Here is a 51,507-nt window from a genome sequence, read left to right on the forward strand (position 1 = left end):
GTGCAGTACACGTCCGTACAACCGCTCGTGGTCCTTCCCGTCGTCACCGTGGTTCTGACGACGACGCTGGCGTCGTACGTCGGATCACGGAAAGTTCTGGACGTCACTCCGATTCAGGCGACCGGCGGTGCCGTCGACACCGGGATCGAGACCCCACGGTCGAGGCGGGTACGGACGGTGTTGTCGATCGTGCTCATCGCGGGCGGTGTCGTGCTGCTCGGCCTCGGTGTGCTGATCGGGATGGTCAACCCCGGCGGAGTACTGGTCGCGTTCTTCGGCGGTGTGGCATCGTTCACCGGCATCATGGTGGGTGCGTACCGCATCCTGCCCGGCGTGCTCCGACTCGTCGGAAGAATGGCGGGCCGAGGGCCGGCCGCACGATTGGCGTCCGCCAACGCAATTCGCTATCCGGATCGCAGCACCCGCACTGCAGTGGGCCTGCTCATCGGGGTGACCTTGGTGGTCACCTTCGCAGTCGCGATGTACAGCTATCGATCGATGCTCGTCGACGAGTACGACGAGGAGACCATCGGTCAAGTGCTGACGGTAACCGTCGGAATCATGACCGGCCTCATCGGTTTCTCCGCCGTCATCGCCGCGGTCGGCATGGTGAACAACCTGCTGCTGAGCATTCTGCAACGTACCCGAGAAATCGGTCTGTTGCGCGCACTCGGATTCACCCGCAAGCAGATTCGTTCCATGATCGTCTCGGAGAGCACCCAGATGGTGGTCGCGTCGATGGGCTTCGGGCTGATCCTCGGAATCGGATACGGTTGGGCCGCAGCACAATCGTTGCTGGGTTCACTGAGCGGCGGCGGCGTGTCTGCTCCGACACTCCCCTGGGCCGTCATCGCAGGCACGGTACTGTGCGGCGGGTTGCTGGCGCTCGGAGCATCGTTGGCACCGGCGCGGCGGGCGAACAAGATCTCGCCGGTACTTGCGTTGGCGGACACCTGACCTCGAGGCTTCGGGTTGGCTACCAGGGGCATGGTTGCGCACTACCGACGCCGATCGACGGAATTCCGTCGATCGGCGACCGTAGCGTGCAACCGTGCCCGCTCCGCCGGGCAGTCCTGTGGATAACGTCGTCGAGTTATCCACAATTGCGAGATTGCCACTGTTGCGCGGGCCCGTCAGCCGCAACGGTGTAGCAATGGGGGTTTACACAGTGCAGCAATTGCTCGCATAAGGAATCAGCACGAGCACGATTTCGAGGCGGTCGCGGTCGGGTGAGCTGGTGCGACTGCTGCCGAAGGTCTACGCGACGGAGAAGCCGGACTATTTCGGACTGTGCCTCGGGGCCACCCTGTGGAGACCGGACGCCGCACTGAGTCACGAAAGTGCGGCATGGTTATGGGGACTGATCCAATACGAACCGCGTCTGGTCGACGTCACTGTCGGCCCGACCGGCCAGTCGAGGTCGGTGCCCTGGATCCGAGTTCATCGCCGAGTTCTCGGCGACACCACCACGCGACGCGGCATGCGAGTGGTGTCCCTGGAGCAAACGTTCGTCGATGTCGCGACCTGCTTGTCGACGCCCGATCTCGAGAAGTTCTTCGACAACGCCATAGACAATCAGGTGCCGTGGCGTCGGGTCGCTGAACTGTGTGACACGGCAAAAGGCATGGACGGGATGGCTGCAGTGCGCAAGCAGCTTCGAACCTGTTGCCCGAGAACTCTGTCGGAGCCGGAACGGGTGGTGGCGCGGGCATTGAAAGCTCGCCACTTCACAATGGAGATCAATGCGCGCGTAGGTAGGTTCTACGGCGACCTGGTCGACTTTTCCGCACGAGTCATCGTCGAGATCGACGGACGAGAGTTCCACACGGATCCCGCGACGTTCAACAACGATCGTCGACGCCAGAACGAGTTGGTGCTCGACGGATGGTTGGTGCTGCGATACTCGGCGGCCACAGCACTTGCCGAACTCGATCGCGTCGTGGACGAAATCATCACGGTGGTGCGTCGTCGCCGGAAGTCGGTTGCAGCAACGGGACGTCGACTCCCGTGAATACGCGGCATCGACGGGCAGGGTTGCCCACTACCGACGCCGATCGACGGAATTCCGTCGATCGGCGGTCGTAGCGTGCAGTGGTGCCCGCAATGCCGGCTCTGTCGTTCAGACCCTTCCGGCCAGGATCAGAGCGAAGCGCGAATCTGCGTCGGACCACAGATGGAGGACGTCGAAGCCCGCCATCTTCAATTCACCGGCAATGCCGTCCGGCCGGAACTTCGCGGAGATCTCGGTACGTAGATCTTCTCCGGACTCGAAGTGCACGTGCAGGTCGAGATCCTTCAGATACACCTCTTGCGCGGCTGTGGCCCGCAATCGCATCTCGATCCACTCGTCCTCGGCGTTCCACAGTGCCACGTGCTCGAAGGCCTCGGGTTCGAAATTCGCGCCGAGTCGAGAGTTGAGAACCGACAACACGTTTCGATTGAACTCGGCTGTCACACCGGCTGCGTCGTCGTACGCGGGAACGAGCACGTCCGGATCGATCACCAAGCCCACCCCGAGCAGCAGAAACTCGCCGGGGTCGAGTGCGTCCGCTACGGCCGCCAGGAATTCCTCACGTTCCTGCGGGATGAGGTTCCCCAGAGTGCCGCCGAGGAAGGCGATGGTGCGGCCGGTTCCGGAGGGAAGATTGTGCAGGGTATCGGTGAAATCGCTGACGATGCCGTGCAGTTCCAGCGTCGGGAACTCCTTCGAGATCTGCTCGATAGCACCCTCCAAGGCGGTACTGGACACATCCTGAGGCACATACGTTGTCAGCGAACCGTGTTCGATTCCGGCAGACAACAGCAGCTTGGTCTTCTCCGACGAACCCGAGCCCAGCTCGATCAACATCGACGATTCGGTGGCCCGGGCGATGTCGAGTGCATGCTCCTCGATCAGCGCGCGCTCGGTGCGGGTCGGGTAGTACTCCGGCAGCACCGTGATCTGCTCGAACAGCTCACTGCCGACGGCATCGTAGAAGTACTTGGGCGAGAGCCACTTCGGGTCGGCCGTCAAGCCCTCCCGCACGTCCTTGCGCAATTCGTCCAGCAGCGTCGTGTCGGTCAGATGTACGTCCACCGTGCTCATGACTCTCCTTCATTCTTCCAGGGTCGAAACGGTGACACCGGTCGCTGTCGCGACGACGATGCTGCGGTCGTCGATAGAGATCCATTCGGGATCGTCGTCGACGGGTTCGGAGGCGATCGTGACCGAATCCTCGGTCTGCAGTACCGACAGCGAATGATGCACCGCCGTGGCATACATGGACGTGCCGTCCGAGAGCAGAAAATTCAGGCGCGCCTTGGGCGACCTGGCCAGAACCTCTCGAACCAGCATGCGCAATGCCGACTCGGGATCGTGTGTGCGCAACAGGTGTCGCAACACGATCCACAATCCGGCGGCGTCGGTAGGGGCCGGCAGCATCAACGCATCGGTCGGCGGAATCTCCGACCACAGCTCCGCCAACGATTCCGGCCAACCGAACACGACGCCGTTGTGGCTGAATGCCCATCGCTCGTCGGTGAACGGGGCACAGGCACTGCGTTCGACCGGCATTCCCACGGTGGCCGATCGGACCGCCGCGATCACCGACGTCGACTGCAGTTGCGGCAGAGCATCGTCGATCGCAGGGTCGGTCCAGATGGGCATCGGATTGCGATAGCTGCGTACGGTGTCGTCGCCGTCCCACCAGGCAACGCCGAACCCGTCGGCGTTGATGGTGCCGCCGCCCCGCATGTCGGTGGGCGCGAACGATTGTGTGCGCAGGGAGTTCTCGCCCCGGGTCAGCAGTGACCCGACCGAGGTAGTTGCTCCGAGGTACCCGAGATGACGGCACATTCAGTGCGACTCGACGTCGCGGGCCAACCGGAACCCACTGAAGATCTGCCGACGAATCGGGTGATCCCAATTTCGGAACGTCCCGCGGCAGGCCACCTCGTCGGTGCCGAAAGAGCCGCCACGCAACACCTTGTAATCGCCGCGCAGAAACACCTCCGAGTACTCGGCATACGGGAATGCCTCGAATCCCGGGTACGCCTCGAAACCCGAGGACGTCCACTCCCACACGTCACCGATGAGCTGATGGACCCCGGCCGAGGACACACCCTGCGGATACGCCCCCACATCGGCCGGTTCGAGATGTCGCTGATTCAGATTGGCATGTGCTGCAGTGGGTTCGGCGTCTCCCCAGGGATAGGCGCGGGAGGTGTTCGACGCCGCGTCGTACCGCGCGGCCTTCTCCCATTCCGCTTCCGTCGGTAGCCGCTTGCCTGCCCAGCGCGCGTAGGCGTCGGCCTCGAACCAGCACACGTGCACGACGGGTTGCAGCGGACGCACCGGCCTGCGCACCCCGAAGCTCCGACGCCACCAGGTGCCGTCGGAATCGGACTCCCAGAACTGCGGGGCGGTGAGCTGCGCGTCGACGCGGTGCGCCCACCCCTTCTCCGTCCACAACTCGGGGCGCTCGTAGCCACCGTCGGCGATGAAGTTCATGTACTGCGCGTTGGTGATCGGGGCCCGGTCGATGGCGAAGGTCGGCACGTGCACGGCGTGCGCAGGCCGCTCGTTGTCCAGAGCCCACGGGTCGAGTGACGTTCCCATCGAGAACGGCCCACCGGCAATGATGGCTTCCCCCGCCGCCGGCATCGTGGACGTCGGTGGTGCGGGAGCAGTGAGAACGGCTGGACCGGAACGTAACTGGTGGGTTGCGAGCATGGTTTCGTCGTGCTGCTGCTCGTGCTGGGCGATCATCCCGAACGCGAATCCGTGCTTCTCGACCGGTCGGCCCTCGAACGTGCTGTGCTCCAACACGTCCCAGGCCTTGTCCCGCACGGTATGCACGTAGGCGCGCGCTTCCTCGGGCGTCAGGAGCGGCAGGGACGTTCGCGACGAACGCGAGTGCTTGAACGCGTCGTACAACTCGTCGATGTCCGGCCGCACCGGGTCGCGGCCACCGACATCGCGCACGAGCCAGAGTTCTTCCTGACTGCCGATGTGTGCCAGATCCCAGACCAGTGGACTCATCAACGGCGAATGCTGAGCCATGAGTTCGGTTTCGTCCACGCACTCGGTGAGCGCGGCGCTGCGGGACCGGCTCCGAGTCAGCACGGTCTCGATCCTGGTCCTGAGTTCTTCGGCGCTCACACCGATTCCTTTCGGCTTTGCGATGTCGGCGACACCGCATCGAATTCGTGGGGCGAAATACCGGCGCGACATCTCCGAGATGCCGCACGCAACTGCTGGGAGAACTCTCCTCCCGCGGATGATGCGAGATCGAGCAGTTCGCTTGCGGCCCTACGCAGCTCGCCATCGGCCATACCTGCCCGGGCCGCATCGAGCCACCGACCGGCTGTGCCTGCGCCGAGTTCGGTGGCCTGGGAAACCAGATCGGGAGTGGACAACAGCGCCTCGAACGCGGCGGCCGGTATCACCCATTGACCGTCGGGTTGCGCGTCGAGGTAACGGATTTCGAGGTGGCCGCAGGCTCGGACATGCGGGAACAGCGTCGTCAGGTGGTAATCGAGATCGGCGTAGGTTGCCGGACGACCGACAACGCTCGGATCGTCGAGCCACTGCGCAAAAGTGATGCCGGACGGCGCTTCCCAGTTCTGGGTGGTTCCCCGAATACAGAGGAGCGGAACGTCGAGTGCCCACCGCGCGTAATCGGCAATCGGATCGCCCGTGTTCGGTACCGTGGTCCGGCTGGAATCGAGTTCGAGCCAGGTCCGCATTCGCTGCGATGCCCACGCACCTGTCGGTGCCCCGGCGAGTTCGGGAGAGCGCGCGAACGCGGCGACGAAGGCCGGGCCGATGGCGTGCAGCATTTGCCATCGCGAAGTGACCTCGGCCCGATCACGTCCGGCGTCGACACTGACCTGGGTGGCGGCGGTGTTGCACATCATCAGCTTGCCGAAAGGCCCGATGGTGGTGAAACGGTTTTCCATCGCGCAGTAGCGCGGTAAGACCAGTAGTCGTTCGGGATCTCGCACGGCGTCGGCGGGAACTGCGCTGATGGAGATGCCGTCGCTACCGAGCATGTCGTGCAACAGTCGGGCATCGGCGTCGAGCAACGGTTCGAGCTGGGAAACGGAAATAGAAGGCGAACTGGACAATTCGACTTGGCCGCCCGGTTCGACGGTGACGATACTTCCGCCCGGCAACGTCAGGGCGGGTGACTCGGGAGCGATACTGCGCGGGGAGTGATCACCGAGCGCAGCGGCCAGAGCTGACAGGGAGGGCCGCGAACCGTCGTCGAGGGCGGTGAGCCATTCGAGTTCGGCACCGATGAGCGACGGTGGCCCCAGCTTGAAACACACCTTCGACACGTATGCCTCGATGGCTGGGCGCGTGCTCAGCTCGAGGGACTTCTCGTTGGAGGACACATTTCCTTCTTTCCCACTCACCGCGATCCGACTACGCAATGTACCCAGCTGCCAGGATCGAAAACGCCGAGATCCCGCGTCGTATCGAGGCTACCGATTGTGGAACCCTGATGCCCGAGAGTTCGCTACCGGAAGGACTATCGATGCTCGATCACGACCGCATACGCCGCGACACCCCTGGTGCGTCGGGCCGGGTATTTCTCGACAGCGCCGGCTCCTCGCTGCCGCCCACCGTCGTCGTCGACACCGCGATCGCCCATCTGCGCCGCGAGGCGGAGATCGGCGGGTACCGGGCCGCGAGCGAACGCCTCGACGATCTCGCGGCGGTCAAGGCATCGATCGGAACCCTGATCGGGGCACCGGCGTCGACCATCGCTCTGAGCGATTCCGCGACTCGTGCCTGGACCGACTTCTTCTACTCGGTGCCGTTGTCGGCCGGGGATCGAATCCTGCTGTGCGAGGCCGAATACGCCAGCAACGCCATTTCCGCGCTGCACCGTGCCGAGGTCTCCGGGGCCACGGTCGAGGTGATTCCGAGCGACGCGTCGGGGTGCATCGACATCGACGCCCTCGAACAGATGCTCGACGACCGAGTCCGGGTGGTGTCGGTCGTGCACGCGCCCACCAACGGAGGCTTGATCAACCCGGCCCGCGCGGTGGCCGATCTCGCCCATCGACACGGTGCCCTCGTTCTGCTCGACGCGTGTCAGTCCATCGGCCAGCTGCGGGTTGACGTGGACGAACTCGGCGTCGATGCGCTGTCGGCCACCGGTCGCAAGTGGCTACGCGGGCCCCGAGGTACCGGGTTCCTGTACCTGCGTCCGGAATTGGCCGCGAGCTTGCATCCACCGGCTCTCGATCTGCACAGCGCGCAGTGGGAGGACTCGTCCACCTACCGGATGGCCGATGACGCAACACGTTTCGAGTTCTGGGAATGCGACGTCGCAGCCCGCCTCGCCCTCGGCGCGGCCGTCGACTATCTACTCGAACTGGGCATCGACGACGTCGCGGATGCCATCTCCGAGCGCGCCGAGTACCTACGTGCCGGAATGCGAGGCATTCCCGGGGTCACCGTCCACGATCTCGGTGACCGCAAGAGCGGCATCGTCTCGTTCACCGTGGACGGTGAGGAGCCGGTGGCCGTCCGCGACCGGCTTGCCGACCGAAACGTGACGGTCACGGTGAGCCATCGCGGTTCCACTCGACTGGACATGACGGGCCGGGGACTCGACGCCGTCGTCCGTGCATCTCCGCACTACTTCGTCACCTTCTCCGAACTGGACACGATGCTCGCTGCCCTCGCCGGTGTGTGAGCGGGCTCTACGGTCCGGATGTGCGCTGAGGTAGGCGGCGACCCCGATCCCCGAGACTGCGAGGCCCGCGAAACCGAACCAGGTGACCGCGTCGCCGAACATCACGAAAGCCCAGAGCATCGTCGTCGGCGGTGTCAGGTAGAGCAGCACGCTGGCACGAGTCGGTCCACTGCGGCGCACGACGAACAGGTACGCGCCGTATGCGCCGAAGGTCGACAGCACCACCGTCCACGCCACCGCAGCCCAGAAACCCGTCGTCATCGGCGGTACCGCGTCACCCGCAAGTGCACTCCACGTCATGAAACCGACTGCACTGATGCCACATTGGATGGCCATGGCCAGCGCGATGGGTTCTTTCGGATCCAGTAGCCGTTGCCCGATCGTCCCGGCCGACAGCGCCAGCATGCCCGCGGCGGGCAGCAGGTAGACGGGCCAGGCAAGATCGGCACCGGACAGGTCACCGACGACGACGAGCGTCACTCCGGCGATGCCGACGACGAGGCCGAGAATTCCTCTCGATCCGACGCGTTCGCCGAAGATCCTGCTCGAGGCCAGCGCGACCACCAACGGCTGCAACGCAGCGACCAGGGCGGCGACGCCCGGAGGGACGCCCATGCCGATGCCGGTGATGGTGGCACCGAGGTAGAGGAACTGACAGAAGAGGCCGAGGACTGCGTGGATACGCAGCGCGTGCCACGTCGGGGTGAGTCGTCGCCATCGGCACCACGCGACGAGGAGCACGACTGCCACCAGGTACCTCCAGGCCAGCAGCGTGTGGGCCGGAGCTTCGGCGGTGCCGAATTCTGCTCCGATGAAGCCCGAACTCCACAGAATCACCAGAGCTGTACCGGCGAGAACATCGATGCGTGAAGTCATGAGAGCGATGTAAACATACAGGTCTGTATATTCGCAGTGCACCCCACTCCGACCAGCGCTTCCGAAAGGTCGCCATGCACGACAAGCCACTGACCCCCGCAGCGGAACGAATTCTCGCCGTCGCGAGCGAGCTCTTCTACGACCGCGGAATCCGCGCCGTCGGCGTCGACCTGATCGCCGAGGAAGCCGGCACGACCAAGAAGACCCTGTACGACCGCTTCGGCTCCAAGGACGGCCTGGTGCAGCGCTATCTGAAGCGGCGATACGACCTCTGGTGTGCGCACGTGACGCAGTACGTCGACTCCCTCGACCAGGGTGAGCAGCGTGTACTCGGGGTCTACGACGCACTCGACCTGTGGATGCGCGACAACCATCGCGGCTGCGGATTCGTCAACGCATTCGCCGAGTTCGGCGGCACCGACAGCCCGGTGTTGGCCATCATCGAATCGGAGAAGGCGTGGACGCGATCGCTGTTCGCACGCCTGGCCGCCGATGCCGGATACCCCGATTCAGACGAACTCGGGACTCGATTGTCACTGTTGCACGAAGGTGCGGTGGTCATGGGAACCGCAGGCGGTCGGGACGACGCCATCGCCGTCGCCCGGTCGGTGGCCGCCGAGTTGCTCGCTGCGCTCGCACGTGAGCGGAAGTTCGTAGCAGGGGTCGAACTTCCGCGCACGTGACCTGGTCGTGTATTGTCTTCCAGGTTGTCTCGGCGAGGGTAGATCCGGCTCATCAGGATCCACCGTTATCGACGCGGCTCGGCCCCGTTGGCCGCGCTCGTTCGTGTCCGCCCCGACGAGTTTGACAGTCCGACGAAGTACGCCGCACGAACCACAGATCACAGTTATCAGGAGCATGTAGCACCATGGCATCGAAGGTAAACAACCTCACCGCACAGGTCCGCACCGAATTCGGCAAGGGTGCCGCACGCCGCGCTCGTCGCGACGGCCTCGTTCCCGCCGTTCTGTACGGACACGCAACCGACCCCCAGCACCTGGCACTCGACGCCCGCGCATTCGCTGCCGTGCTGCGTAACGACGGCACCAACGCTGTGCTCACCCTCGACATCGCCGGCAAGTCGCAGCTGGCACTGACCAAGTCGATCGTCGTGCACCCGATCCGTCGCAGCATCGAGCACGCCGACCTCCTCGTCCTGAACAAGGGCGAGCGCGTCACCGTCGAGGTCAACATCATCGTCGAGGGCGACGCCGCACCGGGCACCCTCGTCACCACCGACTCGACCGCCGTCGAGATCGAAGCCGACGCGCTCGAGATCCCGGAGAACTTCGTCGTCTCCGTCGAGGGTGCCGAGATCGGCACGCAGATCACCGCGGCGGACCTGGATCTGCCGTCCGACGTCACCCTCATCTCCGACGGCGAGACCCTCCTGGTCAACGTCGTCGAGGCACCGTCCGAGGAAGACCTCGAGGCCGACGGCGAAGGCACCGAGCCGATCTCCGAGACCGGCGAGGCCGAGACTCAGGAAGAAGCAGCTTCCGAGGACGAAGACAGCTCCGACGAGAGCTGATCCTCTCCCCTACATCTCGAGCGGCGCGCTGTTCTCCTTCGGGAGACGGCGCGCCGTTCGTTTCGAACCATCGATGGAAGAATGACGCCCGTGAGCACCGAAAACGGCCCCGCCCTGATAATCGGGCTCGGCAACCCCGGTCCGCAGTACGACAAGACTCGGCACAACGTGGGCTTCATGGTCGCCGACGCACTCGCCGGACGCGTCGGCTCGTCGTTCTCGTCGCACAAGAAGTCCAATTCCGACATCGTGCAGGCCCGGCTGGACGGCCGTTCGGTCGTCGTCGCGAAGCCGCGAACGTTCATGAACCTCTCGGGCCAGCCGGTGGCGGCACTGGCTCGGTTCTTCTCTGTCGACCCCGCGAACATCGTGGTGGTGCACGACGAACTGGACATCGACTTCGGCGCACTGCGACTCAAGCTCGGCGGCGGTGAGGGCGGGCACAATGGTCTGCGCTCGATTTCTCAGCACCTCGGCACCAAGGACTACCTGCGGGTCCGCGTGGGCGTCGGACGGCCACCGGGACGGATGGATCCGGCGTCGTTCGTGCTCAAGCCCTTCTCGACGCCCGAACGCAAGGACCTCGGCGTCGTGATCGAAGAAGCCGCCGACGCCGCCGAGCTACTGCTGAAGGTCGGTCTCGAGGCGGCCCAGAATAGGGTGCACCCGCGCTGATCAGTTCAGCAGCGACACCGAGTTGGCCCGTCGCAGTTTGCCGCTCGACGTCTTCGGGATGCTGCCCGGCCCCAGGACTGCCACCGTGCGCGGGCGCACTCCTACCTCCGAATGCACCGCGTGGATCACTTCACGCTCGATCCGCTTGACCTCGTCGGGGTTGTCGATATCGTTCGTTTCGACTGCAACAGCGAAGCTTTCGCGTTTGTCGCCGGCGTCGAGGCGGATCGCGACGGCGTTACCGGGCCGAACTCCCGCGACGGTGCCCGCGGCTCGTTCGATGTCGGTGGGATAGATGTTGCGGCCGCCCATGATGATGACGTCCTTGACCCGGCCGCAGACGACCACCAGTTCGTCCTCGGTGATGTAGCCGACGTCGCCGGTATCGAGCCAGCCGTCGGCGTCCTGTGTCGGCACGGGGCCGTCGACGGTGATGTATCCGGGAGTGACGGCCTTGCCGCGGACCTCGATGATGCCGACGCCGCGGGCGGTGAGCACCTGCCCTTCCTTGTCCACGACGCGGCCCTCGAGACCGGGAACGAACTTTCCGAGAGTGGCCAGGGATCGGGTGTTGCCGCGGGTGGACGGGACTGCGCGGCCGAGCGTTTCGAGCAGATCGGCGTCGACCACGTCGATCACCTGTCCTTGACCGGGGTCCGGAATCGACACGGCGAGAGTCGTTTCCGCCATTCCGTACACGGGCGCGAGGGCCGCGGGATCGAGTTTGTACGGCGCACCCGCTTCTGCCAACGCGATCATCGTGTCGGGGTCGACGGGTTCGGCACCGTTCCACGCATAACGCAGTGTGGACAGATCCAGATCCAGATCGTCCTCCGCCTGACGCAGCCGACGGGCCAGCAGTGAATACGCGAAATTGGGTGCAGCAGTGACTGTTCCGCGGTACTTGTCGATGAGCTTGGCCCACAACAGCGGCGAGCGCAGGAAGTCCAACGGAGTGATGCTCACGACCTCGGCACCCACCTGCATCGGTACCGACAGGAAGCCCACCATGCCCATGTCGTGGAAGAGCGGCAACCAACTGACCATGACGTCGGAATTCACGTCGAACTCGATGCGATCGATCATCGCGTACGCATTGACGTAGAAGTTCTCGTGCGTGATGCGCACGGCCTTGGGCGACCCGGTGGAGCCGGACGTGAGCTGCTGCAGCGCGATGTCGGTCTCGGCCGTCGGCACCGGATCGATGTCGCGACCGGACTTCATGTCGTCGATCTTCAGCACGGTGATGCCGCGCTCGACGAGCACCGGCGCGGCGATGTCGAACGGAGCTCCCAGAATCACCGCCTTCGCGTCGATCATCCGGACGACGGTTTCGGTGTCCTCGCCCCAGACGGCCAGATCGGTCCGCGGGGTGGGCTGATGCAACATCGTCACCGACGCTCCGCGCATCCACGTGGCCTGGCAGGCAGGTGCGATGTCGACGGGCTGGCCGGCGAGAATACCGATCGCGTCGCCGTGTTCGACCCCCGCGTCGGCCAACGCGCCCGCCATCCGCCGCGCCTGCTCGTGGATCTCACCCCACGACTGGCGCAACGCCGCCTCGGGCTCGCCGGTGACCAAACCACGTTTGCTGCTGCTTGCGGTCTCGAACATCTCGTCGGTGAACTTGCTCAACGCGTCATCTCCTCGTTCGACGGTCCTTCCGCGTCCCTCACCCTAAGCAATCCCGCGATGACCGGTGACCGTTACCGGCCGCGTATCCTTGACCTTTGCCGTTGCCGTGACTACGAGATAGAGGCCTTCGTGAGTACCCCGCCCAGTTCCCCCGACGTCGATGCAGCACTCGACGGGTCAGGACCGAACTCCGGCCCCGCTCGACACTCGGCCAGGGAACTCGATTTCGAGGTGGCGAGGCGTCGAACATTTGCGGTGATCTCGCACCCCGATGCCGGTAAGTCGACGCTCACCGAGGCCCTCGCCCTGCACGCGCGCGTCATCTCCGAGGCCGGTGCCATTCACGGCAAGGCCGGCCGTCGCTCCACCGTCTCGGACTGGATGGAGATGGAGAAGGCGCGCGGCATTTCGGTGAGTTCGACTGCGCTGCAGTTCAATTACCAGACCTCCCCCGACGCCGAGGTCACCAACGTGATCAACCTCGTCGACACCCCCGGCCACGCCGATTTCTCCGAGGACACCTACCGCGTCCTGACGGCGGTCGACGCGGCCGTCATGCTCATCGACGCCGCGAAGGGCCTCGAGCCGCAGACCCTCAAGCTGTTCCAGGTGTGCCGCCAGTTCGGCATCCCGGTCATCACCGTCATCAACAAGTGGGACCGCCCGGGTCAGTCCCCGCTCGAACTGCTCGACGAGATCGAGTCACGCATCGGCCTGACGCCGACGCCTCTGTACTGGCCCGTCGGCATCGCGGGTGACTTCCGTGGCCTGCTCGATGTGCAGGACGGCAGTTACATCCGCTTCACCCGAACTGCGGGTGGTGCCACGATCGCGCCCGAGGAATTCATGACGGCCGAGGCCGCCGCGCAGCGTGAGGGCGTCGACTGGGACACCGCCGTCGAGGAGAGCGATCTGCTGATCTCGAGCGGCCAGCAACACGACCAGGAGATGTTCCTCGCCGGCCAGACGTCACCGGTGATCTTCGGCTCGGCGATGCTGAACTTCGGCGTGCGCCAGATCCTCGACACCCTGGTGGCGCTGGCCCCCGCACCCGGGCCCCGGGCCGACGTCTCCGACGGGGTGCGCGCGGTGACCGATCCCTTCAGTGCCGTCGTGTTCAAGGTGCAGGCCGGCATGGACACCGCACACCGAGACCGCCTGGCCTTCATGCGCGTCGTTTCGGGCGTGTTCGAGCGCGGCATGGTCGTCACGCACGCACAGACCAAGAAGCCGTTCACCACCAAGTACGCGCTCACCGTCTTCGGGCGTGACCGGACAACGGTCGAGAACGCCTACCCCGGCGACATCGTCGGTCTGGTCAACGCCACCGCGCTCGCGCCCGGCCACACGTTGTACACCGAAGAGAAGGTCGAGTTCCCACCGATTCCGTCGTTCGCACCCGAGCACTTCTCGGCACTGCGCGTCGACAGCGCCGACAAGTACAAGAAGTTCCGCCGAGCCGTCGAACAACTCGACTCCGAAGGCGTGGTTCAGGTGCTGCGCAACGACATTCGCGGCGACGCCTCCCCGGTTCTCGCGGCCGTCGGCCCGATGCAGTTCGAGGTGGTCACCGCACGAATGAAGACCGAATTCGGCGTCGACGCTCGGATGGAACCGTTGGGTTACTCACTTGCTCGGCGCACCGACGCGGCGTCGGCCGTCGAATTGGGCCGCCAGCGGGGCGTCGAGATCTTCACCCGGACCGACGGTGCCCTGCTGGCTCTCGTCAGCGACAAGTGGCGACTGCAGTACATCCAGAAGGAGATGCCCGAGCTCACCCTCGAGCCCCTCGTCGCCGCAGGCGATCAGTAGCCTGTCGCGGTGCTGACAGATCTGCTCGACGCCGAATTCAGCGTGCTGGGCCACCCGGTGCTGTGGCGCGAGGTGATCGGGAACGGCTTCGGACTGCTCTCCGCGGTCGGCGGGATGCGTCGAGTCGTGTGGGCGTGGCCGGTGGGAATCATCGGAAACGCGCTGCTGTTCACCGTCTTCATGGGCGGGGTGTTCCACACTCCGCAGGCGTTGGATCTGTACGGACAAGCCGGACGGCAGCTGATGTTCATTGCCGTCAGCACCTACGGGCTGGCCCGGTGGATGCGCGGCTCGAAGAACTCGGGGGCCGCCGTCGTTCCACGCTGGGGCACTGCTCGTGAGCGACTGGTGATGATCACTGTCGCAGTCGTCGGAACGATCGTGTTCGCGCAGCTGTTCGGGTACCTCGGTTCCTACGGCAAGTGGGCCGATGCGTGGATCTTCACCGGCTCGATGCTGGCGACGTTCGGCATGGCCCGCGGGCTCACCGAATTCTGGCTCATCTGGATCGCGGTGGACATCGTGGGCGTCCCGCTGCTGGTGATCGCCGGTTTCTACCCGTCCGCTGTCCTCTACTTGGTATACGCCGGGTTTGTGACCTGGGGTTTCGTGGTGTGGTTCAGGATTCAGAACAAGCCTTTGGACCAAAAAATGGCGATCTAAACAATCGTGATGCTACTCTCAGGCGGTCCGAACAAACTTCGAGTACGTTTTGGCGTGCTCGACGCCGAGTTGGGCGTCATGTGAGTTCTCCGATCATGGCGTCTCGGCGCGGAACCACCCGAGAATCACGATGAAGTGGAAAACGACATGACTAAGGGAACGAACTACCCATTGGCCGGGATCAAGGTCGGTGGCGCTCCCGCGCATCGTTTGGCGACGCCGCCGAAGTCCGATTCCACTCCGTCCAACGGTGCCCGCACCGACAGTTCGGTAGCTGCACCCGCCGAGAAGGCGGCCGAAACCACCACCGATTTCCCGGCGGCAGTGGTCACGTCCACCGACACGGCATCCGCTCCACAGCCCGCAGCATCAGAGAAGCCCGCCACGGAATCGAACGAGGTTGAAGTGACCACCAGCGATCAGATCTCAGAACACGGCCTGCCCACCAACGGCCGTTCCACCGCTCACGCCTCCAGCGGCAGCACGTCGCCGTCTCTCGGCCGCGGCCAGGCACCCGACCGTCGTACCGCTATGGGCGTCGCCTCGGTTCGTATCGCGGGTCGGCTGACCCAGAACGAACTCGGCAGCCGCACCGGCGACATCCGCACTCCCGACACCTCCGTCGGCCCCGACGAGCTGCTTCAGCTCCTCGGCGAATACCTCGTCTCCGGTGGTCTGCAGAACCCGGAGATTCACGTGCGTTCCAACGGCCAGACCATCGTGCTGGACCTGCAGAACCCCGCCAAGGGTTACCGCTGACCCACTGACGGTCACAGCAGCTGCTGGAAGGCCTCTGGTCGCACCATCTCGAGCACCAGAGGCTTCCACTGCGGCGCGCGGTCCTTGTCGACCAGCACTGCGCGCACACCCTCGGCGAAGTCCGGTTCCGTGATGATCCATGTCGCCAGCCGCAACTCGCGATCGAGGCACTCCCGCAACGTACTGTCCGCAGCCCGCTCGATCAGGGCATCGGTGGCCATCAAGGACGTCGGCGACAGCGTTGCCAACTGAGTCTTGGTCGAGCGAGACCACGCGGTATCGCACTCCAAAGCATCGATGATGTCGACGAGCGACGTCTTCTCGAACACCGTGGCCACCGCCTTCGCGTCGAACGACAATTCCGTCGTCGGCGGCGGGGTCGTGTGTCGGCCGAGCGCTGCACCGAGATCGGTGCCGCCGAGAATGTCGTCCTTCAGCGCCTGGACGGATTCGCTGGGACAGAAATGTGTCGCCAATCCCAGTGTCACAGCGTCGGATCCGGTGATCCGGGTGCCTGTCAGTGCCAAATAGCGTCCGATGTGATCGGGCAACCGGGAAAGGAAGTAGCTCGAGCCCACATCGGGAACGAATCCGATCGCCGTCTCCGGCATCGCCAGAACAGCGTTCTCGGTCACGATCCGCACGCTGCCGTGCACCGAGATTCCCAGCCCTCCCCCGAACGCCGCGGCCTCGATGACCGCCACATACGGCTTGGGGTACGTCGCAATGATCTCGTCGAGGTCGTACTCGGCGGAGAAGTAGCGCGGCCCGGCTTCTCGGTCGCCGTCGATCACGGCCTGCCTGATGGCCTTGATGTCTCCGCCGGCGCAGAACGCGCGCGGCGAACTGCTGGTCACGAGAACCGAACCGACGGTGTCGTCGTCCCGCCACGAATCGAGTGCCGCGCAAATGCCGTGGATCATGGCCTCGTTCAACGAGTTCAGGGCCTCCGGCCGGTTCAGGACGATATGCCCGACACCACCGAGAACCTCGGCTTCGACTACGGCCACTGCGGACTCCCTTTCACCTGCTTCGATCGACGCGTAACAGTAGCGCTATTCGCGTGATTCGATAGAGCGCGGCCGCGCGTCGGACGGTATGTCGGCGGGACGGCACTCGCGCTCCTCGGCGGTGAACCACCCGCGATACAGGAACAACTGGCCGAGCACCGGGCTCTTGACTTCGATCTCGATGCGGTGCCGTTCCTCCGCCGCGTCCCACCATTCCCGGCCGATCGTGACCGCGGAGGCCACCTTCGGCAACTTCGGCGCAATGGGACCGAGCAGAAACCGGGGCACCTCGCTCTCGAGCACCAACCCACCGTCGGAGTCGACCGCACACGTGGTGTGCACCACCATGTCCGACGAGAACCCCAGGTAGTCGAGCGCATATGCGTCGGATTCGGCGGACGACACCATCACCGAATTCATCCCCTGCGGACGCGCGGCGAACGCGAAGCGACGCACGAAAGACATTGTCTCGCGGCCCAATTCGTCGACGTACGCATAGTTGGCGATGGTGAAGGGCACATCCTTCCCCACCCCAGCAGGAAACAGGCCACGCTTACGACCGGCCCACAGCAGCGGCGGCGGAACGAGACGAGAATGAGTCATCTCCTCCATCACACCGACCCCGAACTGAGCCCGATGATCCGAGGACTGCAAACCGAAACGCCATTGGACCTTGGGATGCAGACGAGCGAAATCCGAACCCATCACTTCTGCGACGACCGATGCCATGACCACAGTATGCGCTGCGCGCATGTGCATGAAACTTCGTAGCAGGTTACGAGTTACCACTCACATGGGCGAAGCCCTCTACTCCAACTCGGCGGCCAATTCCATCCAACGTTCCTCGGCGACGTCCTTGTCGGCGAGAACCTGCTTGAGTTCGGTGTCGAGGGCCACGAGCTTGTCCGGCGCAGTGGCAGCCTCGGCGAGTTCGGCGTGCAGTTCGGTCTCCCGCTTGGACAGGCGAATGACGAGCTTCTCGAGCTTGCTGAGTTCCTTACGGGCCGCACGCTCCGAAGCCGCATCGCGGGTTGCCTTCCGCGGCACCCCACCGGTGGTCAACGAGTCCGGCGTCGCGTCGGCGGCGAGGACGGCCCGCCTGCGCAGGTAATCCTCGATGCCGCCGGGCAGGTTGGTGAGCTTGCCGTCACCGAACAGTGCCCACGTCGAGTCGCAGATGCGCTCGATGAGGTACCGGTCGTGACTGATGACGACGAGCGTGCCCGCCCAGCCGTCCAGGATGTCCTCGAGCTGCTGCAGGGTGTCGATGTCCAGGTCGTTGGTCGGCTCGTCGAGCAACAGCACGTTCGGCTCGGCCATCAGGACTCGTGTCAACTGCAGGCGGCGTCGTTCGCCACCGGACAGGTCACCGACCGGCGTGCGCTGGCGAGCGGGAGTGAAGCCCAGCCTTTCTGCGAGCTGCCCAGCAGAAATCTCCTTGTCGCCCAACGTGATCCGCTCGGCCACCTCCTTGACCGCGTCGAGGACACGCAGCTTCTTGGGTAGGTCGTCCAATTCCTGCTTCAGCCAACCGATCTTGACGGTCTGGCCCTGGATGCGCTTGCCCGCAGCGGGCTGCAGTTCACCGGCGAGCGTACGCAACATCGTCGTCTTACCCGAGCCGTTGACGCCGACGAGACCCACGCGCTCGCCGGGAGCCAGACGCCACGTGAAGTCCTTGACCAGCTCACGGCCGTCGGGAGTTTCCAGGCGCGCGTCCTCGAGTTCGATGACGACCTTGCCCAGACGGCGCTGCGCAAAGGAGGACAGCGCGACGGAGTCACGAGGCGGCGGTACGTCGGCGATCAGCGCCTCGGCGGCCTCGATGCGGTATTTGGGCTTGGACGTTCGCGCGGGAGCACCGCGGCGCAGCCATGCGAGTTCCTTGCGAGCGAGGTTGCGACGCCGCTCCTCGGATGCGTCGGCCTGACGGGAGCGCTCTGCCCGCGCGAAGACCCAATCGTTGTAGCCACCCTCGTAGGTTTCGATACCACCCCCGACGACCTCCCACGTCTGATTGGCGACGGTGTCGAGGAACCACCGATCGTGCGTGACGACCAGTAGCGCGCTCCGACGGCTCACCAGGTGCGCGGCCAGCCACTGCACGCCCTCGACGTCGAGGTGGTTGGTGGGCTCGTCGAGCACCAACAGATCCAGATCTTGAACGAGGGCTGCTGCCAACGCGACTCGTCGACGCTCGCCACCGGAGAGGTTGTCGATCGGCGCGTCCAGTCCGGAGCTACCGGCCGGACCCAGATCGGCAATACCGATGCCGGTCAGGATGTTTCGTACCCGCGAATCGCCGGCCCACTCGTGCTCGGCCATCCCGAGCGGATCGAGTACCACCTGACCGACCGTCGACCCGGGCGGCAACACACCACGCTGAGTGACGACGGCCATCCGCAGTCCGTTCACTCGGCTGACGCGTCCCGAATCGGGGGGTTCGATGCCGGCGAGAACCTCGAGGGTGGTGGTCTTGCCACCGCCGTTGAGGCCGACCATGCCGATGCGTTCGCCCTCCTGCACACCGAGCGAGACGCCGTCGAGCAGAGGCTTGACGCCGAAGGACTTACTGACGTTTTCGAGATTGACGAGATTGACCATCAGGAAAAACCATTCGATTCACTAGTGACCACACGAGCACCGGGAACCGGTCCACTCGCAACACGGACGGTGCGGCACACGCCTGCACCGGACAATTCTGCGCTCACCGACACCGCCGCATCGGCGTCGGCGCACAGGAACGCACACGTGGGGCCCGAGCCGGACACGATGCCCGCCAACGCACCCGCAGTGACACCCGCTCTCAGTGTGCGACGCAACTGCGGCATCAGCGAGACCGCAGCGGCTTGCAGATCGTTGCCCAACAGCGGGGCGAGGGCCCGCGCATCACCCGACGCGAGGGCATGCATCAAATCCTCGGTGCCGCCGAGCCTGGGCGGATCGCCCTTGGCCCGCAACTGATCGAGCTCGCCGTACACGGCGGGGGTCTGCAGACCACCCTTCGCCAATGCCAGAACCCAATGAAAGTTGTTACGCGAGAGCACCGGAAGCAACTTCTCACCGCGGCCGGTACCGACGGCAGTCCCGCCGTGCAACGAGAACGGCACATCGCTACCGAGTTCGGCCGCCACCTCGTCGAGCTCGTCACGCGAGAGTTCGAGATGCCACATCGCGTTGAGCGCAACCAACGTCGCGGCAGCATCGGCACTACCGCCCGCCATGCCGCCGGCGACCGGAATGCCCTTGTCGATGGTGATCTCCACCGACGGCTCGCGCCCGACCCGACGGCCCAACAACTCGGCGGCCTTCCAGACCAGGTTCCGCGAATCCGTCGGAACGACCTTCGCGTCGTCGCCGCGCACCCGAACCGACAACGCCTTCGCCGGAACGACCGACAACTCGTCGGAGAGAGACAGCGCCTGGAACACCGTCGTCAACTCGTGAAAGCCGTCGGGACGCAGGTCACCGACCGAAAGATGCAGATTCACCTTCGACGGGGCCCGAACGACAACGGGCGTGGGAACGACAGACAGCACGTTTAACCACAGTAGTGGAGAAACAGGGGCCGGGTTCACCATCGGACCGCTCACCTGGGGGTACTCAATGTCACGTTGAGTGGACTTTTCGGGGGTCAATGTCACGTTGAGTGGACTTTTCGGGGGTCAATGTCACGTTGAGTGGACTTCGGTGGCGGGGTCGGGTCGGTAAAGAGGACCGAAGTTGTCCGCATTCGGTGGCATTGTGTGGACATGAAGGAAACCTCGGCCCGGCTGTTGCGGCTGTTGTCGCTTCTGCAGACCCGGCGCGATTGGGCGGGTGCAGAGCTGGCGGAACGGCTCGACGTGACGCCTCGCACGCTGCGGCGCGATGTCGACAAGTTGCGCGATATCGGTTATCCGGTCAATGCGACGCCGGGCGTCGGCGGCGGCTATCAGTTGGGACCGGGTGCCGAGATGCCCCCGTTGTTGCTCGACGACGACGAGGCGTTGGCGGTGGCGTTCGGCCTGCAGTCGGCGGCCGGTGGGTCGGTGGCGGGGATCGGCGAGGCGTCGTTGCGTGCGTTGACGAAGCTGCGGCAGGTGATGCCGTCGCGCATCCGGCATCGGCTCGACGCCCTCCGGATCGACGTGGTGGAGCACACCCCGCGGTCTGCGGTGGATGCGGCGGTGCTGTCGACGGTGGCTGCGGTGTGCCACGGTCACGAGCGACTGCGATTCGACTACCGCAAGCACGACGGTTCGGAGTCTCGGCGCGAGGTGGAGCCCTACAGCTTGGTTCGGGCGGGAGCGCGGTGGTATCTGCTGGGTTGGGATGTGCTGCGCCAGGATTGGCGATCGTATCGGGTGGATCGGCTCACTCCGAAGATTCCCACCGGCCCACGGTTCACGCCGCGGGAGTTACCTGCGGGCGGCGCGGCGGCCTACGTCTCGCAGGGAATCGACCGCGCGTTCACCCAGGTTCAGGCGCGCATTCGCTTGCATGCGCCGATCGAGACGATCGCCCCGATGATCGACGAGCACTGGGGCACACTCGAATCCATCGACGACACCTCGTGTGCGGTGGTGCTCTCGGGAGACTCACTGCCGTCGATCGCCCGCTGGCTGGCGGCGTTCGACACCGACTTCACCGTGCTCGACCCGCCGGAACTGAAAGAGGAATGCCGCGTGGTCGCCGAGCGTCACGCGGCCCTCGAACGGCGATACCTCGCCGCGGTTCACCCTCCGGTAACCGACGCGTGAGTCAATGGGTCCATGACGACCCCACTCGGTTTCGACCCGACCTTCCTGGCCGACATCGACGTTCCGCTGCCGGATCGAGCAGGCCTGGTGGTTCTTCCGTACACGCATTTCTCGGTGTCCATGGACCCTGCCCGACGCCTCGCCGCGGTCACCGGCGTGAACATCGACGGCTCGAGCCTGAAAGACGTGGAGCGAGGCGATGATTGGCGTCTGGACGAGCGGCTTCCGGCAGCGCAGCAGGCGGGGAACGAGTTGTACTCGAACAACGACCTCGACCGTGGGCATCTCGTTCGCCGACGAGATCCGGTGTGGGGCGAGCTGTCGGTCGCGATGCGCGCCAATGCGGATACCTTCCACTACACGGTGTGCGCTCCGCAGACGGCCACGCTGAACCAGTCGAAAACTCTATGGCTGGGGCTCGAGGATTACGTACTGGGCCATGCCGAGCAGTACGGGCAACGACTCTCGGTATTCAGTGGCTGCATCTTCGCCGACGACGATCCGATCTACCGAGGCATTGCCATACCGCGTCGCTTCTTCAAGATTGCCGCGTGGTCCCAGGATTCGGCACCGGCGTGCACCGGATACGTGCTCGATCAGTCGCCGTCACTCGACCCGATTCTCGACAAACCGCTACGGGTCGAGACCGATCCCCCACCGCTCGGCCCGTACCGCACGTATCAGGTTCCGGTAGCAGACATCGCGTCGGCGACCGGCTTGGAGCTGGGAAGTCTCACCGAGGCCGACCGGTACGCACCTGTCGCAGCGGCACGCGCCGAGGCGTCGAAGTGGACCGAACTGACGCGACTGTCGGACATTCACCTGTAAGAACGCGACGTCAGGCCTCGGTAGCCGCCAGACGAACGAACGCTGCCGCGTCGATCGTTTCACCGCGGGCCGTGGGATCGATTCCGGCCGCGCGAAGTCTGCGCTCCGCGGCGACGGGCGAACCGGCCCACCCCGCGAGGGCTGCTCGTAAAGTCTTGCGGCGCTGGGCGAATGCGGCGTCGATGACGGCGAATACCGACTTCCGGTGTGCAGTGTCGGTCGGCCACGGCGGCTCGGCGTATCGATCGATGCGCACCAGCCCCGATTCCACCTTGGGAACCGGCCAGAACACCGAACGGCCTACTGCCCCGGCCCGTTTGACGTCACCGAAGAATCGGGCCTTGACGCTGGGAATGCCGTAGATCTTGCTTCCCGGTACCGCGGCGAGGCGATCGGCAACCTCGGCCTGGACCATCACCACGGCCACCCGCAGGCTGGGTAGCTGCGAAAACAGGTGAATGAGCACAGGCACCGCGACGTTGTACGGCAGGTTCGCCACCAATGCCGTCGGGTGTCCCGGAATGTCCTCGGCCCGTACGCGCAACGCGTCGGCTTCGATGACCGTCAACCGTTCGGCAAGGGTGGGGGCGCGGTCGGCCACCGTGATGGGCAAGCGGGTCGCGAGCTTGGGGTCGATCTCGACCGCGACAACGGCGTCGGCCACATCGAGCAGAGCGAGAGTCAACGATCCGAGGCCGGGACCGACTTCGAGGACGGTGTCCTGAGGTCCGACACCGGCGGAGGCGACGATGCGTCGCACGGTGTTGGCGTCGTGCACGAAGTTCTGGCCGAGTTGTTTGGTGGGACGCACGTCGAGCTCGGCGGCGAGAGAGCGGACTTCGGCAGGACCGAGCAGAGCCGCAGCTCCCCTCACATGTTCGGACACGGTGCGAACTCTACGGGCGGGCAGGTGATCAGCGGTAACCCAGACGCGAGGTGCATGCCGGCCATGCGCCCCAGCCCTGCGACTTCTGCGTCACCGATGCGATGGCGATCTGTTCTTCGCGGGTGGCGAGGTCGGCGCGCGGTGCGTATTTCAGGCCGCCCTGGCGTTCCCAGGTGTTCTGGTCGAATTGCACGCCGCCATAGAAACCGTTGCCGGTGTTGATGGCCCAGTTGCCGGTTGCCTCGCATTGAGCAAGCGCGTCCCAGATCGCACCGTTCTCCACGGGTGGGACCTCGGTGCCGGGCTTGGCTCCGACTCGAACGGTCTTCGGCTGCGCCGGCACCTTGACCACTTCGTCGATCTTCTCGCGTCCGGCCTCGACCCCGTTGACCATGTTGATCTTCCAGGTGATGTCGGAGACGCCGGGAGCGCCGGGGTTCTCGACGACGGTCTTGCTCATGTTCATCGTCGGATCTTCGACGCGCTGTTCCGGGGCATCGGTGTCGGTGGTCTCGGTCTTGGTGACGGTCCGGTCGCGCGTGACGACGATCTCGGCACCGTCGGTGACGGCGGCATCCGGATCCGGCGACACGGTGTCGGCCTCTTCCAATGGCTTGCCCGCTGCTTCGAGGAATTCGCGCACGGTCGGAGCGGCGAGCGTCACCGGCGTTGCCGGACTGCCTCCGTCGACCAGCGAGACCTGCTTGGGCAGGGCCACGTCCAGTTCGGTGCCGTCGAGGGGCAACCGCTCGGAGCGAGACGCCGACACGTGGACGTCCTCGGCGAGGCCCGTCTGCTGCAGAGCTTCCTCGACCGTCAACGCGGTGGTCCAGATCTCCTCCAGCTTGCCGTCGACGTTCAGGGTGATCTCGCGAGCGCGGCGCAGCACGACGGTGTCGCCGTCACTCAGCCCGGAGTCGGGCGCGGGAACGACCAGATCCTTGTCCGACGGCGTGTAGCCGGCATCGACGAGAGCGCTGTTGACGTCGGTCTTCATCGTGCTCAGCGAAATCATGTCGCCGTCGACGTCGATGGTCACGGTTTTGTGACGGCTCACCGCCATCACGCCCCCGGCGACCAGCGTCATCAACAGGGCCGCGATGACCAGGTAGAGCGTGGTCGAACGAGCGGAGTTGAGGCGTCTGATAGTCGACAAGTTTCGTATTCCTGGCGGTTGCAAGCGTGACTTCGGGGTCGAAACGCCCGAGTTCGGTCACGGTACGGTAACGAATTAGTACCTCCGCCGCAACCCAAGGAGCTAGAGCCCGTACACCCGCTCGGCATTCGCCGTGGCATGCGCCGCCAGTTCGGCCGGGTCCTGGCCACGAACCTCGGCCAGCGCCCGGGCGGTGTACGGCAGGCAGTACGGCTCGTTGGGTGCACCGCGAAACGGATGCGGCGTGAGAAACGGAGCATCCGTTTCCACCAGCACCAACTCGTCGGGCACCAACACTGCGGCCTCACGCAGCGCATGCGCGTTCTTGAAACTGACCGTCCCCGAGAAGCTGAGAACGTAACCGGCGTCGACGCAGGCCTTGGCGGTCTCGGGCCCGCCGGAGAAGCAGTGGAAGATCACCGTCTCCGGAGCGCCCTCGGCGACCAGGACCGCGAGCAGATCCTCGTCGGCCTCGCGGTTGTGAATCATCAGCGGCTTCCCGAGGCGCTTGGCGAGATCGATGTGCCAGCGAAATCCCTCGTGCTGCTCCGGGACCGTCGCACAGTCGTCGAGCTTGCCGGGCCAGTAGTAGTCCAGACCCGTTTCGCCGATGGCGACGACGCGGGGATCGGCCGCGAGTCGTTCGATCTCGGCCTTCGCTGCGTCGTCGAGCACATTCGCGCGGGTGGGATGGATCGCGACCGCCGCCCACACCCGTGGATCCCAGGATGCAGCGTCGACGGCGAAGCGCGCGGCGTCGAGGTCGTCGGCGATCGTGACCACCCGGGTGACCCCCACCGACTCGGCGCGATCGACGATCGCGGCCACGCTCGCGGCATCGGTCGCTCCGCAGGCATCGAGGTGGGTGTGGGCGTCGACGAGGGTGCCGACGGCATCGGGCAGCGGTGGCGCGGGACGTTCTCTACTCACGCTGGATAGAGTAGGCGCACCATGACTGCGCCAGCTGATGCCTCACGGCCACCCTTCTACGTCACCACGGCAATCGCGTACCCCAACGGAGCACCCCACATCGGGCACGCGTACGAATACATCGCCACCGACACGATCGCGCGCTTCAAGCGCCTCGATGGCTACGACGTGCGTTTCTTGACGGGAACCGACGAGCACGGCCTCAAGATGCAGCAGACCGCGCAGAACGAGGGCATCGACGTCCGCGAGCTCGCGGCGCGCAATTCCGATGCCTTCCAGGCGGCGCACGATCTGCTGCAGAGCTCCTACGGCCGCTTCATCCGCACCACCGATGCCGACCACCATGCCGCCAGCCAGGAACTGTGGCGACGGATGGAGGCGAACGGCGACATCTACCTCGACTCCTACTCCGGCTGGTACTCGGTCCGCGACGAGGCGTTCTACACCGAGGCCGAGACCACCCTGACCGAGGACGGGTCCCGCGTCGCGACCGAGACGAACACGCCCGTCGAATGGACCGAGGAGTCGTCGTACTTCTTCCGGCTCTCGCAGTACCAGGACAAACTGCTCGAGATGTACGACGCGTCGCCCGATTTCATCGCGCCGAACACGCGCCGCAACGAGATCGTGAACTTCGTCAAGGGCGGTCTGCGCGACCTGTCGATCTCCCGGACCACATTCGACTGGGGTGTGCCGGTACCCGGCGATCCCGCGCACGTCATGTACGTGTGGGTCGACGCGTTGACCAACTACCTCACCGGTGCAGGTTTCCCCGAGACCGACTCGGAGGCGTACCGGAAGTTCTGGCCCGCCGATCTGCACGTCATCGGCAAGGACATCACGAGGTTCCACACCGTCTACTGGCCGGCGTTCCTGATGTCCGCAGGCATCGAGCTACCCAAGCGGGTGTTCGTGCACGGGTTCTTGAATGTCAAGGGCGAGAAGATGTCCAAGTCTCTGGGCAACGTGCTGACCCCCGACTCGTTGGTGGAGAACTACGGCCTCGATCCGGTGCGCTTCTTCTTCCTCCGCGAGGTCTCGTTCGGGCAGGACGGCAGCTACAGCCACGAGGCGATCGTCGCCCGCGTCAATGCCGACCTGTCCAACGAACTGGGCAACCTCGCGCAGCGTTCGCTGACGATGGTGGCGAAGAACCTCGAAGGACAGCTCCCGACACCGGGTGCATTCACCGCCGAGGACGAGGCGATGCTGGCCCGCGCGGACGCGCTGCTGGAGATCTGCCGACGCGAATTCGATGTGCAGGCAATCCATTCCGCACTCGAAGCGATCTGGTCGGTACTCGGCGAGACCAACCGCTACTTCTCGCTGCAGCAGCCATGGGTGCTGCGCAAGACCGACCCCGATCGCATGGCCACCGTGCTGTACGTGACGATCGAGGTGTTGCGCATCGTGAGCATCCTTGCTCAACCCGTCATGCCCGATTCCGCGTCGCGCATCCTCGACCTGCTCGGGGCTTCGAACCGCGAATTCGCCGACATCGCAACACGTTCGGTGCCCGGCACCGCTCTCCCGGCCCCGACGCCGGTGTTCCCCAAGTACGAAGAGAAGTAAGCCCTTGTGAGTGGAACTTCGTAGCCCACTACGAGGTTCCACTCACGTGGGGCTACGCCGCCTTTTCGAGCTCCTCCAACGTGTTCTCCAGATGCGTGAGCATTCGCTGCAGGTGCGGCACACTGCGTCGGCAGCCGATGAGCCCGAAGTTCAACGAATCGCCGTTGCTGGCGACGGTGATGTTCAGCGCCTGTCCGTCGCACACGATGGACGCCGGGTAGATGCCGTCGAGTTTCGCGCCGTTCCAGTAGAGATCCTCCTTGGAACCCGGCACGTTGGAGATGATCACGTTGAACGGCGGCGGGGTGTAGTCGACGAATCCCGGCACCGGCCCGAACAACAACGGGGCCATGGTGATTGCACCGACGGCAAGCGCTTCGAGGGTGTTGAGCTCCCCCATCATCTGCTTGCCTCGGACGGTGGACTCCTTGATGCGTTCGAGGCGAAGCAGCGGATCGGATTCGTCGGTCCCCAGGTTGCACAGAATGGTCGTCACGGAGTTACCGGCGTCCTTGCTGTCACCCTCCTTGCGCAGCGAGACCGGCACCATGGCGATCAGTGGCTCCTCGGGGAGCGCGTTCTGATCGATGAGGTAGGCACGCAGCGCACCGGCGCACATCGCGAGCACCATGTCGTTCAGCGTTGCATCGAGAGCGGTACCGACCTTACGAATACGCTCGATCGACCAGCTCTCCGCCGCGAAGCGTCGAGCGCCACCGATGGGCACGTTGAACATCGTCCGCGGTGCCTGCAGCGGTAGTTGTGCGCCCTGTTTCTTCAACGCGCGCAATCCGATTCGCGCGGAGGCAGGCGCGAAATCCACCAGGTCGCCGGCAATCTTGCGTCCCATGGACAGGCCGCTGCCCAGTTGCGCCAGCCGCCCGGGCTCGGCCTTGTCGACCTTCTTTCTGCCGCGACCGAACAACGACGGGTCCCAGGTCGCCACTCCGCTGCGATCCTCGGGGTCCGTCGAGAGTGTGCGCTGCATGAGCTTCAGCGCGCTGACGCCGTCGACCAGCGAGTGATGCACCTTGGTGTACAACGCAACTCGGCCGTCGGCCAGACCCTCGATGATGTGCAGTTCCCACATCGGCCGGTAGCGATCGAGCGGGGCACTGTGATTGAGCGAGAGAAACTGGAACAGCTCGCGGATGCGTCCCGGCGAGGGCAAGACAGCGCGCCTGACGTGGTACTCGAAGTCGACGTCCTGATCGAAAGCCCACGCGAGAGTTCCCATGATCTGCACCGGGCGGGCCGGCCGCTTGCGGAACAGCTCGTGCACTTCACCAGTGGTGAACTTGCGATGCACTTCCTGTGCGAACTCGTGCGGATCGCCGGGCGGTACGAACAACTCCAGTCCGCCCACGTGCATCGGGTGCTCCCGCGATTCGGCGATCAGAAACATCGATTCGGTGATGGGCATGAGTGCCATGAGCTGTCCTTTTTCCATTTGTTTTATGTCACGGTACGGCACCGAATGTGACTCAGAACACGACCTTACGTGCGCTCACGAAATCCCACCCGCTATTGTCCGTTACCAGGGGTTCCAAACAGAACGGGGATCCGACGCACGGCGCACACGCGCCCTGCAACAGCCAACGGGGATGGAGGCGACGGCTATGAATCCGGCGCTCACCGTAGTGAAAACGTCCGACGCGGCAGCCACTGCGCGCCGCCGCGATATCCGCGGAGCAAGCCTGCAGTCGCAGATCCTGTCCAAATACCTGCAGTTCACCGTGCGCCCGTTCCTGACGGTGTGGGCGCAGGCACCGTCACTGCCGTGGCCGATGGGTTTGGTCGATTACGCGGGTCTGCTCGTCCCCCAGATCAGCGGCACCACCCGCAGTCGCATCATGCTCTCCGAATGCGAGGCCGAATGGATTCGGGCCGAGGGCAGCGGAACCGATCGTGTCGTTCTGTACATGCACGGCGGCGCCTTCGTGTGCTGTGGACTGCGGACTCATCGGCGGATGACGTCACGCGTCTCCAAGAGCGTCGACGGCGCAGTCCTGTCGGTGAATTACCGCATGATGCCGCGTAACCCGATCGCACACGCCGTCGAGGACGGGGTCGACGCCTACCGCTTCCTCCTCGATTCCGGCTATCGCCCGGACCAGATCATCATGGGCGGGGATTCGGCGGGCGGATATCTCGCTTTCATGGTCACCTTGGCTCTGCGGACCGTCGGCCTGCCCGCACCGGCCGGGATCTTCACGATGTCGCCCCTGACCGATATGGATCCCACCGGCAAGCTCACGCACGAGAACGCGGACAAATGTTCGGTGTTCCCATCCAATGCTGTTCCTGCGCTGACCGCGCTCGCCGATCGTGTCGACGCACGCATCGTCATCGAAGGTGAACGCGGCCCACGGGTCTCACCGGTCGACGGTGATCTCGCCGGCCTGCCGCCGGTTCTGATCCAGGTCGGATCGACCGAAATGGTCTATGCCGACGCCGAACTCATGGCTCAGCGCCTCGCCGTCGCCGGAGTCGACTGCGAACTCCAGGTCTTCGAGGATCAGGTGCACGTGTTCCAGGCCGCCGATTTCGTTCCCGAAGCGCGTCGCGCACTACGCGCCATCGGCGAGTTCGCCCGTAACGTCAGCCCCCGTACAGAAAGCTGAGATACCTTCTCCCCATGGCAGTCACAGTGAACAAGTCCGTCGACATCGAGGCCGACGCACCGACAATTCTCGACGTCCTCGCCGACGTCGAAGGCATCCCCTCGTGGTCCCCCGTACACAAGAAGTGCGAGGTGGTCGACCGCTTCGACGACGGTCGACCGAACCACGTCAAGATGAAGGTCTCGATCATCGGCATCAACGACGAGCAGTTGGTCCAGTACACCTGGAGCGAGAACGAGGTCTCGTGGAGCTTGGTGGAGAGCTCACAGCAGAAGGCCCAGGAAGGCCGATACACGTTGACGCCCAAGGGCAACGGCACGCACGTCGAATTCGAGCTGACCGTCGACCCGAAGGCTCCCCTGCCCGGCTTCCTCGTCAAGAAGGGCACCAAGACCATTCTCGAGGCAGCGACCGAAGGGCTACGCCAGCACGTGGTGGGCTGAGCGTCACTGATCCTTGCGGGCGGCGAGAACGGCCTCGTACACCTCGCGCTTGGACACGCCTGCGACGGCCACCTGAGCGCAGGCGTCCTTCAACCGCATGCCCGATGCCACGAGCGATTCCACCTCGGCCACGAGATCCTCGGGTTCCTCGGCGACGGCGACCGCTCCTTCGAGTACGACGGTGATCTCACCGCGCACTCCGTCACGTGCCCAGTCGAGCAGCTCCCCCAGGCCGCCGCGGCGGACCTCCTCGTAGGTCTTGGTGAGCTCTCGGCACACCGCAGCGCGGCGGTCGGGGCCGAGAACGTGCACCGCGTCCTCGAGACACGCGACGAGCCGATGCGGGGCCTCGAAGAAGACGATGGCACGCGGTTCGGCGAGCACCGACTGGAAATACGTGCGCCGCTGTCCCTGCTTGCGCGGGGCGAATCCGTCGAAGCAGAAGCGCTCCACCGGCAGCCCCGACAGCGCCAGCGCGGTCGTGACGGCCGACGGTCCGGGCAGGCAGGTCACCGGCAGGTCGGCGTCGACGCAGGCCGCGACCAACCGGTAGCCCGGATCGCTCACCGACGGCATGCCCGCGTCGGTCACCAGCAGTACGGTCTTTCCCTCGGCGACGGCCTCGACCAGTGCGGGTAGCCGCGCTGTTTCGACCTGGTCGTAGAAACTGACGACCCTGCCCCCGATCGTCACGCCGAGGGCGGACGCCAGTTGTTTGGTGCGTCGGGTGTCTTCGGCGGCCACGACATCGGCACTGCCGAGGGCATCACGCAGGCGCTGCGAGGCATCTCCGACGTCGCCCATCGGGGTGGCAGCAAGGATGAGCATGTCTCCAGTGTCTCCCATGCGGTGCAGCGGCCTGCCGCCCACTCCGGAACACCGCCTACGATCGGTACGTGACCTTGCTGACCTCTGAGCGCTCCGGCGACCGGTCGATGGTCAGTCCCGGGCCCACCGTTGCCGCGCGCGACTGGTTCCACGACACCGACGTACGACGCGGCTGGATCGTCACCCTCGTCGTCACCGCCATCTGTGCGATCACGCGCTTCACGATGTTGCGGTACCCCACCGACGCCGGAACGCCGGTGTTCGACGAGAAGCACTACGCACCGCAGGGTTATCAGGTGCTCACCGGCGGCGGGCTCGAGGACAATCCGGCCTACGGACTGGTGGTGCACCCGCCGGTCGGCAAACAGCTGATCGCCGTCGGCGAGGCGTTGTTCGGCTACAACGGTTGGGGATGGCGTTTTTCGTCCGCGGTCGCCGGAACGCTGTTGGTACTGCTGGTGATTCGCATCGTCCGACGCCTCACCCACTCGACGCTCATCGGTGCGATCGCAGGCATTCTGCTCATCGTCGACGGTGTGACGTTCGTCAGCAGCCGCATCGGCATGCTGGACATCTTTCTGGCGTTGTTCGTCACCGCTGCTCTGGGTTGCCTGGTCGTCGACCGCGACGACGTGCGAAAGCGACTGTGGACGGTGCGAGCCGAGGGCCGCATGGACGTCAGCGATCTCGGCCCGCGAATGGGTGTGCGGTGGTGGCGTTTCGGGGCCGGCGTCATGCTGGGTCTCGCATGTGGCACCAAGTGGTCGGGTCTGTATTTCATCGCGTTCTTCGGCTTGCTGAGCGTGGCGTTCGACCTGGCTGCTCGTCGCTCGTACGGGGTTCGCCGACCGTGGCGGGGAACTGCGGTGCGCGACATCGAACCCGCGCTGTACGCGCTGGTGATCGTTCCGATCGTCGTGTACCTGATGACGTACTGGGCGTGGTTCACCTCCGAGACCGGTGTCGACCGACACGAGGTGGGCAACGGAATCGGATTCGGCGGACCGTTCTCCTTCGTCCCCGGTGCCCTGCGGTCGCTCTGGTACTACAGCGGCAGTGTGCTCGATTTCCATGAGGGACTGACCAATTCGGCAGGCAATCGGCACCCGTGGGAATCCAAGCCGTGGACGTGGCCGATGGGCCTACGCCCCATGCTGTACTACTTCGCCGACGGCGAGAACGTGTCGGGGTGCTCGGCGTCGTCGTGCGTGAAGGCGATCATGCTGATCGGCACGCCCGCGATGTGGTGGTTGGCCTTGCCGATGCTCGCCTGGACGCTGTGGTCCGTTCTCGTACGACGAGATTGGCGCTACGCCACGGTTCTCGTCGGTTACGGTGCCGCGCTGTTGCCCTGGTTCGCGACCCTCGACCGGCAGATGTACTACTTCTATGCGGTGGCGCTCGCGCCGTTCATGGTGATGGGCTTCGCGCTGGTACTGGGCGACATCATCGGAAAAGCGAGCGCCTCGGCCGAGAGACGCGGTACCGGACTGCTTCTGGTGTGCCTGTACATCGCGGTGGTGATCGCCAACTTCGTGTGGCTGTGGCCGATCCTCACCGCGATGCCGATCACCCCGCAGATGTGGCAGGAACAATTGTGGTTACCGAGTTGGCGCTGAGCGCCCCACCCGGCTCGCTACCGACTACTGCAGAATTGCGGTCTTGCCCTTGGTGATTCCGTCGATGCTGATGCGACCGGCACCGAACGCCGCGAGCATCAGTGCGCCGACGCCGAGAGCGACGACGAGCTCGTAGCCGTTTTCGGTGGCGAACACCCCGTTCTCGAAGTGGACGAGGAATGCAGCTCCCAACATGTCGGCGAACAGCAGCAGACCGGCGATCGGGGTGAAGATGCCGAGAACTAATGCGCCGCCGCCGATGAGCTCGACGAACGTTGCGAAGTAGGCAGACGCCGTGGGTACCGGAATGTTCATCGCATCGAAGCTGGCAGCAGTGCCGTCGAGGCCGAAGGTGTTGAGCTTCTGCCACCCGTGGGCGATGAAGACGACTCCCAGGCCGATACGGGCTACGAGGGCGACGGCGTCACGGACGAGTGTTGAGTTCATTGATAGGCATCCTTCTGGCGCGGCTGAATGGGCAGCACCACCCTGACAGAAGGAGGTTGAAGCGTCAACTTACCGGCCGCCTGCCCCTTTCAGAGCAGCTTCGAGAAACGTTCGCGCCTGGTCGTCGTCGAGACCGATAGATCTGACGGCCCGGACGAATTCCGTTGCGGCCCTGGCTGCGATGTCCCGTGACGGATCACCGCCGGACGCCACGAACGATCCGGATCTACCCCGCGTCTCGATGATTCCCTGCTGTTCGAGCTCCCGGTAGGTCTTCGCCACCGTGTTCGGCGCGATCTTCAGCTCTTCGGCAAGACCGCGAACCGTGGGGATCTTTGTTCCGGCGATGAGATCCCCGGACCGCACCAATCCCAGAATCTGCATCCGCAATTGCTCGAACACCGGGGTCGTGTTCGACGGATCGATGCTTACGCGCACGATCGCCTCATCGAACAGCGTCGACAGCGTCGGCGATGGACGTCGATCCGGACGTGAGCATCAGCGTTTTGCCGATGGCACTGCCGGTGTCGATCAGGCGGGCGACGACCGCTGCAACGTCGGCACGGGTCACCTCGCCGGGGTCGAGTGGAGGCTCGGTGAGCGAAACCGAATCCGTCGCATCCTCGTCGGTCAGCTTGCCGGGACGGAGAACGGTCCAGTCCAAGCCCGTGCGGGACGAAACATCTTCTTCCGCAGCAGTTTTTGCCCGGATGTATGCTTTCCATCCCTCGTCGAGGTCGTCCGCGACCGGTTCACCGGCCCCGAAGGAACTGATCAGAACGTAGCGGCGAACGCCGGCCTTCTCGGCGGCATCGGCCAACAACACCGCACCGGCCCGGTCGACGGTGTCCTTGCGCTCGGGACCGCTGTTGGGACCTGCACCGGCCGCGAACACCACTGCGTCGGCACCGGAGAGAACGTCGGCCAACTCGTCGACGGACGCAGACTCCAGATCGATGACCTGCGGCAGCGCACCGAGGGCCGTGACGGCATCGACGTGATCGCTGTTGCGAATGAGCGACACAGCGCGGTCACCGTGCGCCGTGAGAACCTGCGTGAGATGTTGGGCGATCTGGCCGTGCCCACCTGCAATGACAATGCGCTTGTCGGTCATGCGACTACTCCCGTTCCTGGCGTGATCTGTCGCGTTGGCTACCCGCGTGACAGGATTGCAAACATGACCCGGGCCGCAACCATCTATCACAACCCACGCTGCAACACCTCCCGCACCGTTCTGAAGATGATCGAGGATGCGGGCATCGTCCCCCAGGTCGTCAAGTACCTCGAGACGCCGCCGACCGAAGACGAACTCCGCACGCTGCTCGCCGACGCGGGACTCGAACCACGTCAGGCTGTTCGAACCCGGGAGAGCATCTACAAAGAACTCGAACTGGCGGAGGCCGACGACGAGACCTTGATCGCGGCGATGGCGGCGCACCCCATTCTGATCGAACGCCCGATCGTGGTCACCGACAAGGGAACCGTGTTGGCTCGCCCCTCCGAGAAGGTCCTCGCCGTCCTGTAGAAACGCCTGTTCGTCAGAGCCTTTCGCGCGACACCGGGCACGACATACACCGAGGGCCACCCCGGCCCGAGCCCAACTCGGACCCGGAGATTCGCAACACCTCGATGCCCGACGCCTCGAGCCGCGCATTGGTCTCGACGTTGCGCTCGTAGGCAACGACCACCCCCGGGGAGATCGCGAGGGTGTTGTTGCCGTCGTCCCATTGCTCGCGTTCGGCGGTCACATGATCGAGTCCGGTGTCGATCAACCGGAGTTTGCCGATTCCCATCGCATCGGCAGCGGCTTCGAGGAACGGGTCGGCGCCGCGAATACTGACGCCGGCATCCTCGCGGTGAATCGTGAACGCGGACAACGTGTCCTGAATAGCCGGATACATCACGACCGCGTCGGTGTCGACCATGGTGCAGACGGTGTCCAGATGCATGGACGCACGCTCCTGCGCGATCGGCACCACCAACACGCTGTGCGCCAGATCGTCCTCGAAGAGACTGCGTGCCAACGCTTCTGCGCCCGCAGGGGTGGTGCGCTCCCCCACACCCACCGCGACCACTCCAGGAGCGAGCAGCAACACGTCACCGCCTTCGACCGGAGCGGTACGGGATTCGTACGCACGTCGCACGCCTTTGAACATGGGATGGAATGCGTAGATCAAATCGGTCAGCGACGTTTCCCGTACTCGCGCAGGCAAGGCGAGGGAGGTGATCGCCACTCGGTTGTCGATCCAGAACGACGAGTCACGGGTGAACAGCAGATTGGGCAGCGGATCGATGACGAAGTCGCCCCCGTGATGCATGCGGCGAACCAGCGAGGCACCACTGGGCTCGGCCTCACCGGACTCGGCTTCGAGCAATTCGTCGAACGTCATGCCCGCCATCAGGATCTGGGCCAGTTCGGCTGCCGGGATACCGCGCAGGTACTGGGCGAGATCCTCGGCGAGCGCCCGTCCGAGCCGGCGGGCGTCGACGGCAGCCGAGATGCCCTGCATCCGAGCGGCACCGCTGACCGTCATCGCTTCGGTAAGGAGTTCGCCGAGCAGCAGCACCGTCACGCCGCGGCTGCGGAGCAACTCCGCGAACGCATCGTGCTCGTCCTGCGCCCGGTCCACCCACGGCAATCCGTCGAACAGCAGCTGGTCGTTGTTTCTCGGAGTCAGGCGCCGCAGCTCGTCGCCCGGGCGGTGCAGCATCACAGTGCGGAGCACACCTACCTCGGAATTGGCTCCCAACGGGCCCGCAGCGGAGTCGACGCTCATGAACGAACGGTAAACCCATTCGTCGTTCAGCGCTGGCATCCGGACCTGAAGTAAGGTCGAGGTCGTGCCGATGCCCGAGTGGAACGTCCGTGAACTGACCCCCGGCCAGCTGTCGGAGCGCAGCGGCGTCGCCGTGTCCGCGTTGCACTTCTACGAGAAGCAGGGCTTGATCACCAGTCGACGAACATCGGGCAACCAGCGCAGGTTTCACCGCGAGACTTTGCGCAGAGTGGCGTTCATCCGTATCTCGCAGAAGGTGGGAATCCCTCTCGCGACCATCCGTCAGGCGTTGAGCGAACTTCCCGACGAGCGAACGCCCACCCGCGAGGACTGGGCCAGGCTGTCGACGCGGTGGCATCGCGAACTGGACTCGCGCATCGAGCAACTGGTTCGCTTACGGGACGACCTGACCGGGTGCATCGGCTGTGGTTGTCTGTCGTTGGCCGGCTGCGCTCTGGCCAACCCGCACGACCGGCTCTCCTACTCCGGCCCCGGTGCCCGCACACTGGACGTCGACTTCGACGCCCCGTCGGCGCGACGCGGCTCGAGCAGCTTGGAGAACTGATCGTTCGCTCGTTGCAGAACGAACTCGTACGGTGGCGCGAACTTTCGCGAGATCCAGTAACCGAAGCGAATGTCGTTGGAGGAGTACACGAGGTACTTGCGTTTGGCGATACCGACGAGAATCGCATCGGCCACGACCGACGGTTCGACAGCACGCTTCTCGAACCGGTGCTGCAGCTTCTGCACCCGAGGATCGTCTCGATCGATACCGGCGATCTGCAGCGTCTGCACCAGGCCGGTCTTGACCCCACCGGGCACGACGAGGCTGACGCCGATTCCGTGACGTTTGAGGTCGTATCGAAGAACTTCGGACACGCCACGAAGGCCGTACTTGCTGGCGCTGTACGCAGCGTGCCAGGGCAGAGGAATCAATCCCGCCGCGGACGAGACGTTGACCAGATGCCCACCGCGGCCCGCCTCGATCATCGGCGGGAGAAATTTCTCGATGACATGGATGGGACCCATGAGATTGACATCGACCATGGACTTCCAATGCCGATGCTCCAGATTCTCGACGGTGCCCCACGCCGAGATGCCCGCGACGTTCATCACGACGTCGAGGCTGCCGAACTCGGCGTGAATATCGTCCGCGAAGGCGGTGACCGCGTCGAAATCGGAGACGTCGAAGGGCAAGGAGTGACTGACCGTGCCGCCCGCTCGACCGACCAGGTCCACGGTCTCGGCAAGCCCGGAGGCATTGATGTCGGTCAGGAACAGTTCAGCTCCCACAGCTGCAGCCGCAATGGCCGTCGCCCGGCCGATTCCGCTGCCCGCTCCCGTGATCAACGTCTTCTTGCCGCGCAGATCGTATGTAGCCATCGAAGCTTGTTCCCCCACCGGTTGCCACGTGTCAGGTCGATTTCGACCCTACGCGGTGACGACCGACAGGGCCGTCACAATCTTTGCGACATCTCGTCTCGGTAATCGGCGACGGTGCTTTCGATACGCGTCGCCTCGTCGTCGGCACCTCGTTTTCGCGCATCGTCCGCGCGGTGCTGCAGAGTGCCGATCGCTTTCCGGAGCTCGTTGTCCGACATTCTGTGTTCCATGTCACACAGTGTGCGCCTCGCATCGGCGCGCAGCAAGCACCCCGGGCGACGAGAACGTCAGACGGTGACCGAGCTCGAATCGATGTTCTCGCGCACGAAACTCGAGAGGCTGCGAGCTGCGAATTCGCGGAAGTAGGCCAGCTTGTCGGCAGGCACCAACGACGGCAGCACGGTGTTCCACACCTTCTCCATACGCGACGGCGCATCCCCCAGACGCGACTGCGCCTCGGACACCATCAGAACCCCGGCCAGCATTTCGCACACCAGCAGTGCCGCGTTGCCTGCGTCCAGGTGGTCGGCGACGTCGCCGTGCTCGATGGCCCGCTCGAAAAGATGCTCGAAGATGTTGCCCCAGGTGCCGAACACGCTTCCGCGAGCGGTGTCGGACCCGTCGATCTCCATCTGCAACCGGTACATCACACGAACGAGCGGATCCGACGCTGCCAGTTCGAGAACCGAGTACGAGATTCCGATGACGGACTCGAGGGCTGGGCTGCGGCTGTCCACCAGCCCCGCGCAGGCCGTGGACACGCGCTCGTGACCTTCGTCGACGATGGCGCGAGCGAGTTCTTCCTTGGACGCGAAATGGAAGTACAGCGCGCCCTTGGTCACGCCGGACTGCGCCGACACCTGACTCAGCGTGGCATTGGCATGCCCGACGTCGAGGAAGAGATCTGCTGCAGCGCGCAGCGCCGCCGCGCGAGTGGCTTCGGCCCTGAGTTGTCTCACCATGTTGCTACACCCCTGCTCAGTCGATCCTGCGATGACATCGACACCTTGTGGTCCGCGCTGGCTCCCGGGTGCTGAACCCACGAACTCGAATTCACGTTCCCTATACGGGCTTGTCAGCGCTCGCCAATAGTAACCGGTTCGTCGGCGATTTTGTGATTCGAAAGTGACAAATACATGAAGAAGACCTCGTTTACAAAACGATCGAAACGAAAAGTTCCACTTCTCCAGCATTCGTAACGACTTCTACTTCCTCGGCGTAAGCACGGAATAGCGTCCCGGATCGAACGCACTCGTCGACTTGCGCCCAGACGTCTTCGATCGGATCCGCGAGACCACCACTGGGCACGAACACCGCAAACACACCAGTCGGTATGGATACGAACACATCTCCCACAGCGACGTCACTCGGAGAGTCCAGCGGGACACCGACGAGTGCATTGACGGTGCCGTGCGCATCGGGGACATACACGGTGGTCACCTCCGTGGCGTCGATATTCTTCTCGCGCACACGATCTCGGAGGAATCCCATCCATTCGCTGCAACTGGCCTCGGCACCGGGCTCCACCCGCGGTGCCACCAACCCACCGAACAATTCGGCACTGCGCGCGGTGATCCGAAAGCTCATCACGAACCGCCGGGCTGCGTGATGGCCAAATACAGGTCGACTTTGTAGGCGTGCGGGTAGCACTCGTAATCACCGGTGAACGATCGCACTATCTCCCCGTTCTCCTCGGCGTGATCGATCTGATTCCACAATCGAGTGAGAACGTCGGGAAAGTAACCCACCGCGGAGAATCGGGCATATTTTGCAGACGGCACTTTTGCGATCAAATGCCCACGCGTCACCTGCCCGAGCGACGAGCACTGGTAACCGACTATCTGTGTATTGTACGATCCGATTCCAGGGGCGAAGTCCGTGTAGATCGACGCAAGCGGTCCGGCAGTCTCCTGATTGAGCACTGCGGACCACGCCTGGTTGAGGGCAGGATCGTTCAACCGCCCGAGTGCTCGTTTGGGACTGCGAACGGGGAGACCGGCGACCCACGTTTCGGGGAGGTCGACGATCTCGAACGACATTCACACTCCGTATGGAAGTTGCAGGGGCAGATCCAGCGCTCGGATCGTCGGTTCACGATATAACCCGTCAATCTACCGGGCCGACCGGTACGCAGATGATCGTTTGTTCAACAGGATGTGTCACTGGGTCTTGTCCCCGCGCATTGTGACCGACGAAGCGACGTCACCGACCGATTGCGTCGAGCACCAATCCCGCCATCGCAGCGCTGCCAAGCGGGGTCGGATGCAAGAACGGTGTCGGACCGAACGTCATCGAGCCCGTGAACCAGCGCTCTGCAATCGGTGCGCATGCGTCGTGGCCGACGGCCGGCCCCGCCACATCGACGAACGTCGCCCCATGTCTGACGGCACCGTCTCGAAGCACGGAATCGAACCGGACGAAGAAATCCTGCACGAACGCCGCGTCGGCACCGTGCAGATTCGAGTCCGGGAAACAGCCCTGATGGTCGAAGTAACCACCGTGGCCGACCAGCACGACGACGGCGTGTGGTGAACGCTGCGTAATCGCGTCGAGTACGCCGTCCAACACCGGCCCCAGCTCCCCCCAGCCTCTGATCGATCTCCTGGAGGACCACGGGGTTGTTTCGGCACCGAGGATCTTCCTGCGGCACAGGTTGCAGGCACGGCCCGATCAACTGCGCCCAATTCAGGTCGTTGCCGCCTATCGAAAGGGTCACCAGCGTCGTATGAGGCCGCAGTGCATCGATCTGAACCGGGACACGACGAGGCAGTGGCGTGTACGTGCTCTGCGGCGTGGACACGACGTGTGCGCTCGTCGCCCCACTGCACGCGACGCTGGCGAAGGACGCAGGGTGCAGTGCGCTCGCGATCATGGCCGGATACGCCGCGTCGGATCGTCCACAACCGTCTCCGCCGGCATAGGACAACCACGCGGGCCCGGCAGCCCTGGAGTCGCCCAGAGCGACGTAGTGGACGGGGTTGTCGACGACGACGTCCGCCGACGCAGTCCCGACGAGCTGTCCCGTCAGCAGAGACAAGGCAAGACCGACGACGAACGTCCGAACATCGAAGCGCACGGCACGCCCCCGCCTGCTATGCGGCCGCCCGACCGGCCCACCCCGACTCGACTCTCGGATGCCCGCGGGTCGAAGAACTACGAGACAGTAACACCGCGTCGGCGATCACGCGGGCCTGTATCGAACCGTGGGGCCGGTTCCGGGGGCGGCAGCAGATACAGCGAGTCTATCGGCGCTACCGATCGGACAATCGTCGCGTACCGCTCGAATCAGCCGTGAATTTACTCGGCCGACGCCGTGGTGGCATATTCGCCATCGCGAACAGGTGACGAATATTGTTGCGATGTCACGCCCTCGTTCGAATGCGACACCGGCAGAATTCGCGACTCGCATCCGGACAAAATTCGAGTCAACGGCCAATGCACGGTATGCAGAATCATGTCCGCGATCAACAGTCGACGTAGCGCCTTGTTCGCCAAATCGTGGTGGGCCCATGTTCGGTAGGAACTCAGCACATAATGACGATATTCGAGGGGCGGAGTCAGCAGCCGCCGACCGGACACCTCGACGCACATCGTTTTGATCAGAGCGATCTGTAGACCGACGCGGTACAGGCACAGTGAGAGATCGATATCCTCGTGCAGGTCGGTACGCAGACTCACGCGGTCGCGGGCGGCTTCCCAAGCGGAGCGGCGAATGGCGAAGTTGTTGCCCGAGGCCGCCGAGACCCGTAACTCGTCGGGTTTGCGCTTGGTGGAGTAGTCCACGTACGCGCCGTACGGTGCAGCCCACGGGGAGTCGTACAGGTAGATCGGCCCGGTCACCGCCGCGTAGTCCAGTCTGCGGTCGAAGAAATCCAGAATCGACTCGGCCCAATCCGGAGCTACCCGAGTGTCCGCATCGATACGTCCGATGATGGATCCTTCGGCCCGATCGAAACCGGCGTTGCGCGCATGAACGACGCCTCGCTTCGACTCCCGGACCAGAACTATCTCCGGAAACCGGCGGCTGTAGCTCGCTACCACGCCGGCGGTATCGTCGGTGGAATTGTTGTCCACCACGATTATTTCGTGAATGTGTTCACGTTGCGCCAATAAAGCGTCCAGGCATCCACCCAAATGCGCCTGTTCGTCGAATGCGGGCACAACAACAGAAAGAGTGTTCACAACGCCAACCCCTGACACCTTTTTGGCAATGCGTAGCTCGACAATTTCCGAAGCGAATGCAAAGAGTGCCGAGCCTCTGACGCTGATGATGCTACATCATCAATTCGACGAAATAAGTCGCCGAATTTCGGACCGATAAAAGTCGTTCGTCGATATCGACGAGTCCTTTATCGATCGTTCGTCAAAGTATTGCTCTCCAAATTAGGCGTCGCGCCCGCTACGACTCGTGCGTCGGGTAGATCGTTCAAATCCCGGCGACGAGCGGCTGGGCTGCCGACGTACACCGCGTCCGGTTCACAATCCTTGGTCACCAACGAGTTCGCCCCGATGATGCATCCCTCACCGATGCGGACCCCGGGCATGATCACCACACCGGACCCGATCCACGTGCCTCGCCCGATGGTGACCGACTCGCCCCTCAGCAGGCCTGCCCGTCGCCACGACGGTCCGACGTCATGGGTACTGGTGATGATCCGAACGTGGTCCGCCAGGAACACATCGTCACCGATCACGATGTCGGCAACAGTGTCGAAGTGGCACCCGAAATTCACGAAGACCCCGGTGCCCATCCGTACCGACCCGCGACCCTGGATCATCGCGCCGCCGTATATCAAGCACGGCCCGTCCGTCCGGACCCCCGCCGGCCGCAGCAAGGTCGCCCGCAGTACCGCCGGAACGAACGGCAGGTTCGCCACCGACACGAGGGTTGCCTGACGCATTTGAAAGAGGGCCCACTTGACGTTCGATGAGTCGCTCGCCCAGGTCGGGATCAGGGAGCGCAGGTTCACGCGGCCTCTCGCATCCGTTCGTCGGAGAGCGCACGGTCGTCGACGGGCAGTGCGCGCGAGGGCACCGCCGAGAACATTCTCGAGATGGGCCAGCGCAGCGTGTGCAGGAGCCAATCCATCGCAACGATCCGGGCCAGCTTGGCCGATGCGAGCCCATGCTCCTTGTAGGAACGGTAGCCCGCGATCGCGTAGTTCACGTACTTCACCGGAGACGTAGCCGATCGCCGGCCGGATACCGCAGCCTTCATACGGCCGTTCAGAGCAAGCGGCAACTTCTTGCCGACCAACGACAAGCACAGATCGATGTCCTCGTGCACGCAGGTCTTGTCGCTGACGACATCCCGAACCTCGTGCCAGGCAGATGCGCGGATCGCGAAATTGTTGCCCGATACCGCCAAGGCGCTGCGCACCGACGGGTCACGCTGCTCCGCTCGTGCATGTTGCCACGCCAGAGGCCGGGCCCACGGCGACTCGTACAAGTAGGTTCGCCCGCCCGCTGCCGCAACCGTGGAGTGCTCTCCGAAGAATTCGATGATGGAGCGGGCCCACCCGGGCCGGACGCGCGTATCGGCGTCTATGCGGCCGATGATGGACGACTGCACGAGATCGAAGCCTGTGTTCCGGGCATGCACGACGCCCCGATTCCGCTCGTGCACCAACTGCACCTTGTCATTGACCTCGCACAGGGTCTCGACCAGATCGAGCGTCCCGTCGGTCGAGCCGTTGTCCACCACGACGATACGGTCTATGCAGTTTCCCTGATCGAGCAGCAGATTCAAGCATTCGCCGATGTGGTCGACCTCGTCGAGCACCGGAATTACCACACTGAGAGTGTTCATTTCGATCCCCTGATTGAATTCGACACCTACCGAACGCGCAGGCACGCGTATAAAGATACGACATCAGCCACGCGAACACTAAAGTCAGCCGAAGAAGCAGCCCCAGCTCAGAGCACCGAAAACTGCAACGTGACGCGGTTACAGGCGCTAAGCAATCCAAAAGACCGCTTCAAGTCAATGGTGCTCATAAGACGTTCGAAAGAATTCGATTCCCGTTAATAATCGAATGTTGTTCGAATCCGCCATATTGCCGGAAATGCCTCAGCTCACGCGACGACGTATGAGGCCGATGGATATCGATCGTGCTCGTCGTAAATACGACGCAGCCTGTCGCCAGCGCCGTCGGCGGATCGCCGTGTCTACTGCCGCAACCACACCATCGTCGGTCACGCCTGCCTCTTCCATGGCAGCAAGCCCGTTTCGCAGGTGGTGGCACTGACGGTTCGTCAACGTCAAGGACCTGACCGCATGGAGATCGATGGGTCCTGGAAGGGCAGCACTCTCCGCACCTGCAGCGGCCAACCCGATCTTCGTCCTGATGCACTTGAAGCACACTCCGCAGTTGAATCGACCGTCGCGATTCTCCCAGCACACCCGTAGATGCTTCATCGCCGTCTCGTCCAGGCCTATCCGCCGGAGCTTGCCGAGCCGATTCACCTCCAACTCGTGGTGATCGAACGTGACACTGCTACTCGACCACAGCGGGTCCAGATCGGGATGGGAACCCCACGGCAGCAGATCCCAGCGACTGTTGGACGACGGAATCATGACGGTGCTCACATGCTGCGACAACGCCAGCCCCACGTGAGCCAGGGCGGCTCCGTGAAGGTCGTATCCCCAATCGAGCGGCAATCGGTCTCCGAACGCCGACCTCAACGTGGTCTTGACCTCGATCAGCGGCTTGCCGAGCTCCGCGGCCGCGTCTCGGGCACTGGCCAGTGCCCGAGAGGCCAAATCCTCGTTCCCGGCGGAGATGTCGAAACCGTGAACGAATATCAAATGGGTGATGCGATCGGATTGGGTGATTGCCGAATAGAAGCTGTCCACGCCTCCACTGAAGAAGCAACCCACCCCTCGGCCGTCGGACAGTGCATCGGAAGGTTCAGCCGATACCGATATCCCATGAAACCGTCTGGGATACCAGTCGAGAAACACTTTCTGCGCCTCGGGAGCGCCTCGAAGTGCCGTCGAATCCACCGGGCCGTCGAAAGCGATACTCCACTTCTTTCGCATTCCCGCTACCAGCATCGGAGGAAGCCACGGAGTCGCCGAATGGTCCAACTCGTAATTCGACGCGGTGGTCACCACAGCCTCTTTGCCGAGAGGCGTCACTATCCGGGCCGCAATTCGATGAGCCTCGGTGTCCTCGACATGCACGGTCATCTGGCTGGTCACCGTATGAAGTGTGACACAAGCGCCGGCGACGTAACGCCGCACCGACAACTTACGGAACCGGCTGGTCGGTAGGGTCGGATGTGTGCACACGGTCAGGATCGAGACTGCCCTGTACGACGACGTCGAACTCGTCTATCAGGACGACTCCGTGGCCGGCTACTACCTGTCGACGCCATCCAGCCGCGTCACGTTCGTTCGCACCGGACCGCAGACCGCGGACAGGACTCCCCTAGGCACCCGACGGTCCACAGATATTCGCGCGACGGTCGGCGGTGACCCGATTGCGGTGCAACTGGGGTCCGCACGAGTCGTGAAACGCTCGTATCGAGTACGTCTGGCCTACCGAGACCGCGTACTAATGCTTGCCGCGAAAGACCTCGAGTCCAGCGCACTGATCCGCGGCGACACGGACCGCGGCAACGACTCGTTCGGCGACCTCACTCGCGAGTACGACGGCGGAGTGAGCGCGTTCTGGGGCCTACCGTTCACGTTCTTGCGCGCGAAGCTCGAACCGCCGACGCCGACGGCGGACGAAGTGTTGGTCGGCATGACCGCCGCAGCGGCATTCGGCACCGGCGGACTGTCCGTCACCACGATCGCAATGAGTGCGCTGAGCTCTGTATTGCCTTGATTCACAACGAAAGCCGCCACTCGAGGTGAGTGGCGGCTTTCGTTTCGGGTGGAGCTGAGGGGAATCGAACCCCTGACCTTCTCGATGCGAACGAGACGCGCTACCAACTGCGCCACAGCCCCGTTTGCCGTCGTCTCGACCGGCTGGGCAACTCTAGCAAAGCCCCTCGGGACCGCTGTTACGCGCCCTGTGCCCGACGGAAATCGCCGTCATCGTCGCGGCGTGCCTGGAACGGCTCCTCGTAATGATCGAGATGCTCGAACTCCGGATCCTCGTCGTCGATCTCGAGCACCACAGCTCCGGGTCGACGCAGACGCTGCGGCACGAGTTCGAGCTCTTCGTCGGTCTCCGATTCCACACCGAGGCGCGAGCGACCCATGCGTGTGAGTCGTCGTCGACGAATCTCTTCTTCGATCTGCACCTGCCTGCGCAGGTAGTACAGGTATCCGACGAGGACTGCGACGGACAACCCGCACAGCCACCACACCGTCGGGGAGATGATGAACGCCAGTGCCGCGGTCGTGATGGCGGCGAACACCAGGCCGAGAACCGCGCGCTGACGGAAGGCGTATCGGGCGGCCCGGGCGATGGCGTCGGCCTCGGGATCGAATCCGCCGCGGCCGCGTCGGCGAGGCACGAAGTCGTCGTCGACGACTCCCGGCTCGTGTGCGGGAGAGCTCGCGCGAGGTGCGTCGTGGACCGGTTCGTCGCGTTCGAGGTCGTTTTCTTCTTCTGCGTGAGTGTCCATTGGGTCCTCCGCGGTACCGGGTAGATCGGGTGAGTCCGAACGAATCGACGCGAATTTCGGGCCGAAGATCTCGCTGGCGGGCGCGGAGACCCGCAGGTCGTCCTCCGGCCGCCAGTCGGGATCACTGCGGTGGCCGGTCGCGGGGCCGCGCTGCTTGCGCTTGGTGCCACCCCGATGCAACACGCGCGTGGCGAGTGCTGCGTCCGTGGTCTGCATGATCTGCGGACGCTTGGTCATCAGCATGGGAAGAAGAACGAAGAGCCAGACGGCCACGAGACCGATCCAGATGATCGAGTTCGGCATCGGCGATGTTCTCCTTCCTCAGGCGACAGCGACAGTCGAGACGCCCTCAGGTTATGTGGAGCAGGTGCGAGAACCCCGCAGACGCGCCGACCCGAATTACACTCCTGTCACTTTGACAACATCTGCAACCGAACACTGCGGAGTGAGCGCTATGCCCACGCAGCCCTGCCCGCGCGGACCAATCGATCGACGACCGAACCCTGCACCTCTCCCGAGGTGATCGCGACGAGTTTGTGGTCGCGCCACTCGCCGTCGACGTCGAGATACTTGTAGAGCAGGCCCTCTTCGCGGAAACCGACGTTGCGCAGCACGGCCTGGCTGGCGAGGTTCTCCGGACGCACCGTTGCCTCGACGCGGTGCAACCCGACCGGTCCGAAACAATGATCGAGTCCGAGCGCCAGCGCCGCGGTGGCGACGCCTTTGCCGTTGACTTCCTTGGACACCCAGTACCCGATCCACGCCGACCGGAGCGCGCCGCGCACGATGTTTCCGGTGGTGATCTGCCCGCAGAATTCGCCGTCGACCTCGATCACCATCGGCAGCATGTGCCCCTTGCGTGCCTCGGACTTCAATCCCGAGCACAGCGTGGGCCACGAGGAGATGTGGTGTCGGGAATTCCAACTGCCCTCACCGCTCGGCTCCCACGGCTCGAGGTGTGCGCGGTCCTGGGTGCGGATTCGACTCCAGGAGGCTGCGTCGCGCATACGGACGGGACGAACCGTCACCGTTCCCCCGGCCACTCGCACTGGACCCAATTTCGCCGGCCAACCCGGGTGGCTCGACCACGTTCGCGGCATCCGTCGATCGTATGCGCTGCGCGCGTGAGCGCGTGCGTCAGCCGCGCTGAGCGAGGAACGAGACCTTCACTTCTTCGCCGGTGCGGATCTCGGTGACGTCGGGGTCGATCACGACCAGGCAGTTCGCCTCCGCGAGTGTCGCGAGCAGGTGTGACGACGAGCCCGGTGCACCGCCGAGAGCCTGGACGAGATATTCGCCGGTGCCCTCGTCGCGCATCAGCTGTCCTCGCAGGAATCCCTTGCGGTCCTCGATCGATGTGATGGGTGCGACGGTCCGCGCGGTGACGGTCCGGCGCAGTGGCTGGCGACGGCCGAGTGCGATGCGAATGAGTGGACGGACCATCACCTCGAACACCACGAGCGCGCTGACGGGGTTGGCAGGCAACAGGAACGTGGGCACCTCGTCGCGTCCGAGCTGGCCGAATCCCTGCACCGAGCCGGGGTGCATGGCAACCCGCTCGACTTCCATGTCCCCGAGTTCGCCCAGCGCCTCACGGACGCCATCGGACGCGCCTCCGCCGACCGCGCCTGCGATGACGACGATCTCGGAGCGGATCAGCTGGCCTTCGACCACTTCACGCAGTCGCTTGGGGTCGGTGCTCACGATGCCGACGCGGTTCACGTCGGCTCCGGCATCGCGTGCTGCAGCAGCGAGGGCGTAGGAGTTGACGTCGTACACCTGGCCGGGCCCGGGGGTCCGATCGGTATCGACCAACTCCCCGCCCACCGAGATGACCGACAACCGCGGACGCGGGTGCACCAGCACCTTGTCGCGTCCGACGGCGGCCAACAGGCCGACCTGCGCGGCACCGATGATCGTTCCCGCCCGCACGGCCACGTCGCCGGGTTGAACGTCGTCGCCGATCTTGCGCACGTAGTCACCCGAGCGAACCGGACGGAACACCTTGACACGGGCGCGGCCGTTGTCGGTGCGATCCAGCGGCAGGACTGCGTCGGCCAACGTGGGCAGCGGCGCGCCGGTATCGACCCGCACGGCCTGACGCGGCTGCAGCCGGATGGGCTGACGCGAACCCGCGGAGACCTCGCCGACGACGGGCAGCGTCAGGTCGATGCGCTCGTCTTCCTCGTTACGCAGGTCGGTACCCGCGGAGGCGACGTCGACACTGCGTACGGCATAACCGTCGATCGCGGCCTGGTCGAAGCCGGGAAGGGGACGCTCGGTGACCACTTCCTCGGCGCAGAGCAGACCCTGCGCTTCCGAGATGGCGACCCGAACAGGCCGTGGAGCCACCGCCGCTGCGGTCACCCTGGTCTGTTGATCTTCGACCGAGCGCATCTGGCCCTTCCTCTATGGCATCGACCCGCGATGCTATTCGTACGTCGTCAGTTCCGGTGCCCAGCTGTCGCTCAAGCGTTCGTTCAGCCATTCACGCAGCGCGGGACCGTAGTCGTCGCGCTGCAAAGCAAAGTCAACCGCAGCGCGTAGGTATCCCCCGGGATTTCCGAGGTCGTGTCTCGATCCACGATGCACCACCACGTGAACGGGATGGCCCTCCTCGATCAGAAGTGCGATGGCGTCGGTCAGCTGCAATTCGCCGCCGGCACCGGGCTCGATGCGTCGCAACGCGTCGAAGATCGCGCGGTCGAGCAGATAGCGGCCCGCGGCAGCCAAGTTGGACGGTGCCTCTTCCTTCTTGGGCTTTTCGACCATGCCGGTGACTTTGAGGACGTTCGGATTGACGGCATCGGGCACGATTTCGACGGAGAAGACGCCGTAGGACGAGACCTTGTCGTCGGGAACCTCGATGGCGCACAGCACCGAGCCGCCGCGCTTGGCGCGCACCCGGGCCATGACGTCCAGCACGCCCCGCGGCATCACCAGATCGTCGGGCAGCAGCACCGCGACCGAATCCTCGTCGTCGTCGAGTGCTTCCTCGGCGCATGCGACGGCGTGACCGAGTCCGAGCGGTTCGTGCTGAATGACCGATTGCACGTCCAGAAGCTTGGGGGCGACGCGTACCTTCTCGAGCATTTCGAGCTTTCCGCTCGCTTCGAGCTTCTTTTCCAGAACGAGGTCCTCGACGAAGTGGGCGACGACGCCGTCCTTGCCGGGAGAGGTGACGATGACCAACCGTTGTGCACCGGAATCTGCCGCTTCTCCGGCGACGAGCTCGATACCGGGAGTGTCGACGACCGGAAGTAGTTCCTTCGGAACGGTTTTCGTGGCCGGCAGGAACCGGGTACCCATGCCTGCGGCGGGGACGATGGCCGTGCGGAAGTGCACAGGCGTGGCGGCGGTCGTCGCTGAAGCGGCTTCTGTCATGGTGCTCACCCTATCCGTGGTTTCTGGAGATTGGCTCGGCGTGTGCCCCGTTCGACCCCCGAGTGCATATCGTTGAACGACAGCACGAGAGGGAGAGTGAACCGTTGTGAGCGTTCCCGAATTTTCGGAGAACACGCCGAAGGATCTGTGGCGGGAGCATGTCCTCGCCGAACGCCGACTGCTCGACGATGCGCAACGCGCGATGGAGTCCTCCGCACTCTGCCATGCCGTCGGCGAATTGGCGGCCGAACACTCGGTCGTGGCGGCGTACGTTCCGATCGGCCGGGAGCCGGGGTCGATCGAGATGCTCGACGCGATGGCCGCGGCCGGAGCCACGGTTCTGCTGCCGAGTGCCCATGAGCCGGGGCCGCTGAAGTGGGCGCGTTACGAGGGTCGCGATGCGTTGGTGCGGGCACCGTACGGGCTGCTCGAGCCGTCAGGTCCACTACTAGAGCCCGACGCCGTCGGGCAATGCTCGGTGGTGCTGCTACCTGCGCTGGCCGTCGATCGCCGCGGTGTCCGGCTGGGCCGCGGAGCCGGGTTCTACGACCGGACTCTCGACCTGTGCAGCCCCGAGGCCATGCTGGTCGCCATCGTGCGCGACGAGGAGCTGTTCTCCCGGCTCCCGGCTGAACCGCACGACCGCCGAGTGACGCACGCGCTGACTCCCGGCGGCGGGCTCGTACGCTTGAGTACGGAATAACGCTACGATTCGATTCGTTGGCACTCCTGACTGTAGAGTGCTAATGCTCTCCCCAGTTTCGACGAACAGACAAGACACCGGCGGTGTTCGGCCTCGGCCAGCAGAGCGCGAACCTCCTCGGTGACCAGCGCGGAGGAAACACGATGCCCACCTACTCATACGCCTGCACCGAGTGCGACAACCGCTTCGACATCGTCCAGTCCTTCACCGACGACACGTTGACGGTGTGCCCGGCTTGCTCCGGCAAGCTCCGCAAGTTGTTCAATTCGGTCGGCATCGTCTTCAAGGGCAGCGGCTTCTACCGCACCGACAGTCGGGGCAACTCCGGCACCGCCAGCGAAGGCGCGAGCGAGAAGAAGTCCGACGCCGCGGCCACGAAGTCGGAGACCAAGAGCGACTCGAAGCCGGCCGAGAAGAAGTCGTCGGATTCGTCCTCGTCGAGCAGCTCCTCCTCGTCCTCCACCACGAAAGCTGCTGCCAGCCAGTAGTTTTCGGATCCATCCACAGGCCGGTCTGTTATCCACAGGCCGGCCTTTTCGGTCTCTTCAGGCCAGTTGGGACCGCTACCGTTCCGGTCATGGCTGCCCGCAAGAACCGACTGGACTCGACGCTGCTCGACCGCTTCGCTCAGCGTCCCGCGTGGGTGGGATCGGTGAAAGTTCGACGCATCGCCGCGGGCATTCTGGTGGCCGTCGCAGTCCTGCTGTTCGTCGACGACGCCGCAGGCGACGATCGCGTCCGCGTCGTCACGGCCGGCCGCGACCTGACGCCGGGAACGATACTGACGGCGGCCGATGTTGCCGTCGCCGAATGGGATTCGGCCACGGTGCCCGACGGCGCAGTGCTCGATTCCGTCGACGTGGACGGGCGGACACTGACCGGCCCGGTTCGAGCAGGCGAATTGCTCACCGATGTCCGACTGCTGGGCTCCCGAACCGCCACCGCGGCGGTGGGGGTCGAGGCACGCGTCGTACCGGTGCATCTCGCCGATGCGGGCGTGACCGACCTACTCAGAGAAGGCGACCGGGTGGACGTCCTGACCGTCGAAACTCAGGAGAATCCCGACGCCCCACCTGCAGCTCGGATACTGGCATCGGGGGCGATGGTGGTGCTCGTCTCCGCCGAGGCCGGCGGGGGTCGGCAACGAGATCGGGTGGTGTTGCTCGCCCTACCGACCGAGGATGCGACGACGGTGGCGGCCGCGTCGCTGGTGAGCGCTTTGACGGTGACATTGCATTGAGTCGGTGCCCGGGCGATTCACGGGGTCCGAAGTCGATCGATCTGGGTTAACGTCTGGCGAGACCGAAACATACCAAGAGATCGGAGAGCGGCTCATGCTGAAGGGATTCAAGGACTTTCTGTTGCGAGGCAACGTGGTCGACCTCGCGGTCGCAGTCGTCGTCGGCGCAGCATTCACGGCAATCGTCACTGCGTTCACCACGAACATCATCAACCCGTTGGTCGCCGCTGTCGGTGGCAGCAACGAACTCGGGTGGGGAATCAAGATCCTCAGTAGTAACGACGCCACGTTCATCAATATCGGCGCGGTCATCACGGCGATCATCAACTTCATCATCATCGCCGCGGTCGTGTACTTCGTGCTGATTCTGCCGGTGAACACCGCGAAGAAGCGCTTCGTCAGCCAGCCGGAGAAGGAACTGAGCGACGTCGACGTGCTGGTGCAGATCCGCGACATCCTCGCAGGGGGAACCGCTGCAGGACAGAAGCTTTCGACCGCGGCCGACACCACCGGCGGCAGCGGCGAAGCAATCGATTCGCCCTCCCCCGACCTCGGTAAGCACTCGAAGGACTGACACCGGTCTGCTTCGACGAATGAATGCGCCATTCACGTGCACTGGACCCCGTGGGTTGGACCGGTTAATGGAAATCCTAGGCTGCGAGGGCCTGGGCTCGGTATTGCACCGGGCTCAGGCCGTCGAGTCGTAGCGA

The 51,507-nt window shown here is 64.4% G+C and carries 54 protein-coding genes, 1 tRNA gene and 2 pseudogenes (1 of these 57 running past the window's edge); 22 read left to right on the top strand and 35 right to left on the bottom strand.

Going from position 1 to position 51,507, the window contains the following annotated elements; genetic code table 11:
• A protein-coding gene (locus tag CH278_RS15430; RefSeq protein ID WP_027496095.1) for an ABC transporter permease crosses the window boundary here: on the top strand, positions 1–957 show its 3' portion. Its footprint begins 426 nt before the window's first position; 957 of the gene's 1,383 nt are visible here — the last part of the coding sequence; the start codon falls outside the window, past its left edge; the stop codon is at positions 955–957.
• 280 nt (positions 958–1,237) lie between these two features.
• Positions 1,238–2,011, top strand: a complete 774-nt coding sequence (locus CH278_RS15435; protein WP_256991788.1) for a DUF559 domain-containing protein — start codon at positions 1,238–1,240, stop codon at positions 2,009–2,011.
• 108 nt (positions 2,012–2,119) lie between these two features.
• Here CH278_RS15435 and egtD read toward each other — a convergent pair whose 3' ends face one another.
• The 4 genes from egtD to egtA are packed head-to-tail and all read right to left on the bottom strand — an operon-like array spanning position 2,120 to position 6,378.
• The gene (gene egtD / locus CH278_RS15440; protein WP_032371208.1) at positions 2,120–3,085 is read right to left on the bottom strand and encodes an L-histidine N(alpha)-methyltransferase; all 966 of its coding nucleotides are present in this window, start codon (positions 3,083–3,085) and stop codon (positions 2,120–2,122) included.
• 9 nt (positions 3,086–3,094) lie between these two features.
• On the bottom strand, positions 3,095–3,835 hold the full coding sequence (gene egtC / locus CH278_RS15445; RefSeq protein ID WP_094622323.1) for an ergothioneine biosynthesis protein EgtC: 741 nt from the start codon (positions 3,833–3,835) through the stop codon (positions 3,095–3,097).
• Positions 3,836–5,140, bottom strand: a complete 1,305-nt coding sequence (gene egtB, locus CH278_RS15450; RefSeq protein ID WP_176457017.1) for an ergothioneine biosynthesis protein EgtB — start codon at positions 5,138–5,140, stop codon at positions 3,836–3,838.
• Entirely contained in the window at positions 5,137–6,378 is a 1,242-nt protein-coding gene (gene egtA / locus CH278_RS15455) for an ergothioneine biosynthesis glutamate--cysteine ligase EgtA (protein WP_094622325.1), read from the bottom strand. Before egtA ends, egtB begins: the two co-directional genes overlap by 4 nt.
• Before the next feature lie 143 nt (positions 6,379–6,521).
• Between egtA and CH278_RS15460 the strand changes: the two genes are divergently transcribed.
• On the top strand, positions 6,522–7,691 hold the full coding sequence (locus tag CH278_RS15460) for an aminotransferase class V-fold PLP-dependent enzyme (protein ID WP_094622352.1): 1,170 nt from the start codon (positions 6,522–6,524) through the stop codon (positions 7,689–7,691).
• Positions 7,692–7,739: 48 nt separating this feature from the next.
• On the opposite strand, the pseudogene CH278_RS15465 reads toward CH278_RS15460, so the two are convergent.
• A pseudogene (locus CH278_RS15465) lies at positions 7,740–8,567 on the bottom strand (DMT family transporter); the annotation flags it as partial.
• Between the two features lie 74 nt (positions 8,568–8,641).
• On the opposite strand from CH278_RS15465, the gene CH278_RS15470 reads away from it, so the two are divergent.
• From CH278_RS15470 to pth, 3 genes are all read left to right on the top strand, one after another.
• Positions 8,642–9,250, top strand: coding sequence for a TetR/AcrR family transcriptional regulator (locus CH278_RS15470; protein WP_032381753.1), 609 nt, complete (start codon positions 8,642–8,644; stop codon positions 9,248–9,250).
• 185 nt (positions 9,251–9,435) lie between these two features.
• Entirely contained in the window at positions 9,436–10,098 is a 663-nt protein-coding gene (locus CH278_RS15475; RefSeq protein ID WP_027496086.1) for a 50S ribosomal protein L25/general stress protein Ctc, read from the top strand.
• 81 nt (positions 10,099–10,179) lie between these two features.
• A complete protein-coding gene (gene pth, locus CH278_RS15480; protein WP_032364117.1) occupies positions 10,180–10,773 on the top strand; it encodes an aminoacyl-tRNA hydrolase in 594 nt (197 codons plus the stop codon).
• Here the strand turns inward: pth and CH278_RS15485 are convergent, their stop codons facing one another.
• Positions 10,774–12,408 (bottom strand): fatty acyl-AMP ligase, encoded by a 1,635-nt coding sequence (locus CH278_RS15485; protein ID WP_027496084.1) that lies wholly within the window; start codon positions 12,406–12,408, stop codon positions 10,774–10,776.
• A 129-nt stretch (positions 12,409–12,537) separates the two neighbouring features.
• Between CH278_RS15485 and CH278_RS15490 the strand changes: the two genes are divergently transcribed.
• From CH278_RS15490 to CH278_RS15500, 3 genes are all read left to right on the top strand, one after another.
• Positions 12,538–14,220 carry a peptide chain release factor 3 gene (locus CH278_RS15490; RefSeq protein ID WP_094622326.1) on the top strand — a complete coding sequence of 561 codons (1,683 nt, stop codon included), beginning with the start codon at positions 12,538–12,540 and terminating at the stop codon, positions 14,218–14,220.
• 9 nt (positions 14,221–14,229) lie between these two features.
• Complete coding sequence (pnuC, locus tag CH278_RS15495) at positions 14,230–14,883, top strand: nicotinamide riboside transporter PnuC (RefSeq protein ID WP_032371214.1); 654 nt, start codon at positions 14,230–14,232, stop codon at positions 14,881–14,883.
• Positions 14,884–15,030: 147 nt separating this feature from the next.
• On the top strand, positions 15,031–15,642 hold the full coding sequence (locus CH278_RS15500) for a hypothetical protein (protein WP_027496081.1): 612 nt from the start codon (positions 15,031–15,033) through the stop codon (positions 15,640–15,642).
• 11 nt (positions 15,643–15,653) lie between these two features.
• On the opposite strand, the gene CH278_RS15505 is transcribed toward CH278_RS15500, so the two are convergent.
• From CH278_RS15505 to CH278_RS15520, 4 genes are all read right to left on the bottom strand, one after another.
• Positions 15,654–16,652 (bottom strand): enoyl-CoA hydratase/isomerase family protein, encoded by a 999-nt coding sequence (locus CH278_RS15505; protein WP_094622327.1) that lies wholly within the window; start codon positions 16,650–16,652, stop codon positions 15,654–15,656.
• 45 nt (positions 16,653–16,697) lie between these two features.
• Positions 16,698–17,381 carry a DUF4166 domain-containing protein gene (locus CH278_RS15510; protein WP_032364166.1) on the bottom strand — a complete coding sequence of 228 codons (684 nt, stop codon included), beginning with the start codon at positions 17,379–17,381 and terminating at the stop codon, positions 16,698–16,700.
• Positions 17,382–17,459: 78 nt separating this feature from the next.
• Positions 17,460–19,256, bottom strand: a complete 1,797-nt coding sequence (locus CH278_RS15515; protein WP_027496078.1) for an ABC-F family ATP-binding cassette domain-containing protein — start codon at positions 19,254–19,256, stop codon at positions 17,460–17,462.
• Positions 19,256–20,191 carry a 4-(cytidine 5'-diphospho)-2-C-methyl-D-erythritol kinase gene (locus CH278_RS15520; protein ID WP_032371216.1) on the bottom strand — a complete coding sequence of 312 codons (936 nt, stop codon included), beginning with the start codon at positions 20,189–20,191 and terminating at the stop codon, positions 19,256–19,258. Before CH278_RS15520 ends, CH278_RS15515 begins: the two co-directional genes overlap by 1 nt.
• Positions 20,192–20,404: 213 nt before the next feature.
• Here CH278_RS15520 and CH278_RS15525 point away from each other — a divergent pair, with 213 nt between their 5' ends.
• Both CH278_RS15525 and CH278_RS15530 read left to right on the top strand, forming a co-directional pair.
• The gene (locus CH278_RS15525) at positions 20,405–21,394 is read left to right on the top strand and encodes a helix-turn-helix transcriptional regulator (RefSeq protein ID WP_094622328.1); all 990 of its coding nucleotides are present in this window, start codon (positions 20,405–20,407) and stop codon (positions 21,392–21,394) included.
• Between the two features lie 12 nt (positions 21,395–21,406).
• Positions 21,407–22,222, top strand: coding sequence for a DNA/RNA non-specific endonuclease (locus CH278_RS15530; protein WP_094622329.1), 816 nt, complete (start codon positions 21,407–21,409; stop codon positions 22,220–22,222).
• Positions 22,223–22,232: 10 nt separating this feature from the next.
• Here CH278_RS15530 and rsmA read toward each other — a convergent pair whose 3' ends face one another.
• From rsmA to CH278_RS15545, 3 genes are all read right to left on the bottom strand, one after another.
• A complete protein-coding gene (rsmA, locus tag CH278_RS15535) occupies positions 22,233–23,108 on the bottom strand; it encodes a 16S rRNA (adenine(1518)-N(6)/adenine(1519)-N(6))-dimethyltransferase RsmA (RefSeq protein WP_032401065.1) in 876 nt (291 codons plus the stop codon).
• Between the two features lie 28 nt (positions 23,109–23,136).
• Complete coding sequence (locus CH278_RS15540) at positions 23,137–24,264, bottom strand: resuscitation-promoting factor (protein WP_094622330.1); 1,128 nt, start codon at positions 24,262–24,264, stop codon at positions 23,137–23,139.
• 102 nt (positions 24,265–24,366) lie between these two features.
• Entirely contained in the window at positions 24,367–25,194 is an 828-nt protein-coding gene (locus CH278_RS15545) for a TatD family hydrolase (protein ID WP_032373031.1), read from the bottom strand.
• 21 nt (positions 25,195–25,215) lie between these two features.
• Here CH278_RS15545 and metG point away from each other — a divergent pair, with 21 nt between their 5' ends.
• Complete coding sequence (metG, locus tag CH278_RS15550; RefSeq protein ID WP_032373032.1) at positions 25,216–26,766, top strand: methionine--tRNA ligase; 1,551 nt, start codon at positions 25,216–25,218, stop codon at positions 26,764–26,766.
• 52 nt (positions 26,767–26,818) lie between these two features.
• Here the strand turns inward: metG and CH278_RS15555 are convergent, their stop codons facing one another.
• Positions 26,819–28,198, bottom strand: coding sequence for a WS/DGAT/MGAT family O-acyltransferase (locus CH278_RS15555; RefSeq protein WP_094622353.1), 1,380 nt, complete (start codon positions 28,196–28,198; stop codon positions 26,819–26,821).
• Between the two features lie 187 nt (positions 28,199–28,385).
• On the opposite strand from CH278_RS15555, the gene CH278_RS15560 reads away from it, so the two are divergent.
• Both CH278_RS15560 and CH278_RS15565 read left to right on the top strand, forming a co-directional pair.
• Positions 28,386–29,390 (top strand): alpha/beta hydrolase, encoded by a 1,005-nt coding sequence (locus tag CH278_RS15560; RefSeq protein WP_094622331.1) that lies wholly within the window; start codon positions 28,386–28,388, stop codon positions 29,388–29,390.
• 14 nt (positions 29,391–29,404) lie between these two features.
• On the top strand, positions 29,405–29,833 hold the full coding sequence (locus tag CH278_RS15565) for an SRPBCC family protein (protein WP_094622332.1): 429 nt from the start codon (positions 29,405–29,407) through the stop codon (positions 29,831–29,833).
• Positions 29,834–29,836: 3 nt separating this feature from the next.
• Here CH278_RS15565 and rsmI read toward each other — a convergent pair whose 3' ends face one another.
• The gene (gene rsmI, locus CH278_RS15570; RefSeq protein ID WP_256991789.1) at positions 29,837–30,661 is read right to left on the bottom strand and encodes a 16S rRNA (cytidine(1402)-2'-O)-methyltransferase; all 825 of its coding nucleotides are present in this window, start codon (positions 30,659–30,661) and stop codon (positions 29,837–29,839) included.
• 107 nt (positions 30,662–30,768) lie between these two features.
• Here rsmI and CH278_RS15575 point away from each other — a divergent pair, with 107 nt between their 5' ends.
• Positions 30,769–32,280: a dolichyl-phosphate-mannose--protein mannosyltransferase gene (locus CH278_RS15575; protein ID WP_094622355.1), complete on the top strand. Its 1,512-nt coding sequence runs from the start codon at positions 30,769–30,771 to the stop codon at positions 32,278–32,280.
• Between the two features lie 24 nt (positions 32,281–32,304).
• Here CH278_RS15575 and CH278_RS15580 read toward each other — a convergent pair whose 3' ends face one another.
• The 3 genes from CH278_RS15580 to CH278_RS15590 all read right to left on the bottom strand — a co-directional run bounded on the left by CH278_RS15580 (position 32,305) and on the right by CH278_RS15590 (position 33,841).
• Positions 32,305–32,727, bottom strand: coding sequence for a DoxX family protein (locus CH278_RS15580; RefSeq protein ID WP_094622333.1), 423 nt, complete (start codon positions 32,725–32,727; stop codon positions 32,305–32,307).
• A gap of 69 nt (positions 32,728–32,796) precedes the next feature.
• Positions 32,797–33,165: a GntR family transcriptional regulator gene (locus tag CH278_RS15585; RefSeq protein ID WP_027496064.1), complete on the bottom strand. Its 369-nt coding sequence runs from the start codon at positions 33,163–33,165 to the stop codon at positions 32,797–32,799.
• A gap of 7 nt (positions 33,166–33,172) precedes the next feature.
• Entirely contained in the window at positions 33,173–33,841 is a 669-nt protein-coding gene (locus CH278_RS15590; protein WP_032385673.1) for an SDR family oxidoreductase, read from the bottom strand.
• A gap of 63 nt (positions 33,842–33,904) precedes the next feature.
• Here CH278_RS15590 and arsC point away from each other — a divergent pair, with 63 nt between their 5' ends.
• Complete coding sequence (gene arsC, locus CH278_RS15595) at positions 33,905–34,252, top strand: arsenate reductase (glutaredoxin) (RefSeq protein ID WP_094622334.1); 348 nt, start codon at positions 33,905–33,907, stop codon at positions 34,250–34,252.
• A 13-nt stretch (positions 34,253–34,265) separates the two neighbouring features.
• On the opposite strand, the gene CH278_RS15600 is transcribed toward arsC, so the two are convergent.
• Complete coding sequence (locus CH278_RS15600) at positions 34,266–35,504, bottom strand: arginine deiminase (RefSeq protein WP_027496061.1); 1,239 nt, start codon at positions 35,502–35,504, stop codon at positions 34,266–34,268.
• 64 nt (positions 35,505–35,568) lie between these two features.
• Here CH278_RS15600 and soxR point away from each other — a divergent pair, with 64 nt between their 5' ends.
• Complete coding sequence (gene soxR, locus CH278_RS15605) at positions 35,569–36,069, top strand: redox-sensitive transcriptional activator SoxR (RefSeq protein ID WP_094622335.1); 501 nt, start codon at positions 35,569–35,571, stop codon at positions 36,067–36,069.
• Here the strand turns inward: soxR and CH278_RS15610 are convergent.
• The 11 genes and pseudogenes from CH278_RS15610 to CH278_RS15655 form a co-directional block, all read right to left on the bottom strand.
• Positions 35,985–36,887 carry an SDR family oxidoreductase gene (locus tag CH278_RS15610; protein ID WP_094622356.1) on the bottom strand — a complete coding sequence of 301 codons (903 nt, stop codon included), beginning with the start codon at positions 36,885–36,887 and terminating at the stop codon, positions 35,985–35,987. The genes soxR and CH278_RS15610 overlap by 85 nt on opposite strands.
• Positions 36,888–36,961: 74 nt before the next feature.
• Positions 36,962–37,117, bottom strand: a complete 156-nt coding sequence (locus CH278_RS27625; protein ID WP_179274381.1) for a hypothetical protein — start codon at positions 37,115–37,117, stop codon at positions 36,962–36,964.
• Positions 37,118–37,174: 57 nt separating this feature from the next.
• The gene (locus CH278_RS15615; RefSeq protein ID WP_179274382.1) at positions 37,175–37,849 is read right to left on the bottom strand and encodes a ScbR family autoregulator-binding transcription factor; all 675 of its coding nucleotides are present in this window, start codon (positions 37,847–37,849) and stop codon (positions 37,175–37,177) included.
• A gap of 190 nt (positions 37,850–38,039) precedes the next feature.
• Positions 38,040–38,474 (bottom strand): AraC family transcriptional regulator, encoded by a 435-nt coding sequence (locus CH278_RS15620; RefSeq protein ID WP_032381840.1) that lies wholly within the window; start codon positions 38,472–38,474, stop codon positions 38,040–38,042.
• Positions 38,474–38,926, bottom strand: a complete 453-nt coding sequence (locus tag CH278_RS15625) for a GyrI-like domain-containing protein (RefSeq protein WP_027496057.1) — start codon at positions 38,924–38,926, stop codon at positions 38,474–38,476. Before CH278_RS15625 ends, CH278_RS15620 begins: the two co-directional genes overlap by 1 nt.
• 163 nt (positions 38,927–39,089) lie before the next feature.
• Entirely contained in the window at positions 39,090–39,455 is a 366-nt protein-coding gene (locus tag CH278_RS15630; RefSeq protein WP_179274383.1) for a GDSL-type esterase/lipase family protein, read from the bottom strand.
• Positions 39,456–39,552: 97 nt separating this feature from the next.
• A pseudogene (locus CH278_RS28245) lies at positions 39,553–39,963 on the bottom strand (GDSL-type esterase/lipase family protein); the annotation flags it as partial.
• A 221-nt stretch (positions 39,964–40,184) separates the two neighbouring features.
• Entirely contained in the window at positions 40,185–41,069 is an 885-nt protein-coding gene (locus CH278_RS15640; protein ID WP_176458045.1) for a glycosyltransferase family 2 protein, read from the bottom strand.
• A gap of 167 nt (positions 41,070–41,236) precedes the next feature.
• Positions 41,237–41,857 carry an acyltransferase gene (locus CH278_RS15645; protein WP_230074220.1) on the bottom strand — a complete coding sequence of 207 codons (621 nt, stop codon included), beginning with the start codon at positions 41,855–41,857 and terminating at the stop codon, positions 41,237–41,239.
• Positions 41,854–42,696, bottom strand: a complete 843-nt coding sequence (locus tag CH278_RS15650; protein ID WP_094622337.1) for a glycosyltransferase family 2 protein — start codon at positions 42,694–42,696, stop codon at positions 41,854–41,856. Before CH278_RS15650 ends, CH278_RS15645 begins: the two co-directional genes overlap by 4 nt.
• Before the next feature lie 261 nt (positions 42,697–42,957).
• On the bottom strand, positions 42,958–44,091 hold the full coding sequence (locus tag CH278_RS15655; protein ID WP_179274384.1) for a hypothetical protein: 1,134 nt from the start codon (positions 44,089–44,091) through the stop codon (positions 42,958–42,960).
• 82 nt (positions 44,092–44,173) lie between these two features.
• On the opposite strand from CH278_RS15655, the gene CH278_RS15660 reads away from it, so the two are divergent.
• Positions 44,174–44,722: a hypothetical protein gene (locus tag CH278_RS15660; RefSeq protein WP_094622338.1), complete on the top strand. Its 549-nt coding sequence runs from the start codon at positions 44,174–44,176 to the stop codon at positions 44,720–44,722.
• Between the two features lie 49 nt (positions 44,723–44,771).
• Here the strand turns inward: CH278_RS15660 and CH278_RS15665 are convergent.
• The 5 genes from CH278_RS15665 to CH278_RS15685 form a co-directional block, all read right to left on the bottom strand.
• Positions 44,772–44,844, bottom strand: a tRNA-Ala gene (locus CH278_RS15665).
• Between the two features lie 56 nt (positions 44,845–44,900).
• Entirely contained in the window at positions 44,901–45,773 is an 873-nt protein-coding gene (gene sepX / locus CH278_RS15670) for a divisome protein SepX/GlpR (RefSeq protein WP_032371228.1), read from the bottom strand.
• Between the two features lie 149 nt (positions 45,774–45,922).
• Positions 45,923–46,570, bottom strand: coding sequence for a GNAT family N-acetyltransferase (locus CH278_RS15675; protein WP_032364078.1), 648 nt, complete (start codon positions 46,568–46,570; stop codon positions 45,923–45,925).
• Between the two features lie 37 nt (positions 46,571–46,607).
• Entirely contained in the window at positions 46,608–47,867 is a 1,260-nt protein-coding gene (glp, locus tag CH278_RS15680) for a molybdotransferase-like divisome protein Glp (protein WP_027496053.1), read from the bottom strand.
• Between the two features lie 33 nt (positions 47,868–47,900).
• Positions 47,901–48,854 (bottom strand): UTP--glucose-1-phosphate uridylyltransferase, encoded by a 954-nt coding sequence (locus CH278_RS15685; protein ID WP_027496052.1) that lies wholly within the window; start codon positions 48,852–48,854, stop codon positions 47,901–47,903.
• A 106-nt stretch (positions 48,855–48,960) separates the two neighbouring features.
• Between CH278_RS15685 and CH278_RS15690 the strand changes: the two genes are divergently transcribed.
• The 4 genes from CH278_RS15690 to mscL all read left to right on the top strand — a co-directional run bounded on the left by CH278_RS15690 (position 48,961) and on the right by mscL (position 51,371).
• Positions 48,961–49,557, top strand: a complete 597-nt coding sequence (locus tag CH278_RS15690; protein ID WP_057473751.1) for a 5-formyltetrahydrofolate cyclo-ligase — start codon at positions 48,961–48,963, stop codon at positions 49,555–49,557.
• A gap of 143 nt (positions 49,558–49,700) precedes the next feature.
• On the top strand, positions 49,701–50,045 hold the full coding sequence (locus CH278_RS15695; RefSeq protein WP_027496050.1) for an FmdB family zinc ribbon protein: 345 nt from the start codon (positions 49,701–49,703) through the stop codon (positions 50,043–50,045).
• 89 nt (positions 50,046–50,134) lie between these two features.
• On the top strand, positions 50,135–50,797 hold the full coding sequence (locus CH278_RS15700; RefSeq protein ID WP_032388588.1) for an RcpC/CpaB family pilus assembly protein: 663 nt from the start codon (positions 50,135–50,137) through the stop codon (positions 50,795–50,797).
• 94 nt (positions 50,798–50,891) lie between these two features.
• Complete coding sequence (gene mscL / locus CH278_RS15705; RefSeq protein WP_027496048.1) at positions 50,892–51,371, top strand: large conductance mechanosensitive channel protein MscL; 480 nt, start codon at positions 50,892–50,894, stop codon at positions 51,369–51,371.
• The last annotated feature ends 136 nt before the right edge of the window (positions 51,372–51,507 follow it).

It is taken from the genome of Rhodococcus sp. 05-2254-5 (assembly GCF_002258575.1).
GTDB lineage: Bacteria > Actinomycetota > Actinomycetes > Mycobacteriales > Mycobacteriaceae > Rhodococcoides > Rhodococcoides fascians.

Coding starts and splice junctions, on each gene's coding strand:
- CH278_RS15580 (WP_094622333.1), bottom strand. CDS start 32,727: ATGAACTCAACACTCGTCCGTGACGCCGTCGCCCTCGTAGCCCGTATC.
- CH278_RS15650 (WP_094622337.1), bottom strand. CDS start 42,696: ATGAACACTCTCAGTGTGGTAATTCCGGTGCTCGACGAGGTCGACCAC.
- CH278_RS15575 (WP_094622355.1), top strand. CDS start 30,769: ATGGTCAGTCCCGGGCCCACCGTTGCCGCGCGCGACTGGTTCCACGAC.
- CH278_RS15600 (WP_027496061.1), bottom strand. CDS start 35,504: ATGAGCGTCGACTCCGCTGCGGGCCCGTTGGGAGCCAATTCCGAGGTA.
- egtD (WP_032371208.1), bottom strand. CDS start 3,085: ATGAGCACGGTGGACGTACATCTGACCGACACGACGCTGCTGGACGAA.
- mscL (WP_027496048.1), top strand. CDS start 50,892: ATGCTGAAGGGATTCAAGGACTTTCTGTTGCGAGGCAACGTGGTCGAC.
- CH278_RS15510 (WP_032364166.1), bottom strand. CDS start 17,381: ATGGCATCGGTCGTCGCAGAAGTGATGGGTTCGGATTTCGCTCGTCTG.
- CH278_RS15525 (WP_094622328.1), top strand. CDS start 20,405: ATGAAGGAAACCTCGGCCCGGCTGTTGCGGCTGTTGTCGCTTCTGCAG.
- CH278_RS15620 (WP_032381840.1), bottom strand. CDS start 38,474: ATGAGCTTTCGGATCACCGCGCGCAGTGCCGAATTGTTCGGTGGGTTG.
- CH278_RS15615 (WP_179274382.1), bottom strand. CDS start 37,849: ATGGTGAGACAACTCAGGGCCGAAGCCACTCGCGCGGCGGCGCTGCGC.
- rsmI (WP_256991789.1), bottom strand. CDS start 30,661: ATGCTCATCCTTGCTGCCACCCCGATGGGCGACGTCGGAGATGCCTCG.
- CH278_RS15565 (WP_094622332.1), top strand. CDS start 29,405: ATGGCAGTCACAGTGAACAAGTCCGTCGACATCGAGGCCGACGCACCG.
- CH278_RS15470 (WP_032381753.1), top strand. CDS start 8,642: ATGCACGACAAGCCACTGACCCCCGCAGCGGAACGAATTCTCGCCGTC.
- CH278_RS15695 (WP_027496050.1), top strand. CDS start 49,701: ATGCCCACCTACTCATACGCCTGCACCGAGTGCGACAACCGCTTCGAC.
- metG (WP_032373032.1), top strand. CDS start 25,216: ATGACTGCGCCAGCTGATGCCTCACGGCCACCCTTCTACGTCACCACG.
- CH278_RS15500 (WP_027496081.1), top strand. CDS start 15,031: ATGACTAAGGGAACGAACTACCCATTGGCCGGGATCAAGGTCGGTGGC.
- arsC (WP_094622334.1), top strand. CDS start 33,905: ATGACCCGGGCCGCAACCATCTATCACAACCCACGCTGCAACACCTCC.
- CH278_RS27625 (WP_179274381.1), bottom strand. CDS start 37,117: ATGGAACACAGAATGTCGGACAACGAGCTCCGGAAAGCGATCGGCACT.
- CH278_RS15675 (WP_032364078.1), bottom strand. CDS start 46,570: ATGCCGCGAACGTGGTCGAGCCACCCGGGTTGGCCGGCGAAATTGGGT.
- sepX (WP_032371228.1), bottom strand. CDS start 45,773: ATGCCGAACTCGATCATCTGGATCGGTCTCGTGGCCGTCTGGCTCTTC.
- CH278_RS15515 (WP_027496078.1), bottom strand. CDS start 19,256: ATGGTCAATCTCGTCAATCTCGAAAACGTCAGTAAGTCCTTCGGCGTC.
- CH278_RS15625 (WP_027496057.1), bottom strand. CDS start 38,926: ATGTCGTTCGAGATCGTCGACCTCCCCGAAACGTGGGTCGCCGGTCTC.
- CH278_RS15555 (WP_094622353.1), bottom strand. CDS start 28,198: ATGGCACTCATGCCCATCACCGAATCGATGTTTCTGATCGCCGAATCG.
- CH278_RS15590 (WP_032385673.1), bottom strand. CDS start 33,841: ATGACCGACAAGCGCATTGTCATTGCAGGTGGGCACGGCCAGATCGCC.
- egtC (WP_094622323.1), bottom strand. CDS start 3,835: ATGTGCCGTCATCTCGGGTACCTCGGAGCAACTACCTCGGTCGGGTCA.
- CH278_RS15460 (WP_094622352.1), top strand. CDS start 6,522: ATGCTCGATCACGACCGCATACGCCGCGACACCCCTGGTGCGTCGGGC.
- glp (WP_027496053.1), bottom strand. CDS start 47,867: ATGCGCTCGGTCGAAGATCAACAGACCAGGGTGACCGCAGCGGCGGTG.
- CH278_RS15560 (WP_094622331.1), top strand. CDS start 28,386: ATGAATCCGGCGCTCACCGTAGTGAAAACGTCCGACGCGGCAGCCACT.
- CH278_RS15700 (WP_032388588.1), top strand. CDS start 50,135: ATGGCTGCCCGCAAGAACCGACTGGACTCGACGCTGCTCGACCGCTTC.
- CH278_RS15610 (WP_094622356.1), bottom strand. CDS start 36,887: ATGGCTACATACGATCTGCGCGGCAAGAAGACGTTGATCACGGGAGCG.
- CH278_RS15685 (WP_027496052.1), bottom strand. CDS start 48,854: ATGACAGAAGCCGCTTCAGCGACGACCGCCGCCACGCCTGTGCACTTC.
- CH278_RS15475 (WP_027496086.1), top strand. CDS start 9,436: ATGGCATCGAAGGTAAACAACCTCACCGCACAGGTCCGCACCGAATTC.
- pth (WP_032364117.1), top strand. CDS start 10,180: ATGACGCCCGTGAGCACCGAAAACGGCCCCGCCCTGATAATCGGGCTC.
- CH278_RS15530 (WP_094622329.1), top strand. CDS start 21,407: ATGACGACCCCACTCGGTTTCGACCCGACCTTCCTGGCCGACATCGAC.